At 72.0% G+C, this 57671-nt stretch carries 43 protein-coding genes and 1 riboswitch (2 of these 44 cut by a window edge); of the genes, 30 read left to right on the top strand and 13 right to left on the bottom strand.

Translation table 11 applies throughout. From position 1 onward, the window contains the following. Positions 1-73, top strand: the 3' portion of a protein-coding gene (locus AB0G74_RS09850) for a M1 family metallopeptidase (protein ID WP_361142683.1). Its footprint begins 1481 nt before the window's first position; the window shows 73 of its 1554 coding nt (coding positions 1482-1554); the start codon falls outside the window, past its left edge; its stop codon occupies positions 71-73. A 225-nt stretch (positions 74-298) separates the two neighbouring features. After that, entirely contained in the window at positions 299-1789 is a 1491-nt protein-coding gene (hflX, locus tag AB0G74_RS09855) for a GTPase HflX (protein ID WP_361142686.1), read from the top strand. 98 nt (positions 1790-1887) lie between these two features. Here hflX and AB0G74_RS09860 read toward each other — a convergent pair whose 3' ends face one another. Both AB0G74_RS09860 and AB0G74_RS09865 read right to left on the bottom strand, forming a co-directional pair. Next, complete coding sequence (locus AB0G74_RS09860) at positions 1888-3195, bottom strand: trypsin-like peptidase domain-containing protein (protein WP_361142689.1); 1308 nt, start codon at positions 3193-3195, stop codon at positions 1888-1890. A gap of 168 nt (positions 3196-3363) precedes the next feature. Further along, entirely contained in the window at positions 3364-4530 is a 1167-nt protein-coding gene (locus tag AB0G74_RS09865) for a hypothetical protein (RefSeq protein ID WP_361142692.1), read from the bottom strand. 433 nt (positions 4531-4963) lie between these two features. On the opposite strand from AB0G74_RS09865, the gene AB0G74_RS09870 reads away from it, so the two are divergent. After that, positions 4964-6934: an ATP-dependent DNA helicase gene (locus AB0G74_RS09870; RefSeq protein WP_361142695.1), complete on the top strand. Its 1971-nt coding sequence runs from the start codon at positions 4964-4966 to the stop codon at positions 6932-6934. Positions 6935-7062: 128 nt separating this feature from the next. Here the strand turns inward: AB0G74_RS09870 and lexA are convergent, their stop codons facing one another. Continuing rightward, a complete protein-coding gene (lexA, locus tag AB0G74_RS09875) occupies positions 7063-7851 on the bottom strand; it encodes a transcriptional repressor LexA (RefSeq protein ID WP_361142698.1) in 789 nt (262 codons plus the stop codon). A gap of 861 nt (positions 7852-8712) precedes the next feature. On the opposite strand from lexA, the gene nrdR reads away from it, so the two are divergent. Next, positions 8713-9216, top strand: a complete 504-nt coding sequence (gene nrdR / locus AB0G74_RS09880) for a transcriptional regulator NrdR (RefSeq protein WP_361142701.1) — start codon at positions 8713-8715, stop codon at positions 9214-9216. Between the two features lie 169 nt (positions 9217-9385). Continuing rightward, positions 9386-12274 carry a vitamin B12-dependent ribonucleotide reductase gene (locus tag AB0G74_RS09885; protein WP_361142704.1) on the top strand — a complete coding sequence of 963 codons (2889 nt, stop codon included), beginning with the start codon at positions 9386-9388 and terminating at the stop codon, positions 12272-12274. A gap of 102 nt (positions 12275-12376) precedes the next feature. On the opposite strand, the gene AB0G74_RS09890 is transcribed toward AB0G74_RS09885, so the two are convergent. Beyond that, the gene (locus AB0G74_RS09890) at positions 12377-12901 is read right to left on the bottom strand and encodes a TerD family protein (protein ID WP_361142706.1); all 525 of its coding nucleotides are present in this window, start codon (positions 12899-12901) and stop codon (positions 12377-12379) included. A gap of 217 nt (positions 12902-13118) precedes the next feature. Between AB0G74_RS09890 and AB0G74_RS09895 the strand changes: the two genes are divergently transcribed. The 5 genes from AB0G74_RS09895 (at position 13119) to AB0G74_RS09915 (ending at position 17283) form a co-directional block, all read left to right on the top strand. Then, positions 13119-13724 (top strand): YdbC family protein, encoded by a 606-nt coding sequence (locus tag AB0G74_RS09895; protein ID WP_361142709.1) that lies wholly within the window; start codon positions 13119-13121, stop codon positions 13722-13724. Positions 13725-13838: 114 nt separating this feature from the next. Continuing rightward, the gene (locus AB0G74_RS09900) at positions 13839-14498 is read left to right on the top strand and encodes a histidine phosphatase family protein (protein WP_361142712.1); all 660 of its coding nucleotides are present in this window, start codon (positions 13839-13841) and stop codon (positions 14496-14498) included. Positions 14499-14510: 12 nt separating this feature from the next. Continuing rightward, positions 14511-15425, top strand: coding sequence for an ADP-ribosylglycohydrolase family protein (locus AB0G74_RS09905; RefSeq protein WP_361142715.1), 915 nt, complete (start codon positions 14511-14513; stop codon positions 15423-15425). A 465-nt stretch (positions 15426-15890) separates the two neighbouring features. Continuing rightward, on the top strand, positions 15891-16592 hold the full coding sequence (locus AB0G74_RS09910; RefSeq protein ID WP_361142718.1) for a ribonuclease HII: 702 nt from the start codon (positions 15891-15893) through the stop codon (positions 16590-16592). Positions 16593-16674: 82 nt separating this feature from the next. Beyond that, positions 16675-17283, top strand: coding sequence for a hypothetical protein (locus AB0G74_RS09915; protein ID WP_361142721.1), 609 nt, complete (start codon positions 16675-16677; stop codon positions 17281-17283). A 220-nt stretch (positions 17284-17503) separates the two neighbouring features. Here AB0G74_RS09915 and AB0G74_RS09920 read toward each other — a convergent pair whose 3' ends face one another. Both AB0G74_RS09920 and AB0G74_RS09925 read right to left on the bottom strand, forming a co-directional pair. Next, a complete protein-coding gene (locus AB0G74_RS09920) occupies positions 17504-18121 on the bottom strand; it encodes a hypothetical protein (RefSeq protein ID WP_361142724.1) in 618 nt (205 codons plus the stop codon). A gap of 228 nt (positions 18122-18349) precedes the next feature. Next, positions 18350-20530, bottom strand: a complete 2181-nt coding sequence (locus AB0G74_RS09925; RefSeq protein ID WP_361142727.1) for a RecQ family ATP-dependent DNA helicase — start codon at positions 20528-20530, stop codon at positions 18350-18352. 112 nt (positions 20531-20642) lie between these two features. Between AB0G74_RS09925 and AB0G74_RS09930 the strand changes: the two genes are divergently transcribed. From AB0G74_RS09930 to AB0G74_RS09955, 6 genes are all read left to right on the top strand, one after another. Further along, positions 20643-22103: a DUF4192 domain-containing protein gene (locus tag AB0G74_RS09930; protein WP_361142730.1), complete on the top strand. Its 1461-nt coding sequence runs from the start codon at positions 20643-20645 to the stop codon at positions 22101-22103. 250 nt (positions 22104-22353) lie between these two features. Further along, positions 22354-23124 (top strand): NUDIX domain-containing protein, encoded by a 771-nt coding sequence (locus AB0G74_RS09935; RefSeq protein WP_361142733.1) that lies wholly within the window; start codon positions 22354-22356, stop codon positions 23122-23124. Between the two features lie 174 nt (positions 23125-23298). After that, complete coding sequence (locus AB0G74_RS09940) at positions 23299-25068, top strand: ATP-binding cassette domain-containing protein (RefSeq protein WP_361142736.1); 1770 nt, start codon at positions 23299-23301, stop codon at positions 25066-25068. Between the two features lie 190 nt (positions 25069-25258). Next, on the top strand, positions 25259-26143 hold the full coding sequence (locus AB0G74_RS09945; RefSeq protein ID WP_361142739.1) for a FadR/GntR family transcriptional regulator: 885 nt from the start codon (positions 25259-25261) through the stop codon (positions 26141-26143). Positions 26144-26503: 360 nt separating this feature from the next. After that, positions 26504-28054, top strand: coding sequence for an RNA polymerase sigma factor (locus AB0G74_RS09950; protein WP_361142742.1), 1551 nt, complete (start codon positions 26504-26506; stop codon positions 28052-28054). A 309-nt stretch (positions 28055-28363) separates the two neighbouring features. Continuing rightward, complete coding sequence (locus AB0G74_RS09955; RefSeq protein ID WP_361142744.1) at positions 28364-29179, top strand: serine protease; 816 nt, start codon at positions 28364-28366, stop codon at positions 29177-29179. Between the two features lie 130 nt (positions 29180-29309). On the opposite strand, the gene AB0G74_RS09960 is transcribed toward AB0G74_RS09955, so the two are convergent. Beyond that, entirely contained in the window at positions 29310-29540 is a 231-nt protein-coding gene (locus AB0G74_RS09960) for a hypothetical protein (protein ID WP_006346139.1), read from the bottom strand. Positions 29541-29972: 432 nt separating this feature from the next. Between AB0G74_RS09960 and AB0G74_RS09965 the strand changes: the two genes are divergently transcribed. The 3 genes from AB0G74_RS09965 to AB0G74_RS09975 all read left to right on the top strand — a co-directional run bounded on the left by AB0G74_RS09965 (position 29973) and on the right by AB0G74_RS09975 (position 34347). After that, positions 29973-32087, top strand: coding sequence for a DNA topoisomerase IV subunit B (locus AB0G74_RS09965; protein WP_361142747.1), 2115 nt, complete (start codon positions 29973-29975; stop codon positions 32085-32087). 215 nt (positions 32088-32302) lie between these two features. Further along, the gene (locus tag AB0G74_RS09970) at positions 32303-33553 is read left to right on the top strand and encodes a sensor histidine kinase (RefSeq protein WP_361142750.1); all 1251 of its coding nucleotides are present in this window, start codon (positions 32303-32305) and stop codon (positions 33551-33553) included. A 134-nt stretch (positions 33554-33687) separates the two neighbouring features. Further along, the gene (locus AB0G74_RS09975) at positions 33688-34347 is read left to right on the top strand and encodes a response regulator transcription factor (protein ID WP_361142859.1); all 660 of its coding nucleotides are present in this window, start codon (positions 33688-33690) and stop codon (positions 34345-34347) included. A 133-nt stretch (positions 34348-34480) separates the two neighbouring features. Here AB0G74_RS09975 and AB0G74_RS09980 read toward each other — a convergent pair whose 3' ends face one another. Together AB0G74_RS09980 and AB0G74_RS09985 are read right to left on the bottom strand one after the other, a co-directional pair. Next, on the bottom strand, positions 34481-35212 hold the full coding sequence (locus tag AB0G74_RS09980) for a response regulator (RefSeq protein ID WP_361142753.1): 732 nt from the start codon (positions 35210-35212) through the stop codon (positions 34481-34483). Continuing rightward, positions 35209-36879 carry a sensor histidine kinase gene (locus AB0G74_RS09985; RefSeq protein WP_361142755.1) on the bottom strand — a complete coding sequence of 557 codons (1671 nt, stop codon included), beginning with the start codon at positions 36877-36879 and terminating at the stop codon, positions 35209-35211. The genes AB0G74_RS09980 and AB0G74_RS09985 overlap by 4 nt, the downstream gene beginning before the upstream one ends. Before the next feature lie 394 nt (positions 36880-37273). Between AB0G74_RS09985 and AB0G74_RS09990 the strand changes: the two genes are divergently transcribed. Beyond that, entirely contained in the window at positions 37274-38629 is a 1356-nt protein-coding gene (locus AB0G74_RS09990) for a GTP-binding protein (protein WP_361142861.1), read from the top strand. 76 nt (positions 38630-38705) lie between these two features. Here AB0G74_RS09990 and AB0G74_RS09995 read toward each other — a convergent pair whose 3' ends face one another. Further along, entirely contained in the window at positions 38706-41156 is a 2451-nt protein-coding gene (locus AB0G74_RS09995; protein WP_361142757.1) for a DNA topoisomerase IV subunit A, read from the bottom strand. 288 nt (positions 41157-41444) lie between these two features. Here AB0G74_RS09995 and AB0G74_RS10000 point away from each other — a divergent pair, with 288 nt between their 5' ends. The 4 genes from AB0G74_RS10000 (at position 41445) to AB0G74_RS10015 (ending at position 46670) form a co-directional block, all read left to right on the top strand. Next, the gene (locus AB0G74_RS10000) at positions 41445-42797 is read left to right on the top strand and encodes a pitrilysin family protein (RefSeq protein WP_361142865.1); all 1353 of its coding nucleotides are present in this window, start codon (positions 41445-41447) and stop codon (positions 42795-42797) included. Then, positions 42794-44191 (top strand): pitrilysin family protein, encoded by a 1398-nt coding sequence (locus AB0G74_RS10005; protein WP_361142759.1) that lies wholly within the window; start codon positions 42794-42796, stop codon positions 44189-44191. The genes AB0G74_RS10000 and AB0G74_RS10005 overlap by 4 nt, the downstream gene beginning before the upstream one ends. Before the next feature lie 448 nt (positions 44192-44639). After that, a riboswitch (cyclic di-AMP (ydaO/yuaA leader) is annotated at positions 44640-44804 on the top strand. A gap of 11 nt (positions 44805-44815) precedes the next feature. After that, on the top strand, positions 44816-45643 hold the full coding sequence (locus AB0G74_RS10010; RefSeq protein WP_361142762.1) for a M23 family metallopeptidase: 828 nt from the start codon (positions 44816-44818) through the stop codon (positions 45641-45643). A 280-nt stretch (positions 45644-45923) separates the two neighbouring features. Next, a complete protein-coding gene (locus AB0G74_RS10015; RefSeq protein WP_361142765.1) occupies positions 45924-46670 on the top strand; it encodes a GntR family transcriptional regulator in 747 nt (248 codons plus the stop codon). Positions 46671-47031: 361 nt separating this feature from the next. Here AB0G74_RS10015 and AB0G74_RS10020 read toward each other — a convergent pair whose 3' ends face one another. Continuing rightward, positions 47032-47313, bottom strand: coding sequence for an HPr family phosphocarrier protein (locus AB0G74_RS10020; RefSeq protein ID WP_358828124.1), 282 nt, complete (start codon positions 47311-47313; stop codon positions 47032-47034). A 246-nt stretch (positions 47314-47559) separates the two neighbouring features. Here AB0G74_RS10020 and AB0G74_RS10025 point away from each other — a divergent pair, with 246 nt between their 5' ends. The 4 genes from AB0G74_RS10025 (at position 47560) to AB0G74_RS10040 (ending at position 53534) form a co-directional block, all read left to right on the top strand. After that, positions 47560-50922, top strand: coding sequence for a GNAT family N-acetyltransferase (locus AB0G74_RS10025; RefSeq protein WP_361142768.1), 3363 nt, complete (start codon positions 47560-47562; stop codon positions 50920-50922). Between the two features lie 57 nt (positions 50923-50979). Next, positions 50980-51567: a DUF5998 family protein gene (locus tag AB0G74_RS10030; protein ID WP_361142771.1), complete on the top strand. Its 588-nt coding sequence runs from the start codon at positions 50980-50982 to the stop codon at positions 51565-51567. Next, complete coding sequence (locus AB0G74_RS10035) at positions 51567-52769, top strand: nucleotide pyrophosphatase/phosphodiesterase family protein (RefSeq protein WP_361142774.1); 1203 nt, start codon at positions 51567-51569, stop codon at positions 52767-52769. Before AB0G74_RS10030 ends, AB0G74_RS10035 begins: the two co-directional genes overlap by 1 nt. 114 nt (positions 52770-52883) lie before the next feature. After that, complete coding sequence (locus AB0G74_RS10040) at positions 52884-53534, top strand: thymidine kinase (RefSeq protein WP_361142777.1); 651 nt, start codon at positions 52884-52886, stop codon at positions 53532-53534. Positions 53535-53694: 160 nt separating this feature from the next. Here the strand turns inward: AB0G74_RS10040 and AB0G74_RS10045 are convergent, their stop codons facing one another. Then, on the bottom strand, positions 53695-54492 hold the full coding sequence (locus AB0G74_RS10045) for a VOC family protein (protein WP_361142780.1): 798 nt from the start codon (positions 54490-54492) through the stop codon (positions 53695-53697). Between the two features lie 335 nt (positions 54493-54827). Between AB0G74_RS10045 and AB0G74_RS10050 the strand changes: the two genes are divergently transcribed. Then, a complete protein-coding gene (locus AB0G74_RS10050; protein ID WP_361142783.1) occupies positions 54828-55676 on the top strand; it encodes a sulfurtransferase in 849 nt (282 codons plus the stop codon). A 170-nt stretch (positions 55677-55846) separates the two neighbouring features. Beyond that, a complete protein-coding gene (locus AB0G74_RS10055) occupies positions 55847-56824 on the top strand; it encodes a zinc-binding dehydrogenase (RefSeq protein WP_361142786.1) in 978 nt (325 codons plus the stop codon). Positions 56825-56910: 86 nt separating this feature from the next. On the opposite strand, the gene AB0G74_RS10060 is transcribed toward AB0G74_RS10055, so the two are convergent. Further along, a protein-coding gene (locus tag AB0G74_RS10060) for a VanW family protein (RefSeq protein ID WP_361142789.1) crosses the window boundary here: on the bottom strand, positions 56911-57671 show its final stretch. Its footprint extends 907 nt past the window's final position; 761 of the gene's 1668 nt are visible here — the last part of the coding sequence; the start codon falls outside the window, past its right edge; it ends in the stop codon at positions 56911-56913.

The following is a 57671-nucleotide window of genomic DNA, read 5'->3' on the forward strand; positions in this document are numbered from 1 at the left end:
GCCGCCGCCGACCGCTTCGCCCGCCTCGCGGCCGCCCGCCGCCGGGCCCGGGACCGCGGCGAAACCGGGGTGACGGGCCCGAGCACGGCATGCGACCATCGACCTGTCGCCGACGCCGCGCCGTCCCGACGGCCCGGAGAGGCATCCGGACCGGCGGACCGGGGAATCATCCGGGAGCGTCACGCGTTGTGATCGACGAAGGCCGTACCGGAGGAGCCGTGACGGGTTCCGGCCGGGACGACCGGGCCGCCGCTCCGGCGACGGGCGCAAGTTCCTCTCCCATCGACGTAAGGATCCAATGACCTCCTCTTCATCCCCTTCCCAGGACCAGCGGAGCTCCGCTCAGACGCGCACGGAGAGCCTTCGGGCCGATGCCCTGATGGAAGAGGACGTCGCCTGGAGCAACGAGATCGACGGAGACCGGGACGGCGACCAGTTCGACCGCTCCGAGCGTGCGGCGCTACGGCGCGTGGCCGGACTCTCCACCGAACTCGAGGACGTCACCGAGGTCGAGTACCGGCAGCTGCGCCTCGAACGCGTCGTGCTGGTCGGTGTCTGGACCTCGGGCACCGTGCAGGACGCGGAGAACTCCCTCGCCGAGCTGGCGGCGCTCGCCGAGACGGCGGGCGCGCAGGTGCTCGACGGAGTGATCCAGCGCCGGGACAAGCCCGATCCGGCCACCTACATCGGCTCGGGCAAGGCCCAGGAGCTGCGGGACATCGTCCTCGAATCCGGCGCGGACACGGTGGTCTGCGACGGTGAGCTGAGCCCCGGCCAGCTGATCCACCTGGAAGACGTCGTCAAGGTCAAGGTCGTCGACCGTACGGCCCTGATCCTCGACATCTTCGCCCAGCACGCCAAGTCGCGGGAGGGCAAGGCGCAGGTCGCGCTCGCCCAGATGCAGTACATGCTGCCCCGGCTGCGCGGCTGGGGCCAGTCCCTCTCCCGGCAGATGGGCGGCGGCGGGGGCGGCGGTATGGCCACCCGAGGCCCCGGTGAGACCAAGATCGAGACGGACCGTCGCCGGATCCGCGAGAAGATGGCGAAGATGCGCCGTGAGATCGCGGAGATGAAGACCGGCCGCGAGATCAAGCGGCAGGAGCGCCGGCGCCACAAGGTGCCGTCGGTGGCGATCGCCGGATACACCAACGCCGGAAAGTCGTCCCTGCTCAACCGGCTCACGGGCGCCGGAGTCCTGGTGGAGAACGCGCTGTTCGCCACCCTGGACCCCACGGTCCGCCGGGCCGAGACCCCGAGCGGTCGGCTCTACACCCTCGCCGACACGGTCGGATTCGTCCGCCATCTGCCGCACCATCTGGTGGAGGCGTTCCGCTCCACGATGGAGGAGGTCGGCGACGCCGATCTGATCCTCCACGTGGTGGACGGCTCGCACCCGGTGCCGGAGGAGCAGCTGGCCGCCGTACGCGAGGTGATCCGCGAGGTGGGCGCGGTCGACGTGCCCGAGATCGTGGTGATCAACAAGGCGGACGCGGCCGATCCGCTGGTGCTCCAGCGGCTGCTGAGGATCGAGCGGCGGGCGATCGCCGTATCGGCCCGCAGCGGCCAGGGCATCGAGGAACTGCTGGGGCTGATCGACCTCGAACTGCCCAGGCCGGAGGTGGAGGTCGAGGCGCTCGTGCCGTATACCCAGGGCGGCCTGGTCTCCCGGGTCCATGTGGACGGCGAGATCCTCTCCGAGGAGCACACCTCGGAAGGCACGCTGCTCAAGGCCCGGGTCCATGAGGAGCTGGCCTCGGCGCTGGCTCCGTACGCCCTGGTCGGCAGCTAGTCTCTCGCCCCCTGGGCCGAGCGGAAGAACATCGCGCCCGTTTCCCCGCCGTTCTCGCGGCGGGGAAACGGGCGCGTTCGTCGTCTCCGGTACCGGACTCAGGGCGTGGTGGTCGTCGCGGGGGTGGCCGGGGTCGCCGGGGCGCTTACGGCCGGGATGCTCATGGACGCGTAGATCCGCTCGGCGTCCTTCCCCAGCCGGGGTCCGGCCAGCCAGATCGGGTCGGCCGGGCCGATGGAGGTGTTGGAGACGAGTACGGGCTGACCGGCCCGGTCGGTGAACCAGCCCCCGCCCGATGAACCGCCGGTCATGGTGCAGCCCATCCGCCACATCACCGGTTCACCGGTCTCGAAGGCGAACCGGCCGGGGCGGCCCGTGCAGGAGTGCATCAGGGCGCCGTTGAACGGGCGGGCGGCGGGATAGCCCCGGATGACGAGGGACGCCACCTCGTTCGGCGCGGGCGCCGCGAAGTCGACCCCCAGGGCGCCGCCGACGGTCTCCTCCAGCGACGCGGCCCCCGGCTCGGGCTTCACCCGGACGACCGCGAAGTCGTGGGAGGCGCCGGTGCCGTCCGACGCGTCGCCGGTACGGATCCAGCGGTCGGAGGTGGCCACGCCGTCCGCCCAGTACGAACCGAACGGCGCCACGTCCTCCGGCGCGGCGGACGTCAGCTCACGCGCGGGGAGCGCCCGGGAGTTGTAGGCCGGGACGAAGACGATATTCCGGTACCAGCCGCCCTCGCCGCCCGCGTGGACACAGTGCCCGGCGGTCCACACCAGATTGGACCTCCCCGGGTTCGCGGGGTCCTTCACCACCGTTCCCGAGCAGACCATCGTGCCCTCGGGGGCGTCGAAGAAGACCTTGCCCGAGGTCGCCGCGTACTGCCGGTACGGCGTCCGTTCCGCCCGGGCCCGGACCGCCGACGGCTCCGGGTCCGAGCCGTCCTCCCCGACGGCGTCGGTACCCGTGGCGGGGCCGCCGCCCGGACCGACGGTCCGGTCCGGCGGCTCTGCGGTGACCATACGGTCGGGCACCCAGTGGTCCTCGATCACCGGATTGACGAACTCGTCCGGCTCCCGCGGCCACTTCTTCCGGTCCCAGTCCCGCCAGCCGCCCTCGCGCCACTTCTTCTCGTCGACGGCGCCCCGGCCGGAACCCCGCCGTTCGGCGGCCGGGCCACCGGCGGAGGCGGAGGGGCGGTCGTCGTCCGCCGCCGGACTCGGCGTCTTCGTGGCGGACGGCGACGGCGTCGGTGACGCGCCGCCCACGTCGGCACCGGGACCCGCGGCGGGGGAGGACGCGCGGGGCTCGTCGGACGCGCGGTCGTCGCTCTGCCCGCAGGCCGTGGTCAGGACCAGTGCCGAGGCCAGACCGACGGCGGTCAGCAGCGGGCGTATCGGTCGCATGGGAAACGGATCTCCTGGATCGTACGGAGGGTGCCCCGGGCCCGGCGGGGCAGGGGGGAATGAGGAGAAAGGAGGGTCCCGTGCCTCGGTACGGCACGGGACCCGACAGATCCGGAGGGGCGAAGGCGGATGGCGTGACCACCCGTACGATCGCCGCCCCCGGCGCCGCTAACGTCCGGCGAACTTCTTGCTGACGGCCTCGTAGACGCCCTTGGCCTCGGCGCCCAGCCGGGGACCGGCCAGCCAGCCCGCCGACACCGGTCCGATGGACGTGTTCGAGACCAGGGCGGGCTCGCCGTCGGCGCCCTCGGCGATCCAGCCGCCGCCGGACGAACCGGCGGTCATGGTGCAGCCGATCCGGTACATCGTCGGCTGGTCGGCCTTGACGGAGAGCCGTCCGGGCCGGTCCGCGCACTGGAACATCCGCTGGCCGTCGAAGGGCGGCCCAGCCGGGTAGCCGGTGGCCCGCAGCCGGTCGATCTTCGCGGCGGCCGGGGCGTCGAAGTCGACCTCCAGCGCCGAACCCACCGTCTCCTCCAGGGACTTGCCCGTGCCGCCCTTCTCCGGGGTGACATGGACGACGGCGAAGTCGTAGGGCGCTCCCCGGCCGCCGGACGTCGCGCCCTGCGCGATCCACTGGTCGGAGGTCTGGGCCCAGTCGGCCCACCACACACCGTGTGGGGCGACCTGCTCCTTGGGGGTGCTCTCCAGCGCCCCGGAGGGCTTGGCGCCGTCGTTGTAGGAGGGGACGAAGGCGATGTTGCGGTACCAGCCGCCCTTGCTGCCCGCGTGGACGCAGTGTCCGGCGGTCCACACCAGATTGGACTTGCCCGGGTTGGCCGGGTCCTTCACCACGGTCGCGGAGCAGACCATGGAACCCTTCGGCCCGTCGAAGAAGACCTTGCCCGCCTCGGGGGCGCTGGAACGGTACGGGGGGCTCACGGGCTGCGCCGACACCCGGGCCGGAGTGGGGTCGGTGACCCCCTGGTCGCCCGAGATGTCATTGTCCGTCGGCTGCTCGGGCTTGTCGGCGTCCCGCATCCGGTCCGGGTCCCACAGCCCCTCGATGATGGGGTTGATGTAGTCCCGGGCCTCGCGGAGCCAGGTCTCCCGGTCCCAGTTCTTCCACTCGCCGTCGCGCCACTTGTCCAGGTCGATCCCGTGCTCCTTGAGCCGGTTCTTGAGATCGTCCGGGATCAGTCCGTCGGTGGGTAGGCTCGTGGGCAGCTTCGGACCGTCGGCTGCGGTCTTCTCGTCGCCGCCGCAGGCGGTGGCCGTGAGCGCGAGGGCGACGGCTATCGAGGCCGCCGCCAGCGTCGGGCGCATGCGTCGCATGTCTGATATCCCCCTGAACATCGGTAATTCGGTGCTGCCGGGCCGATCCGCGTCCGGGCCCGGACGGGCCCGGCTGTCGCGGCGGCCGGCCGCCGCGGCTCGACGGAGCCGCCGCGAACCTTACAAGGTCGCCGCCCACCAGCGGCGCCGGGGCCGTGGCGGGAGCTTCCGGTGCCCGGCCGGTGGCAGGCCATCGGCATGTACGGGACACGGAGCCGCGGAGTCAGTGTTCAGCCCCGCCGCGTGCCCTGGGGGAGCCGTACCCGAGGTGCGACGGAGCTGTTACAGAGTGGCGACGGCATCGCGGCACCCGGTACCGGGACACCCCGGCGGCGACCGTGGGCGGCTCCCGCGGGCGGCCCGCCCACCCCTGCGGGTGGATCCGGCCGGATCCCGGCCCGCTGTCAGTGGTGGCACGTAGGGTGGACGGCCTATGACGAAGCCATCCCTCCCCGAACTCCTCCATGCCGCCGTGACCGCCGTCGGCGGTATGGAACGGCCCGGTCAGATACTGATGGCCGAGGCCGTCGCCGAAGCCGTGGAGGACGGCAGCCATCTCCTCGTCCAGGCGGGGACGGGCACCGGGAAGTCCCTCGGATATCTGGTTCCGTCGCTGGCCCACGGGGAACGGGTCGTCATCGCCACCGCGACCCTGGCCCTCCAGCGCCAGCTGGTCGAGCGCGATCTGCCGCGTACGGTCGACGCGCTCCATCCGCTGCTGCGCCGGCGCCCGGAGTTCGCCATGCTCAAGGGCCGGTCGAACTACCTCTGTCTCCACCGGCTGCACGAAGGCGTGCCGCAGGACGACGAGGAGGGGCTCTTCGACCCCTTCGAGGCCGCCGCGCCCACCAGCAAGCTCGGCCAGGACCTGATCCGGCTCCGGGACTGGGCCGACGAGACCGAGACCGGGGACCGTGACGCGCTGACCCCCGGGGTGTCGGACCGGGCCTGGGGCCAGGTGTCCGTGTCGTCCCGGGAGTGCCTGGGCGCCAGCAAGTGCGCGTACGGCGCCGAATGCTTCGCCGAGATGGCGCGGGAACGGGCGAAACTCTCCGAGATCGTCGTCACCAATCACGCCCTGCTCGCCATCGACGCCATCGAAGGCGCCCCGGTCCTGCCGCCGCACGAGGTGCTGATCATCGACGAGTCCCATGAGCTGGTCTCCCGGGTGACCGGCGCCGCCACCGGCGAGCTGACCCCCGGGCAGGTCAACCGGGCCGTACGCCGGTCGGCCAAGCTGGTGAACGAGAAGGCGGCCGACGCCCTGCAGACCGCCGCCGAGACCTTCGAACGGGTCATGGAGGTGGCCCTGCCCGGACGGCTGGAGGAGATCCCCGAGGACCTGGGGTACGCCCTGCTGTCCCTGCGCGACGCGGCCCGTACGGTGATCTCGGCGCTGGGCGCCACCCGTGACAAGTCCGTCCAGGACGAGGACGCCGTACGGAAGCAGGCCCTCGCCTCCGTGGAGACCGTGCACGGCGTCGCCGAGCGGATCACCCAGGGCTCCGAGTACGACGTCGTCTGGTACGAGCGGCACGACCGCTTCGGCGCGTCGCTCCGGGTCGCGCCGATGAAGGTCTCCGGTCTGCTGCGCGAAAAGCTGTTCACCGACCGCTCGGTGGTCCTGACCTCGGCGACCCTCAAGCTGGGGGGCGACTTCAACGGGGTCGGCGCCTCCCTGGGCCTGCCGCCGGAGGGGACGGAGGGGGACGACGCGCCGCAGTGGAAGGGACTCGACGTCGGCTCGCCGTTCGACTACCCCAAGCAGGGAATCCTGTACGTCGCCCGACATCTGGCGACCCCGGGCCGGGAGGGCTCGCGCGGCGATATGATGGACGAACTGGCCGAGCTGGTCGAGGCGGCGGGCGGCCGGACCCTGGGGCTGTTCTCCTCCATGCGGGCCGCGCAGGCGGCGGCCGAGGAGCTGAGAGGGCGGCTCGACCATCCGATCCTGCTCCAGGGCGAGGAGACCCTCGGCGAGCTGATCAAGAACTTCGCGGCGGACCCCGGGACCTGCCTCTTCGGCACGCTCTCCCTCTGGCAGGGCGTGGATGTGCCGGGACCGAGCTGCCAGCTGGTGATCATGGACCGGATCCCGTTCCCCCGGCCCGACGATCCGCTGATGAGCGCCCGGCAGAAGGCGGTCGAGGAGGACGGCGGAAACGGTTTCATGGCCGTCGCGGCCACCCATGCTGCGCTTCTGATGGCTCAGGGCGCGGGACGGCTGGTACGGGCGACGGGCGACCGGGGTGTGGTCGCGGTGCTCGACCCCCGGCTGGCCACCGCGCGGTACGGCAGCTTCCTCAAGGCGTCCCTGCCGGACTTCTGGTACACCACCGACCGCAATCAGGTCCGGCGGTCCCTCTCCGCGATCGACGCCGCCGCGAAGGCCGACGGGGCCTAGAAGAGCGTGCGCCTGTCCTGTCGGGCCACCGAACGGTGGCCCGACAGGACAGCAGGGAAGAAGAAGGAGCCGCAGGGCCCCGGGACCGGCGCAGTGGGTCCCGGGGCCGGTCTGGATCGGCTGAGGTCTCAGACCCGCCGCAGTACGGCGACGACCTTGCCGAGGATGGTCGCCTCGTCACCCGGGATCGGCTGGTAGGCGGCGTTGTGGGGGAGGAGCCAGACATGGCCGTTCTCCCGCTTGAACCGCTTGACCGTGGCCTCGCCGTCCAGCATCGCGGCCACGATGTCGCCGTTCTCCGCGACCGGCTGACGGCGGACGGTCACCCAGTCGCCGTCACAGATCGCAGCCTCGATCATCGAGTCGCCGACGACCTTCAGTACGAACAGCTCACCGTCGCCGACGAGCTGGCGGGGGAGCGGGAAGACGTCCTCCACGGACTCCTCGGCCAGGATGGGGCCACCGGCGGCGATCCGTCCCACCAGTGGCACGTAGGACGCGGCGGGCTTGCCCGTGGTGTCGGCGGGCTGCGCGCTGGGCTGGTCGGAGCCGCGGACCTCGTACGCCCGGGGGCGGTGGGGGTCGCGGCGGAGGAAGCCCTTCCGCTCCAGGGCCATCAGCTGATGGGCGACGGACGAGGTGCTGGACAGGCCGACCGCCTGGCCGATCTCACGCATCGACGGCGGGTATCCCCGGCGCTGTACGGAGTCGCGGATGACCTCGATGACACGCCGTTGCCGGTCGGTGAGTCCGCTGCTGTCCGCCCTGATGCCTGGAGGTCGGCCGGGCAGCGCGCGCGTGGGCCGGGTGGGCTCGGCGCCCTCCGTGGCCGATTCCTTCACGGCGTGCACCGGTTCGAATCGGCCCTGGGGCCGGTCATGGGCGGTGATGATGGCACTGTCTGCGGTGGTGGTCACGTCGGCCCCTCTCGAATGGTCTCCCTGGCTGGACAACGGTAGTAGGTTTCGAAAGGTTGCGCCAAACACACGTTCGAGTGAAAAAACGCTGATTGACTTACGTGGACATGCGTTTGGGTGTAGGAGTCGAGGGTCCCGGATAGGGCGTCGCCCGGATCACGCGAGGTGGAACCGGCATCCCTTATTCGGGGATCCCTTTTCCGCTCCGCTCGCCGGCGGGTATCGCGAGTCTTCCGGGCTCTTCCGGCCGCCTTCGGCGAGCAATTCCGGTTCGGATTCCCGTTCGGTTTCCGGCTCGGCCGGGAGCATTCGCGGGTTTCCGCCGCGGAAGGCCGGGCCGGCCCGGTTCGCCGCCGGATCGCGGAGCCTTACCGCCGCTGTGTCCCCCGGAGTCGCCGGACCTCGCCGGGCCCGGGTTCCCTCGGGTCCAGTCTCGCATCCGGCGCCCCGGAATTCGGTGACGCCGCGCGCGTCCCGTACGCTCGTCACCGGATCCCCGTCGTCACTCCGGGTCCGTGCGCGCGGAACGCGTGCCGGGCCCCGCGGCGCCGTGCCCGGCCCGCCCGGCGAGCCTCCGCCACCCCGGCCCCGCCCGGCGATTCGATGGCGGGCGTCGCCTCCCGGTGCCGTGGAGTCACCGGCCGTACGCCGTCCGCGACCAGCGCGGCCCGGGCGACACGCGCTCCGGGGAAATCAACGAGCAAACCCCAGATGTAGTGGTTGGATTGGGGGCACAGCCCACAAGTTGTGGTCCCCGGTGCTTCAAGGTCGGGACCATCGCCTATGCTTGGGCTTGCTCCGAAGGGCTTCGGCAGGTGTGCCGGGGCTGTTCAGTCGTGCCGTGAAGGAGGGTTGGGAACCATGCACTGCCCCTTCTGCAGGCACCCCGACAGCCGGGTCGTCGACAGCCGGACCACCGATGACGGAACGTCGATCCGACGCCGTCGGCAGTGCCCCGACTGCTCCCGCCGCTTCACGACGGTGGAAACCGCGTCACTCATGGTGATCAAGCGCAGTGGAGTGACCGAGCCCTTCAGTCGTACCAAGGTCATCTCCGGAGTGCGCAAGGCGTGCCAGGGGCGGCCTGTCACCGAGGACGCCCTCGCCCAGCTCGGCCAGCGGGTCGAGGAGGCGGTGCGCGCCACCGGCAGTGCCGAGCTGACCACCCACGACGTGGGTTTGGCCATACTCGGCCCCCTGCAGGAACTCGACCTCGTCGCGTACCTGCGGTTCGCATCCGTCTACCGGGCGTTCGATTCGCTCGAGGACTTCGAGGCCGCGATCGCGGAGCTGCGGGTGCAGCGGCCACCCGTCGCGGGAGACGGCACCGCAGAGGTGCCCGTGCCCGCCGGGGCCGCCGACTGACCGACCGCGTGAACCGCGGTCCGGGCCCGGCCCGCCGGAACCCCGGCGGGTCGTGGGCGGCGATGACATCAGCCATGGGCGTTTGAAGCGCCCTCGGCATCACAGACAGACAGTGCCACGGGAAGATCTGGGCACTTCAGGGCGTTTTTGCCCGTAAATGGGAGGCGGCATGACAGAGACGACGAGCGGTCCGGCACGAGGGTCCCGAGCCAAGGGGGCCAAGGTCGGCAAGGGCCTGCGGATCGAGCGCGTCCACACCACCCCCGGCGTGCATCCGTACGACGAGGTGGTCTGGGAGCGCCGTGACGTCGTCATGACGAACTGGCGCGACGGCTCGATCAACTTCGAGCAGCGCGGCGTCGAGTTCCCCGACTTCTGGTCGGTGAACGCGGTCAACATCGTCACCAGCAAGTACTTCCGCGGCGCCGTCGGCACGCCCCAGCGCGAGACCGGCCTCAAGCAGCTGATCGACCGGATCGTGAAGACCTACCGGAAGGCCGGTGAGGACTACAAGTACTTCGCCTCGCCCGCCGACGCCGAGATCTTCGAGCACGAGCTGGCGTATGCCCTGCTGCACCAGATCTTCAGCTTCAACTCGCCGGTGTGGTTCAACGTCGGCACCCCTCAGCCGCAGCAGGTGTCCGCCTGCTTCATCCTCTCCGTCGACGACTCCATGGAGTCGATCCTCGATTGGTACAAGGAAGAGGGAATGATCTTCAAGGGGGGTTCGGGCGCCGGTCTGAACCTCTCCCGGATCCGTTCCTCCAAGGAACTGCTCTCCTCCGGCGGCAACGCCTCCGGCCCGGTCTCCTTTATGCGCGGAGCCGACGCCTCCGCCGGGACCATCAAGTCCGGCGGGGCCACCCGCCGGGCGGCCAAGATGGTCATCCTCGATGTCGACCACCCCGATATCGAGGGCTTCATCGAGACCAAGGTCAAGGAAGAGGAGAAGATCCGCGCCCTGCGGGACGCGGGCTTCGACATGGACCTGGGCGGGGACGACATCACGTCGGTCCAGTACCAGAACGCCAATAACTCGGTCCGGGTGAACGACGAGTTCATGAAGGCCGTGGAGTCGGGCGGCTCCTTCGGACTGCGGGCCCGGATGACCGGCGAGGTCATCGAGGAGGTCGACGCCAAGTCCCTCTTCCGCAAGATGGCCGAGGCGGCCTGGGCCTGTGCCGACCCCGGCATCCAGTACGACGACACCATCAACCACTGGCACACCTGCCCCGAGTCCGGCCGGATCAACGGCTCGAACCCGTGCAGCGAGTACATGCACCTGGACAACACGTCCTGCAACCTCGCGTCGCTGAACCTGATGAAGTTCCTCAAGGACGACGGCGAGGGCCACCAGTCCTTCGACGTCGAGCGCTTCGCCAAGGTCGTCGAGCTGGTCATCACGGCGATGGACATCTCCATCTGCTTCGCCGACTTCCCCACCCAGAAGATCGGCGAGAACACCCGCGCCTTCCGCCAGCTGGGCATCGGCTACGCCAACCTGGGCGCCCTGCTCATGGCGACCGGCCACGCCTACGACAGCGACGGCGGCCGGGCCCTGGCCGGTGCCATCACCTCCTTGATGACCGGTACGTCGTACCGCCGCTCCGCCGAGCTGGCCGCCGTCGTCGGCCCGTACGACGGCTACGCCCGGAACGCCCAGCCGCACAACCGCGTCATGCGGCAGCACGCCGACGCCAACACCTCGGCCAAGCGGATGGACGACCTGGACTCCCCGATCTGGGCCGCCGCGACCGAAGCCTGGCAGGACGTGATCCGGCTCGGTGAGAAGAACGGCTTCCGCAACGCCCAGGCGTCGGTGATCGCCCCGACCGGCACCATCGGTCTGGCGATGTCCTGCGACACCACCGGCCTGGAGCCGGACCTCGCCCTGGTCAAGTTCAAGAAGCTCGTCGGCGGCGGCTCGATGCAGATCGTCAACGGCACCGTGCCGCAGGCGCTGCGCCGGCTCGGCTACCAGGCCGAGCAGATCGAGGCGATCGTGGCCCACATCGCCGACCACGGCAATGTGGTCGACGCCCCCGGCCTGAAGACCGAGCACTACGAGGTCTTCGACTGCGCCATGGGCGAGCGGTCCATCTCCGCCATGGGCCACGTCCGGATGATGGCCGCGATCCAGCCCTGGATCTCCGGCGCGCTCTCCAAGACGGTCAACATGCCGGAGTCGGCGACCGTCGAGGAGGTCGAGGAGATCTACTTCGAGGCGTGGAAGATGGGCGTCAAGGCGCTCGCGATCTACCGCGACAACTGCAAGGTCGGCCAGCCCCTCTCCGCCAAGACCAAGGAGAAGGAGAAGGCGGAGGTCACCGAGAAGACCGAGGAGACCATCCGGGCCGCGGTCGAAAAGGTCGTCGAGTACCGCCCGGTCCGCAAGCGGCTGCCCAAGGGCCGCCCGGGGATCACCACCTCCTTCACGGTCGGCGGCGCCGAAGGCTATATGACCGCCAACTCCTACCCGGACGACGGTCTGGGCGAGGTCTTCCTGAAGATGTCCAAGCAGGGCTCCACCCTCGCGGGCATGATGGACGCCTTCTCCATCGCCGTCTCCGTCGGTCTGCAGTACGGGGTGCCGCTGGAGACCTATGTCTCCAAGTTCACCAATATGCGATTCGAGCCGGCCGGTATGACGGACGACCCGGATGTGCGGATGGCGCAGTCGATCGTCGACTACATCTTCCGCCGCCTGGCGCTCGACTTCCTGCCGTTCGAGACCCGCTCGGCGCTCGGCATCCACTCCGCCGAGGAGCGTCAGCGCCACCTGGAGACCGGCTCCTACGAGCCGTCCATCGAGGACGACGAGGTCGATGTCGAGGGGCTGGCGCAGTCCGCGCCGCGCCGACAGGACATCGTCCCCGTCCCGGCGCCGAAGGCGGCCGCCCCCGCCCCGCAGCAGGCGCACACCTCGGCCGAGCTGGTCGAGATGCAGCTGGGCATCAGCGCCGACGCGCCGCTCTGCTTCTCCTGCGGAACCAAGATGCAGCGGGCCGGTTCCTGCTACATCTGCGAGGGCTGCGGTTCCACCAGCGGCTGCAGCTGACCGTGTGCGGGGCGTCGACCGGGTGACCGGTCGGCGCCCCGCCGCCGTCGCCGGGGCGGCCCGCCGGGGCTTCCAAGCCCCGGCGGGTCAGTCACGGGCGGGTCAGTCCCGGCCCATCACCGAGACGAAGGACTCCGGGTCGGTCTCGAAACCGCGTACGCCGTCCAGGAAGGACCAGGCGCCGGTGTCGGCGCGGACGAATTCCGCTATCACCGCCGCCGTGGCGCCGGAAACGGCCGAGAAGTCATGGCCCGCCAGCTCGGTGTACCCCTCGGTCACCGCCACCCGGGTGTTGGCCACATCGCCGAAGGCGAGCCGGCCGTCCCGCTGCTGGATCACCACCCCGACCACGACCCGCCCGTAATCCGCCGCCAGCCGCTCCAGCTCCAGCTTCATCACCTCGTCGGAGCCGAATCCCTGACCGGTGCGGCTGTCCCGGGTCAGAGTGATGGTGCCGTCGGGGGAGCGGCTGTCGAAATGCACGACATACGCCGGGTCCCCTTGCGGCGCGTCCTTGCGGTAGGTCGCCGCGACGATGTCGAGATCGTGGGCTGCCCCGCCGATCGGACTCGGATCCCAGCGCAGGGCCACCTCGACCGTGCGGACGCCTTTGTTCGGGCTGCTCACCACAAATCCCTTCCCCATAACTGCCGGTGACTCTCCCTCCATCGACCGTAGCCGCTGACAGGGGTGCGGGGCGAGGAAATGGCAGGTGTACGCCAGCGATCGGGGCCGCCCCGGGCCGTCACCCGCGGCCGTACGCGCTACGCCCCCTCTGTGTCGCCCGCTCCGGAGAACCGGACGGCCGTGACCCGCGCCACGTCCCGGGCCGTACGATGGCGCGGTGCTGGTCAAGTGGATTCGCTGCTCCGTGGTCGACCGACGTGGCTTCGAACGGGGGCAGCGGAAATGGGCGGGGCTGCTCGGCGAGCCGGGATTCCGGGGCCAGGGCGGGGGCTGGAGCAGGGGGCGGCCCCATGTCGCCCATGTCTTCACGTTCTGGGAGAGCCGGACCTTCTACGACTCGTTCATGGCCCGCTCCCACGACCGGCTGGCGGCCGGTCAGACGGGCACCTACCGCGAACCCCAGGTCAGGCTGTTCGACCACCGGTTCGATGTGAAGACGGGCTTCGAGCCGCGGTTCGGGGACGTCGACGTGGTGCGGGTCGCCCACTGCAAGGTGCGGGAGGAGCGCGTCGAGCACTACGCGCAGATGCAGGAGAAGGTCTGGAACCCGGCGATGGCCGGATCGCCCGGCATGGTGCGCGGCCTCTTCGGGGAAGCGCCGGGGAACGAGTTCCTGGTGATGTCGATGTGGCAGTCCGAGGCCGAGCACGGGAAGTACCGCAGGGAACGGGTGGAGCGGCTGCTGCTCCGGGCGCAGACAGAGGCGGACGTCGCGGCCCTCAGCGGCGACGTGGTCGAGCTGGAACCCTCCTGGACGGTCTGAGTCCCCGGCCCGCCCCCTGGTGACGTCGCAGCTCAGGGCCCTGCGCCGGGGCGTGTCCACCGGATGGTCCGTCCCGGCCGCCCGGCCCGGCCGGGTCCGATCTAGGGTCGTGGCATGGCACGACCGCGACGCATCGTCCTCGTCCGGCACGGCGAATCGGAGGGAAATGTCGATGACACCGTGTACGAGCGCGAGCCCGACCACGCGCTGAGACTGACCGCCACCGGCCGCGCCCAGGCCGAGGTGACCGGCGCCCGGCTGCGTGAGCTGTTCGGACCGGAGCGGGTCAGTGTCTACGTCTCGCCCTACCGGCGCACCCATGAGACCTTCCGGGCCTTCGAACTGGACCCGGCCCGGGTTCGGGTCCGGGAGGAGCCCCGGCTGCGGGAGCAGGACTGGGGCAACTGGCAGGACCGGGACGACGTACGCCTCCAGAAGGCGTACCGCGACGCCTACGGCCACTTCTTCTACCGTTTCGCCCAGGGCGAGTCCGGCGCGGATGTCTACGACCGGGTGGGCGCCTTCCTGGAGAGTCTGCACCGCAGCTTCGAGGCGCCGGACCATCCGCCGAACGTCCTGCTGGTGACGCACGGGCTGACGATGCGCCTGTTCTGCATGCGCTGGTTCCACTGGAGCGTCGCGGAATTCGAGTCGCTCTCCAATCCGGGCAACGGCGAGACCCGGATACTCCAGCTCGGCCCGAACGGGCGCTACACCCTCGACCGGCCCTTCGCACGGTGGCGTACCCCCGAGCCGTACGGCGTCACCGGTTAGAGTGGCGGGAAGATGACCGCTGACTCCGATCGCGACCGGCGCCTCGACCGCGCCCTGGACAGCCTGCGCGGACTGTCCGTGGGAGACGCCCTCGGCTCCCAGTTCTTCGTACCGACCCATCACCCCCTGCTGAAGCGGCGAGCCCTGCCGCCCGGCCTCTGGCAGTGGACCGACGACACCGAGATGGCCTGCTCGGTGGTGGCCGTCCTCGCCCGGCACGCCCGGGTGGACCAGGACGCGCTGGCCCGCTCCTTCGCCGAGCGCCATGACTTCGACCGCGGATACGGCCCCGCCGTCAACCGTATGCTCCGGCTGGTCCGCGAGGGCGGCGACTGGCGAGAACTCGCCGCGGGTCTTTTCAACGGCCAGGGTTCGTGGGGCAATGGATCCGCGATGCGGGTCGCCCCGCTGGGGGCGTGGTACGCGGACGACCCCGAGCAGGCCACCCACCAGGCCGAGATCTCCTCCTACACCACCCATCAGCACCGCGAGGCCGTCGTCGGGGCGATGGCCGTGGCGGCAGCGGCGGCGCTCGCCGCCGACCCGGCGGGCACCCCCGAGCCGGGGGCCCTGCTCGACGGTGTCATCGCCCTCGTACCGCGCAGCGCCGTCGCCCAGGGGTTGCGCCGGGCCCGCGACATGCTCGACTACGGGGACGCGGCGACCGTCGCCGCCGTCCTGGGCCGGGGGCGGCGGACCAGCGCGCACGACACCGTGCCGTTCGCGCTCTGGTCGGCGGCCCGGTCGCTGGGCGACTACGAGGAGGCGTTCTGGACCACCGCCCAGGTGGGCGGGGACGTGGACACGACCTGTGCGATCGTCGGCGGGGTGGTCGCCGCCGGTGCCGTCGGGCGGCCGCCCGGTGAGTGGCTGGAGCGCACGGAACGGCTGCCGTCCTGGGCGCGGGCGGACGGCTCCGCGGACTGAGCGGAGTCACCGCCCCGGGGACGCCGCCGGGACTGCGAGCGGAAGGCGCTGCTCCGACCGTCGGCCGGAATTGCCTCGGCCGTTCGCACCTGCGATCGAGTCACCGCCGAAACCGTTCACGTGGTGATCGCGGACTGGGGCCTCGTAGGGCCCGTCCGGCTCTCTGAAGGTGTTCCGAAGGTTGGAAGGGCCTGGTCCGGCGTGCATCGGTCGATGCGGTGGGAGCGAGACCGTACGAGATCGGACCCGGGGCGCCGAGCCGTCGCCCGGGGCTGTACGGAAGCGAATGAGCTACCGCGGAGTCCAGTGGATCCGGCCGACCGGTGGCACGGCGGCACCTGCCACCCGCCACCCCCGGGAAGGGTCCCCGTGGTCGGTGGAACGGCGGCTTCCGGGCCGCGGCGAAACCGTGATGGGAATCCGGTTGTCCCCGGTGGGGGCGGGCGGCGTAACCTTGCTGGCGCCATGCCGTACGAACCACCTACTCACCGAGTCGAACGCTCGATCCGGGCCACCACCGGCGCCAGGATCGTCGCCGGTGTCGACGAGGTCGGACGCGGGGCGTGGGCCGGCCCCGTCACCGTGTGCGCCGCGATCACCGGACTCCGCCGACCGCCCGAGGGCCTGACCGACTCCAAGCTGCTCTCGCCCAAGCGACGGGAGACGCTCGCCGCCGAACTGGAGGACTGGGTGACCGCCCACGCCCTCGGGCACGCCTCACCCGAGGAGATCGACGAACTGGGCATGACCGCTGCCCTGCGACTGGCCGCGTGCCGGGCGCTGGAGGCCCTGCCGGAACGCCCGGACGCCGTGATCCTGGACGGGAAGCACGACTATCTCGGCGCCCCCTGGCAGGTGCGTACGGTGATCAAGGGAGACCAGTCGTGCGTGGCGGTGGCGGCGGCGTCCGTGATCGCCAAGGTGCGCCGCGACGCGATGATGGCCGAACTCCCCGGTGATGTGGCCGATTTCGCCTTCGCGGCCAATGCCGGCTATCCCTCACCGACCCACAAGGCGGCCCTCGCGGAGCTTGGCCCCACCCCGTACCACCGGCTGTCCTGGGCCTATCTGGACGCGCTGCCCCGCTGGCGGCATCTGAAGAAGGTCCGGACCCTGCCGGAGGAGAACACACCGGAGAGCGGGGGCCAGCTCGGCTTCGACTTCTGAACTGCCCCCGCCACCAGGTGAATCGCACGTACGTGCCCACCCGCTGATGCCATTCGAACCGGCATTTGATAGACATCCACCCATGCCTCTCCTTCCCGAGGAGCCTCAGATTCACGAGAGTGCCCAGGGTCCCCGCGCCACTCCGGCCACCGGCCGCCCCGCGCCGACCCCTCGCCCCGTACCCGGTCCGCGTTCCACCGCGTCCCCCCGTCCGGGGAGTCCCGGACCGGCCCGGCCGGTCCCCCCGGTCCGCAGGAACGCCTCCGCCGAGCCGCCCGCGGTCTCGCCGGAGAATCGTTCCGAGCCGCAGATTCAGCTGATCCCCGCTCCGCCGGAGGGCGCGCTGGACGCGGCCGACGAGACCGTGGACCTGCTGCTCGACACCGGCCGTGCCCCCGGTGACGTCCTGGTGCTGACGGCCACCGGTCTCCACCCGCTGGCGGCGCACGAGCTGAGCTTCGGCGAGGCCGCGTACTGGGCCCAGCAGGACGCCGCCGAAGATGTCTTCTACGCCGAGTCCGCCGCTCTCGACCGAGTCGCGAACCGGGCTGTGGTCGTGGTGGCGCTCAACGGCGGCACGGAGGCGGACGCCGCCCGGATCCTGCCCGCCGCGCTGACGAAGGCGACGGCGCTGCTGATCGTGTGCGGGGACCCCCAGCGGGTCAACGCCGCGCTCGGCGTCTCCGTCTGACCGGCGGAACGGGCGTCACCGGATCCCGTCACGGTCCGGGCGACCGCGGTGCGCGATCTCTCCGGCTGTCCCTCGCGGACAGCCGGAGACCGGCGTGCCCGGGGTGGTCCGTCCCTTGCGGCGCTGACCGTCCGAAGCGACCGGTCGGCCATGGAGCGCAGGGACACAGCCCGTCGGCCTCCGGATGCAGGTGTGCATCCGGAGGCCGACGGTCGTCGCCTCAGCGCGCGGCGGTGCGCCGCAGTACTTCCGATGAGCCGCCCGCGGTACGCAGCTCATGGGGTTCCGACGCCAGGGAGTCCGCGAGATCTCCCGGGGTCGAGGTCGAGCTCGGCCGACGCCCTCCCCGGCCCTCGCCGAACACCTGCCAGCCACCGCGTGTCAGCGTGATGTACGCACCGCAGCGCAGGCCGTGCAGGGTGCAGGCATCGCGCAGCCCCCACATCCATGCCCCGTCCTCCTCGGTCCATCGCTCGTCGCCCTCCCGGCAGTAGAGGAGGACGGCGGTACGGACCGGAGTACGGCGCCGGAGGTCGTGCGGGATCACCCGGCGGAGGTGGGCCAGCAGGGCGTTACGGAACTCCCAGCCGTCCACCGGCGCCGAGCGCCGGGCGAACGAGGCGCTCGCGGCCAGCCGTTCCTCGGGATCGAGAACGGCGACGACCGCCGTCGAGGGGGTCGGCCGGTGGCGGGTATGGAGTCCGCTGACCACTTCCCGGGGGTTGCGCAGCAGCGGGATCCCGGCCGCCGTCCACTCGGAGGGCTGGAGCATTCGGGCGAGGCGGCTCGCGGAGCCGTTCGTCGAAGTGGCTGCGGACGAAGCGAATCCGAAGGTCACGGTCCTCCCTTCGCATACGCGCCCACAGTCGGGGCAGGGTCGGGTGAGGGCGCACCGCGGCACAGCCCTCGCGGACCGCGAAGGGACAGTGCGGGGAGCAGTTCAATTCTTCCTGGCGCTTCCGGATGCGGCAACGAGCAAATCGAAGGCGCTGGCAGGAATGAGGGGGTATGCCGCGGATATCCCTGCCCGCAGAGTTCCCAGTGACCTTTATCGTGCCCACCAAAGTCATCCCTGAACCGCGAGGACCAGCGGGAACACCCCCTTCGCGCCCGAGGTCCGCAGCAATCGCGCCGCGACGGCAAGTGTCCAACCGGTGTCCGAGAAGTCGTCCACCAGCAGGACCGGGCCGTCCGCGGCGGCCAGGGCGGCGGCGAGCGGCGCCGGAACCACGAACGCGTCGTGCAGCGCCCGGACCCGCTGGGCGCTGTTGGTCCGGGAGGGCCGGGCATCCGGTCCTCCGACCGCGTACTCCACCGAACCCAGCAGCGGCATCCGCCCGATCTCGGCGATCCGGGCACCGAGCGACTCGATCAGCACGGGCCTGGAGCGGGACGCGACGGTGACCACACCGACCGGCCGCGAGGGCGCGTCCGGCGCACCCGACGCCCAGCCGCCCGTGCCTCTGGCCCAGTCGGCGAGCACCGTCACCACGGCGTCCGCGACATCCGCGGGCACGGGCCCGTCGGGTGCCTGCGGCGCGAGCATGGGGCGGAGGCGATTGCCCCAGCCGATGTCGGAGAGGCGCCCCAGCGCCCGCCCGGGCAGTGCCTGCTCCCCCTCGGGGATCCGGCCCTTGAGGGCGACACCCACCGAGGCCAGTCCGGTCGGCCACATCCGGCGCTGCTCCACCTCGACCCCGGGCCGCCCCAGTTCGCCCCGGGCAGCGTCCAGCGCCGAAGTGGAGACCTTGTCGCTGAAGCGGCCGCCCGCACAGTTGTCGCACCGGCCGCAGGGCGCCGCGTCCGCGTCGTCCAGCTGGCGGCGCAGGAACTCCATCCGGCAGCCGGTGGACGACGCATACTCCCGCATGGCCTGCTGTTCGAGCTCACGCTGCCGGGCCACCCTGGCGTACCGCTCGGTGTCGTACGACCAGGGGCGGCCGGTGGCGGTCCAGCCCCCCTTCACACGGTGTACAGCCCCGTCCACGTCGAGGACCTTCAGCATGGTCTCCAGCCGGGCCCGCCGCAGTTCGACGAGGGGTTCCAGGGCGGGCAGGGACAGCGGTCTGCCGGCTTCGGCCAGAACGTCGAGGGTACGGCGCACCAACTCCTCGGAGGGGAAGCCGACCGAGGCGAAGTACTGCCAGATGGCCTCGTCCTCGCGGCCGGGGAGCAGCAGGACCTCCGCATGGGCCACCCCGCGTCCGGCCCGGCCGACCTGCTGGTAGTAGGCGATGGGGGAGGACGGCGAGCCGAGATGGACGACGAAACCGAGGTCCGGCTTGTCGAAGCCCATGCCGAGAGCCGAGGTGGCGACGAGCGCCTTCACCCGGTTCGCCAGCAGATCCTCCTCGGCCTGCTGCCGGTCGGCGTTCTCGGTGCGGCCCGTGTACGAGGCGACGGTGTGGCCGCAGCGGCGCAGATAGGCGGTGACCTCCTCGGCCGCGGAGACCGTGAGCGTGTACACGATGCCGGATCCCGGCAGCTCGCCGATGTGGTCGGCGAGCCAGGCCAGCCGGGTCGCGGCATCGGGCAGCCGGAGCACACCGAGGCTCAGGCTCTCCCGGTCGAGCGGGCCGCGCAGCACCAGCGCGTCCGTGCCCGCCCCCGTGCCGAGCTGTTCGGCGACGTCGGCCGTGACCCGGGCGTTGGCCGTCGCGGTGGTGGCCAGTACCGGGACGTCGGCGGGCAGCTCCGCCAGCATCGTGCGCAATCGGCGGTAGTCCGGCCGGAAGTCATGGCCCCAGTCGGAGATGCAGTGCGCCTCGTCCACCACGAGCAGCCCGGTCGCGGCGGACAGCTCCGGCAATACCTGGTCGCGGAAGTCGGGATTGTTCAACCGCTCGGGGCTGACCAGCAGCACGTCCACCTCGCCCGAGGCGATCTCCGCCTTGACGGTGTCCCACTCCTCGGGGTTGGCGGAATTGATGGTCCGGGCGCGGATCCCGGCCCGGGCCGCGGCCTCCACCTGATTGCGCATCAGGGCGAGCAGCGGGGAGACGATCACCGTGGGCCCGGAGCCCCGGGCGCGCAGCAGGGACGTCGCGACGAAATACACCGCGGACTTGCCCCAGCCGGTGCGCTGGACGACCAGCGCCCGGCGCTTGTGGGCGACCAGCGCCTCGATCGCCCGCCACTGGTCCTCGCGCAGGCGCGCGGCGCCGGTGCCGTCGGAGACGAGTCGGGAGAGCACGGCGTCGGCCGCCGCCCTGAGGTCCGCGGGATCCGCGAGGTCTGCGTGGGTCATGCCCCCATGCAACCCGATGCCACCGACAGGAGGCGAATGGAGCCGACGGCCTGTGGATAACGTTATCCACAGGGGTCGCGGAGATCGCCTGGTCACTGCGACCGTCGACGCCATGAACGAGCACCGAGACTCTCAGGGCAACGCTAGTGGCGCACGGGACGGCGACGGGACGGGCGCGGCGGTTCCCGCCGGTTCCGCGCACCTGCCGGACGGCGCGGGCCGGATCGCCTCCCCCGACGAACAGATCACCCTCCGCGGTCCGGCCGAGCTGGCCGACTCCCTCCCCTATCTGCTGGGCTACCACCCTTCCGACTCCGTCGTCCTCGTGGCGCTGCACGGGCCCAACGGCCGCTTCGGCGGGCGGGTGAAGCTGGGCATTCCCGGCTCGCCGGGGGAGTGGGGCGGAACGGCGCGGCAACTCGCCGAATGTCTGATCGAGGGCAGCCGCCGGAGGGACGCGTGCCCCGACGGCATCGTCCTCTTCCTCTGCCGGGAACCGGGCACGGACCAGGACGGCCGGGCGGTGATGGAGCGGTTGCGGCCCTTCGCCCAGGAGCTGCGTACCGCGTGCGGCGCGCTGGACGTCCCGGTGTACGAGGCGCTCTGTATCTCCGGCGGCCGCCTTTGGTCCTACTGCTGTCCGGACGAGCGGTGCTGCCCGCCGGACGGTGCCGTGCTGGTCCCGCCCGGGACCTCGGTCCTCGCGGCGGCCGCCGCCTACGCCGGTGTGCGGTTGCGCGGCACCCAGCAGGAGATGGAGGCGAGGCTGGCACCGCTGCCGGAGCCGTGGGCGGGCCCGCAGTGCCGTGCCCTCGACGACGCGGCGGTAGAACTCGTCGAGCGCGTCGTGGTCGGCGGAATGGCGGCCAGGCGGCTCGGGGACGACACAATCGCCCTGGCCGGGATGCTGATGGACCGGCTCGCCGGGGCTCCGTCCGGCGGGAGTCCGGCCGCCGCCGACGCCGCTGACGACCGGCTGATCAGCCCCGACGAGGCGGCGTTCGTGATTCTCGGACTACAGGACCGCGAGACCCGTGACCGGGCCGCCGCGTGGATGGAGGGGCCGGAGGCGGAGCCCGCCGCGCGGCTGTGGCGGGCGCTGGCCAGGCGCTGCGTCCCGCCGTACGACGAGTACGCGGCGGCGCCGCTCGCCCTGGCGGGCTGGGTCGCCTGGGCCGGAGGTGACGAACCGGCCGCGCGGATCGCCCTCGGCGCGGCGCTGCGCAAGGACGCCGACTATGTCTTCGCGGTCCTGCTGCACCAGGCGTGCAACGAGGCCGTGGATCCGGAGCCGGTCCGGGAGTGGTTCCGGCGGGGCGGGGCCGAGCCCGGGAAGCGGACGGCGATCGAGGGGGTGACGCGGCCCCGGGGTACCGGTGCGGCGGGGCGCCGGTCCGTGCGCGGTCCGGGGCGAACGGCGGGCGGCCGGGTACGTCCGGCGGCCGGACGGCCGTCCGGCCGGGCCGAGCACTCGGGACGCCGACGCGGAGCGGCCGGAAGGACGGACCGGGGTACGGGCGGGACGGGCGGCCCGGGAAGCGGCCCGGCCCGGGAGACGGAGAGCGACGGCTGACGGCGGCGGTCCTCTGTCCGCGCCCGGACAGGCCGGGGCGGGGCTGCCCGGCTTCCCGGCCGGCGCCCCGCGAACCCGCCACGAGAGGGGCGGCCGAGCGGCGCGCGGAGCCGGGAGAGCCGCGGTACGGGCAGCGGCGGCGGCAGGCCGGTGGTGACTGTGACGCGGAAGAAGTCGTCCCCTCGTGCGCGGGGGTGTTCCGAAGCCGAAAGGAGTGTTTATCGTCAGGCAGACGACTATGATCACGGGCATGTCTCCCTACGACCCGTCGGCCTTTCCGCCCTTCGCCGTCACCGTCGATCTGGTCGTGCTCACCGTGCGCCGTCACCAGCTGTGCGCCCTCGTGGTGCGCCGGGGCGAGGCGCCCTTCCAGGGGCGGTGGGCGCTGCCCGGCGGCTTCGTACGGGGAGACGAGGACCTGGCGGCGGCCGCCGGGCGTGAGCTGGGCGAGGAGACCGGGTTGTGCGCCCACGACCCCGGGTCGCCGGTACCGGACGGCGGTGCCCATCTGGAACAGCTCGCCACCTACGGCGACCCCGGGCGCGACCCCAGGATGCGAGTAGTGAGCGTCGCCCATCTGGTGCTGGCGCCCGATCTGCCCGCGCCCAGGCCCGGGGGCGACGCGCACGGCGCGCGCTGGGCGGCCGTCGGTGATCTGCTCGACCCGGATCCCGCCGAATCCGTCGGCGCCCCGGAGGGCGACGACCAGACCCTGGCGTTCGACCACGCGCGGATTCTGGCGGACGGGGTGGAGCGAGCCCGGTCCAAGATCGAGTACTCGTCGCTGGCGACCGCCTTCTGTCCGCCGGAGTTCACGGTCGGCGAGCTGCGCCGGGTGTACGAGGCGGTCTGGGGTGTGGCCCTCGACCCCCGGAACTTCCACCGGAAGGTCACCGGCACTCCCGGCTTCCTGGTTCCGGCGGGCGGGACCACAACCCGACAGGGAGGGCGACCGGCGCAGCTGTTCCGGGCCGGTGGAGCCACCCTGCTCAATCCGCCCATGCTGCGCCCCGAGGTCTGACCGGACAGAGCCCCGCCCGGCCGAGCCGTGCCAGGGGTCGCACGCGGGGGCGCGGACCCGGAGCCCGGGAGTGCCGAGCCCGCGCGCCCTCTGCGAAAAGTGCGAAATATCCAGTTATCGTGCTGGGGCCCGCACGCCGCCGGGCGGCCCCGCCGCCCCTTCGTGGGAGACGCGATGCTCCAGGCCATCGGATTGACCAGCACCCCGGGGAAGAAGTCGTCCCCGGCGGTCGACGACCTCACCTTCGATGCCGCCCCCGGTGCGATCACGGCCCTGCTCGGCCCCGACGGGGCGGGCAAGACGACCGCGTTGCGGCTGATGCTGGAGCTGGAGCCCGGCCAAGGGGTCACGTACTACCGGGGAAACCGGCTCGGCGACATCGCGCATCCGGCCCGCGAGGTGGGCGCCCTGCTCGGCGACGTACCCGGCCATCCCGCCCGGACCGCCCGGGGGCAGCTGCGGATGCTCTGCGCGGCGGCCGGAGTGCCCCTGGCCCGCGCCGGTGAACTGCTGGAGGCGGTCGGACTGGCCGGAATGGCCGACGAGCGGCTCGGATCCCTCCCGCTCGCCATGGACCGCCGCCTCGGACTCGCCTCGGCGCTCCTCGGTGACCCCGGCACACTCCTCCTCGACGAGCCCGCGAAGGGACTCTCGCCCCGGGACCAGGGCTGGTTGTACGGAATGCTCCGGAGCCACGCCGACCGCGGGGGCACCGTCGTGTGCGCCGTCGCCGACCCCAAGGAGGCGGCCCGGATCGCGGACCATGTCGTCACCCTGGACGCGGGACGCCTCGTCGCCGACCAGGACGGCGCCGAGTTCGCCAGGACCCGGCTGCGGCCCCGGGTCTCCGTACGGACGCCGCACGCCGTCCGGCTGGCCGATGTGGTCCACCGGGAGGCCCGCGCGGCCCGGCGGTCGGTCGAGGTCGTCCCGGAGCCCGGCGGAGTGCTCTCCGTCTACGGAAGCAGCTGCGCCGAGGTGGGTGAGGCCGCCTTCCGGCACGGCGTCCTGGTCCACCGGCTCACCGACGAGACGGGCGACACCGCCCCCGCCTCCACCGGACCGTCCGCCCCCGTCGGCACCGAAGTGCCTGCCGAACCGGCCCGGCCGTCCCGGGCCCGCCGCTGGGCCGCCGCGGCGATCTCCGGGGCGCCGCCCGCGCCCCGGCCGGTGACGAGCCCCGTCCGCCCTCTCCGCTACGAACTGCACCGGATGTTCGGGGTGCGGACCGTATTCCGGATCGCGGGCGCGACCGTGCTGGTCTCCGTCGTGGCCGGTCTGCTGATGGCCCGCTCCGGAGGTACGTCGGTCGAAGCCGCCGTCGCGGCCCGGCCCGGCTATCTGCCGCTGCCGCCCGTCGCCTTCGCGGCCGGGCTCGTCGGGGCCCTCTCCTTCGGTGACGAGTACCGCTACCCGGCACTGGCCGCGGCGCGCGGCACCGTACCCCGACGGCTGGGGCTGCTGATCGCCAAGCTCACGGTCACCGCGGTCTGCGCCCTGGGGCTCATCGCACTGGTCGCGGCGGCCGGGTTCTGGGCCCTGCGGCTGGTCTACGGAGCGGAGGCGACCGTACCGCCGGGGCACTGGCCCGCCCTCGCCGCGGGCTGGGGCGGGCTCGCGGTCGGCAGCGCCTGGGCCGGTCTGCTCGCCGCCGGGATCTTCCGCTCCACCGCGGCGGGGGCCGCCGCCGTGCTGGCCGTGCCGGTCGTCGTCACCCCCCTGATGCGCCAGGCGCTGATCGTGCCCGCGGCGCGCTCCGTCGCCGGCCTGCCCGACCGGCTTCGCGAACTGGCCTGGGTACGGCTGCCCCACCAGGCCGACATCTGGCTGCTGTCCGCCGCCCGACTGCTGGCCCGCCCCGCCGGGGCGGCCCTGGCCCTCTCGCTGGCGGCCCTGGTCTGCGCGTACGCGGCCGTCCGGCTGCGCCGCAGGACCGCGTGGTGAGGGCGGCGGTCCGGGGCGCCGAGTGGCCCCGGACTCTCATGATGATCGGTTGAGCCGATCGACAGCACTCCGAGAAATGACCACTTCTATCCGATAAGTCGTCAATTGTGGGGGAAGCGCCGATCACCCTTTCGTGTGCTTTTCACCAAAGACCTCAAGGCCCGCGAAAGCCGCGCCGACAAAGGATGACGTGAGTACCCTTGCGCAGACCATGATGAACGCCCGCCCCGCCGACTCCGGCCTCGCCGGGCCGGGCGAACTCGACCGCTACCCCTACGGGGAGTCCCACACCGCCGACCGTGTCGCCCCTCCCGCCTGGGACGTTCCCGACACCGAGCTGGGGCGGGCCGGGCGCCGCGCGGCAGGCAGCCGCGGCCGTGGACTGCACGGCCAACTCGTTCAGCAGCTCGGTCAGATGATCGTCTCCGGTGACCTGGGCGCCGACCGCCCGCTCGTCCCGGAGGAGATCGGCCAGCGTTTCGAGGTCTCCCGTACCGTCGTCCGCGAGTCGCTGCGGGTCCTGGAGGCCAAGGGGCTGGTCAGCGCCCGCCCGAACGTCGGTACCCGGGTGCGGCCGGTCAGCGACTGGAACCTGCTCGACCCCGACATCATCGAGTGGCGCGCCTTCGGCCCGCAGCGGGACGACCAGCGCCGTGAGCTGTCCGAGCTGCGGTGGACCATCGAGCCGCTGGCCGCGCGGCTGGCCGCGGGCCACGGCCGGGAGGACGTCCAGCAGCGGCTCGCCGACATGGTGGAGATCATGGGGCACGCCCTCGCCCAGGGCGACGGCATCACCTACGCCCGGGCTGATGCCGAGTTCCACACCCTGCTCATCCAGCTCGCCGGCAACCGGATGCTGGAGCACCTCTCGGGGATCGTCTCCGCCGCCCTCCAGGTCTCCGGCGGTCCCGTCACCGGCTGTGACCGGCCGAACGACGTCTCCGTCACCCATCACGCCCGGATCGTCGACGCCCTGGCCGCCGGTGACTCCAACGGGGCCGAGACGGCCATGCGTCAACTGCTCATCGTCCACCCGGAGGTGGAGCGCGTCGTACCGGCGCCGCGTGAGCACTGAGCGCCCGGCCGCGGGGTCGGGCGTACGGAGGCGTACGCGCACCGTGCCCGTACGCGATCGTGCCGCCGGATTCCCCGCGAGTCCGGCGGCACGGTTGCGCGTAGAACATCCGATCTATACCTTTCACCCTTTTTGCGGTGTGACTCGGGCCACGTGGATTGGGCGTAACGCTCCTCGAAACCGTGCGATGACCTAAGAGGTGACAGCCGAGGAGGGAATACAGCAGCCGTCGACGGCGCTGTGCACTTCCGAGGTGTGTTCCGCCCGCGCCACCGGTACATCCGCAGCCCGGTGGTCGTCGGCTCCGGCCCGATCATGGGCTGAGCCGGAAGCCGTTTCCATCGTTCCGAGAGGTTGTTCGTGTCGGCCAGCACATCCCGTACGCTCCCGCCGGAGATCGCCGAGTCCGAATCTGTGATGGCGCTCATCGAGCGGGGAAAGGCTGATGGGCAGATCGCCGGCGATGACGTGCGGCGGGCCTTCGAGGCCGACCAGATTCCGCCAACCCAGTGGAAGAATGTACTGCGCAGCCTCAACCAGATCCTCGAGGAAGAGGGTGTGACGCTGATGGTCAGTGCCGCAGAGTCGCCCAAGCGCTCCCGCAAGAGCGTCGCTGCGAAGTCCCCCGCGAAGCGCACCGCCACCAGGACCGTCGCGGCCAAGACCGTCACGTCCAAGACCGTCGCCGCCACCTCGGCCCCGACGGCCGAGAGCGTCGACGCGCAGGCCGGTGACGAGACGACGACGCCCGCCAAGAAGGCCGCGGCCAAGAAGACCGCCGCCAAGAAGACGGCGGTGAAGAAGACCGCCGCCAAGAAGACCACGGCCAAGAAGACGGCGGCCAAGAAGGACTCCGACGAGCCGGCCGACGGCGAAGAGCTGCTCGACGACGTCCAGCCCGGCGGCAAGGACGAAGAAGAGGCCGAGGGCGAGAGCAAGGGCTTCGTCCTCTCGGACGAGGACGAGGACGACGCGCCCGCACAGCAGGTCGCGGTCGCCGGTGCCACCGCCGACCCGGTCAAGGACTACCTGAAGCAGATCGGCAAGGTCCCCCTGCTCAACGCCGAGCAGGAGGTGGAGCTGGCCAAGCGCATCGAGGCCGGTCTCTTCGCCGAGGACAAGCTGGCGAACTCCGACAAGCTGGCGCCCAAACTGAAGCGCGAGCTGGAGATCATCGCCGAGGACGGCCGCCGGGCCAAGAACCACCTCCTGGAGGCCAACCTCCGGCTCGTGGTCTCGCTCGCCAAGCGGTACACCGGCCGCGGCATGCTCTTCCTGGACCTGATCCAGGAGGGCAATCTGGGTCTCATCCGCGCGGTGGAGAAGTTCGACTACACCAAGGGCTACAAGTTCTCCACGTACGCCACCTGGTGGATCCGGCAGGCGATCACCCGGGCCATGGCCGACCAGGCCCGGACGATCCGTATCCCGGTGCACATGGTCGAGGTCATCAACAAGCTGGCCCGTGTCCAGCGCCAGATGCTCCAGGACCTGGGCCGTGAGCCCACCCCGGAGGAGCTGGCCAAGGAACTCGACATGACCCCCGAGAAGGTCATCGAGGTGCAGAAGTACGGCCGTGAGCCGATCTCCCTGCACACTCCGCTGGGTGAGGACGGCGACAGCGAGTTCGGCGATCTGATCGAGGACTCCGAGGCCGTCGTACCCGCCGACGCCGTCAGCTTCACGCTCCTCCAGGAGCAGTTGCACTCCGTGCTCGACACGCTTTCCGAGCGCGAGGCCGGTGTGGTCTCCATGCGCTTCGGCCTCACCGACGGGCAGCCGAAGACGCTGGACGAGATCGGCAAGGTCTACGGGGTGACCCGTGAGCGGATCCGTCAGATCGAGTCCAAGACCATGTCGAAGCTGCGCCACCCGTCGCGCTCGCAGGTCCTGCGCGATTACCTCGACTGAGCTGCCTGAGCTGCCTGACCTGCCCGATCTGTTTGACGGTGAGTGGCGGCGGCTGACGGCGTCCGACGGGTTTCCGTGCCGGGGTGACCCGGTGCGTCCGTCGGTCCGTACGGCTATGAGGGCCCGCCTTCCGGAAGGGAGGCGGGCCCTCACCGTTTTTCACGGGCGGGGCCGCCGGTGGGACGGGAGGGCCGCGTCCGGGGTGTCGTACGAACGTGTGTCCGTCAGCGTCATGGGGCGCTGGGGTGCGCTCGGCCGTCCACTGGCTGACGCTGAGTGGACGTCACTCACGCTGAGTCAGGAGACCGTATGCGCCCTCTTCTCGTCCGAGCCCTGACCGGAACGCTCGCCCTCGCTGCCGCCGGGGTTCTGCCGCCCCTGGTGAAACCCACCTCCGCCGTGGCCGACAGCGTTGTCGTGGGCGGATTCCCGGTGAAGGTGTCGGATACCCCCTGGGTCGTCGCGCTCGCCAGCCGTGACCGGTTCGGAGGAACGCGCTCGGGCCAGTTCTGCGGCGGTGTCGTGATCGCTCCGACGAAGGTCATGACGGCGGCGCACTGCCTGAGCCGGACCGTGCTCGGCGGGGACGTCTCCCAGGTGAAGGATCTCCGGGTGATCGCCGGGCGGACCGAGCTGACCTCTTCCGACGGCCGGGAGATTCCGGTGAGCGACAGCCGGGTGTCGCCCGCGTACAACCCGCTGACGAACGGTTCCGACCTGGCCGTGCTGACTCTGGCGGATTCGCTGCCGGCGGAATCGGTGATCCCGGTGGCGCCCGAGGGGGACCAGGCGTACGTCCCGGGGACGGCGGCGAAGGTCTACGGCTGGGGGGACACGGAGGGCAACGGAAGGTATGCCACGGCGCTCCGGGCGGCCGATGTGACCGTACTGGCCGACCGCAACTGCCAGACGGCCTATCCCGGGGGCCTGGGCGGCCGCTACGACGCCGCGACGATGGTCTGTGCGGGAGACACCCGGGGTGGCCGTGACGCCTGCCAGGGGGACAGTGGAGGGCCGCTGGTGGCCCGGGGGAAGCTGATCGGTCTGGTGTCCTGGGGGAGCGGCTGCGGGCGGGCCGACAGCCCCGGGGTCTACACCCGGGTATCGGCGGTGCCGCTGCCGTAGCCGATCGGGGCCACCGGGCCGGTGGTGGCCCGGTGGGAGGACGAGAGCGGGCGGTCGACCCCTGTCGGTGAGGGGTGACCGCCCGTCGGCCGATCCTGGACCGGCCATCGCTCGTCGTGGATGTGAGGTGTCAGTGATCCTCTTGCCCGGCACCGGCCGGCACGGCCGTGAGTCGGTCGGTCTCATCCTGTATTTCCGCGGCGATCTTCTTGAGTTCCGGCTCGAACTTGCGACCGTGGTGGGCGCAGAAGAGCAGTTCACCGCCGCTGGTCAGCACGACGCGCAGGTATGCCTGGGCGCCGCAGCGGTCGCAGCGGTCAGCGGCCGTCAGCGGGCTCGCGGGTGTCAGAACAGTAGTCACGTCGCCTCTTCTCTAGCTCGACGAGCTGTCGTACCAGGGTCAACATCCAACCAGCCCGAAAACGTTCCCGCTCGGGGCTTTTCCTCGAAAGTTCCTCCCGAGGGGGCTGTCTGCTACCAGGTGGCGGCGAATGAGCCGTATTGCTGTGCTCTACGGGTTTCGCGTTGCTTGTCTCGTTTGGCCCTCCCGGCTTGGTTGCCGGTGTTCATGAGGACGTGCCCGGAGCCTAAATGGTTCATGCCTGGAAGGGAACGTGATGTTCACGTCACCCCATCAGGCTATCGAACGTTCGTGCGATGATGGCGAGGGGTTAGAAAACGCGAGGGTGGCGTTACATCGGCTCTATCAGGGCTCGGTACCCTCTGACCGGCGACCGACGCCGGGCCCGTACCCCTCCGGGCCACATTTGAAATTCAGCGAGGAGCGAACCGCGTGACCGCCGAAACGTCCGTGCCGTCCACAGCTTTGCTGACAGCGGAGCGTGACGGCTCCAACTACACAGCGCGGCACCTGCTCGTCCTCGAAGGTCTCGAAGCCGTCCGCAAGCGTCCCGGAATGTATATCGGCTCCACGGACAGCCGCGGCCTGATGCACTGCCTCTGGGAGATCATCGACAACTCCGTCGACGAGGCGCTCGGCGGCCACTGCGACCACATCGAGGTGATCCTGCATGACGACGGCTCGGTCGAGGTGCGGGACAACGGCCGGGGCATCCCCGTCGACGTGGAGCCGAAGACCGGGCTCTCCGGGGTCGAGGTCGTGATGACCAAGCTGCACGCGGGCGGCAAGTTCGGCGGCGGCTCGTACGCCGCCTCCGGCGGTCTGCACGGTGTCGGCGCCTCCGTGGTGAACGCCCTCTCGGCCCGGCTCGACGTCGAGGTGGACCGCAATGTCACGCACTCGATCAGCTTCCGCCGCGGAGTGCCCGGCATCTTCACCGAGCAGGGGCCCGACGCCCCCTTCGACCCGGCGAACGGACTCCGCAAGGGCAAGCGCGTCCCCAAGAACCGCACCGGCACCAGGGTGCGCTACTGGGCCGACCGGCAGATCTTCCTCAAGGACGCCAAGCTGTCGCTGGACCACCTCCACCAGCGCGCCCGCCAGACCGCCTTCCTCGTCCCCGGTCTCACCATCGTCGTCCGCGACGAGCGGGACCTGGAGGGCGAGGGCAAGAGCCAGGAGATCTTCCGCTTCGACGGCGGCATCAGCGAGTTCTGCGAGTACCTGGCGCAGGACAAGGCGGTCTGCGACGTCCTGCGGCTGACCGGGCAGGGCACCTTCAAGGAGACCGTCCCGGTTCTCGACGACCGGGGGCACATGACCCCGACCGAGGTCACCCGGGAACTCGGGGTCGACATCGCCCTGCGCTGGGGTACGGGGTACGACAGCACCGTCCGGTCCTTCGTGAACATCATCGCCACGCCCAAGGGCGGAACGCACGTCACCGGTTTCGAGCGTTCCGTGACCAAGACGATGAACGAGGTCCTCCGCTCCGCCAAGCTGCTGCGTGTCGCCGAGGACGACATCGTCAAGGACGACGCCCTCGAAGGGCTCACCGCCGTCGTCACCGTACGGCTCGCCGAGCCGCAGTTCGAGGGGCAGACGAAGGAGGTGCTGGGCACCTCGGCGGCCAACCGGATCGTGGCCAATGTGGTGGCCAAGGAGCTGAAGGCGTTCCTCACCTCCACCAAGCGCGATGCCAAGGCGCAGGCCAGGGCCGTGCTGGAGAAGGCCGTGGCCGCCGCCAGGACCCGGATCGCGGCCCGTCAGCACAAGGAGGCGCAGCGCCGGAAGACGGCGCTGGAGACCTCGTCGCTCCCCGCCAAGCTCGCTGACTGCCGCAGCGACGACGTGGAGCGGAGCGAGCTGTTCATCGTCGAGGGGGACTCCGCGCTCGGTACCGCCAAGCTCGCCCGGAACAGTGAGTTCCAGGCGCTGCTGCCGATCCGGGGCAAGATCCTCAACGTCCAGAAGTCCTCCGTCTCCGACATGCTGAAGAACGCCGAGTGCGGGGCGATCATCCAGGTCATAGGAGCGGGCTCGGGCCGGACCTTCGACCTCGACGCGGCCCGGTACGGGAAGATCGTGCTGCTGGTGGACGCCGATGTCGACGGCGCCCACATCCGCTGTCTGCTGCTCACGCTCTTCCAGCGGTACATGCGGCCGATGGTGGAGGCGGGGCGGGTCTTCGCGGCCGTTCCGCCGCTGCACCGGATCGAGCTGGTCCAGCCGAAGAAGGGCCAGGACAAGTACGTCTACACCTACTCGGACAACGAGCTGCGGCAGACCCTGCTGGAGTTCCAGCGCAAGAACATCCGCTTCAAGGACTCCGTGCAGCGGTACAAGGGTCTGGGCGAGATGGACGCCGACCAGCTGGCGGAGACCACGATGGACCCGAGGTACCGGACGCTGCGCCGGATCAACATCGGCGATCTGGAGGCCGCGGAGACGGTGTTCGACCTGCTGATGGGGAACGAGGTGGCCCCCCGCAAGGAGTTCATCACCAGCTCGGCGGCGACGCTGGACCGCTCGCGTATCGACGCCTGAGCGGCGGTCCCGGGGTCGCTCCCGTGCCGTTTCCGGGGCGGTACGCGCGAGACGCGCGGATGTCGGGCGCCCGCGGTCCGAGACCGCTGGCCTGATCGAGGGCGATGGCCGGGGAGGCCGTGCCCACCCGGGGGTGGAGTCGAGAACTCCACCCCCGAGCCGATACCTCGGCCGGGGCCCGCTCCGTAGCATCGAAGCGACGGAAGGGGGACGCCGTGATCACCGGAAAAGCCATGAGGTGGCCCGGGCGGGAGGCGCTGTCCGAGCTGGGCGTGCCGCGCTCGCAGATCGTGCTCGATGTCGTGCTGCTGGGGTCGCTGGCGACCTGGGCGCTCTCCAGCGCCTACACCTCCGCCGGCCTCCACGGCTGGTGGCTGCTCTTTCCCGTGGCCGCGCTGCTGGTGGGCGCGGGCGCGGTCTGCGGGCTGCGCCGGACCACGCGGGACCGGAGGCTGGCGGTCTCCATGGGGCTGATCGTCGTGCTGGGCGGTATGGGATGGGCTTCGTACGTGGTGGGTACGGATGTCATGGCGGCGGTGCTGTGGATATCGGGCGCGGCCCTGGCGCTGGAGCGGTTGCCGCTCCTGATCGGGCTGCTGATGGCCGTGCCCCTCGCGTCCTCCTTCGCGATACAGGTGCCGGAAGCCGATGCGCTGGGGACCGCGATCACCATGGCGGGCATCGTGTTCGGCGGTTGTGCCCTGCGGCTCGATGCCCAGGCCCGGGGGGCGGGGTTCCGGCTGCTGGCCCAGGAGCGGGCGGCTCGGGAGGCCGAGGCGGTGTCGGCGGCGCTCGCGGAGCGGGCCCGGATAGCCCGGGAGATCCATGATGTGCTGGCACACAGTCTCTCCGCGCAGCTCGTTCACTTGGAGGCCGCGCGGATCCAGATCGAACGCGGCCCCGAGGGTGCTTTCCGCGACGAGATATTGGAGCGGGTGACGGCGGCCCGGGGGATGGCCCGGAGCGGGCTGGCGGAGACCCGTCAGGCGCTGTCGGCACTGCGGGGCGAGCTGACCCCGGTGGAGGACTATCTCCGGGAGATCGCCGCGGAGGGCGGTGCGGACACCGTGGTGACGGGGGAGCGGCTGGCGATGGCTCCCGAGGTCTCACAGGCGGTGCGGCGGGTGGCGCAGGAGGCGCTGACCAACGCCAGGAAGCATGCTCCCGGCGGCCGGGTGCGGCTGCTGCTCGCCTATGAGGCGGGCGGGGTGCGGCTGGAGATACGGGACTCGGGGCCCGCTGTCCACAGCTGCGAGCTGAGTCGATCGGGTTCCGGCTACGGTCTGCTGGGGATGCGGGAACGGGCGGAATTGCTCGGCGGCACCCTGGAGGCGGGGCCGGAAGGGGCCGGATTCCTGGTGCGGTTGAGGGTGCCCGCCTGTACCGATGACGCACTGACGGAGCAAGGGGCGCGGATCGGGGCGCCGGAAGGGGCGGGGGCGTGGAGAGTAGCGCCGGGATGGTGACACCGGGTGAGCCCGGAGCCGAGGGCGGCCAAGGGCTCGGAGACAGCCGGGAATCCAGAGATGGTCGTGATGGCTTCGGCGGCCGGGGCGATCGGGCCGGCCGAAGTGGTGGCGACGGCGCCGGTGCGGAGAAGCTGCGGGTGGTCGTCGCCGATGACCAGGCGGTGGTCCGGGAGGGGATTGTGATGCTCCTCGGGTTGCTGCCGGGAATCGAGGTCGTCGGGGCGGCGAGAGACGGGGAGGAGGCGATCGATCTGGTGGCCGGGCTGGCTCCCGATGCCGTGCTGATGGACCTCCGGATGCCGCGTTGCGACGGTGTGGAGGCGACGCGACGGATCCGGGAGGAGTATCCCGGCACGCAGGTGGTGGTGTTGACGACCTATGCCGATGACGATTCGCTCTTCCCCGCCCTGCGGGCCGGGGCCCGGGGCTATCTGACCAAGGACGCGGAGGGCGAGGAGATCGTCCGGGCCGTCCGGGATGTGGTGGCGGGGAGAGCGGGGCTCTCACCGGAGGTGCAACAGCGGCTGCTGGAGCGGGTGACATCGGTACCGGAGCCTGCGACGCCGAGGTTGCCGGACGGTCTGACCGGGCGCGAGGGCGAGGTACTGGCGCTGATCGCGGACGGCCTCAGCAATACGGAGATCGCCCGGCGGCTGCATATCTCGGCAGCCACGGTGAAGACCCATATCAACAACCTCTTCGCCAAGGCGGGGCTGCACGACCGGGCCCAAGCGGTCCGTTACGCCTACCGGACAGGGCTGGTCCGCCCACCGGAGGCAGGGGTCGGTTAGCCGGGAAGAAGTCCGGAAGGAGCCTGGATGGGAGGGGGCCGGATGCCGGGGCGGGTCTGGCGCCGGAGGACGAGGGATGGGGAAAGCCCGGAGGGCCCCGGGAACCTGATGGGGCCGGGGCCGGAGGGAGGGGTCAGGTGCTGGTGGGGGACCAGAGGTAGCGGTGTTCGGGGCGGCCGGTTTCGCCGTACTTGAGGCTCAGACGGACCCGGTTGGCGCGTTCCAGGAGCTTCAGATAGCGCTGGGCGGTCTGGCGGCTGATTCCGGCCTCGTCGGCGATCTCCTGGGTGGAGAGGGGGCCTTCGGCGGCCATCAGGACCCGCCGTACGACCTCGGCCGTTGTGCGGGAGTGGCCCTTGGGGAGGTCCGGGGCGACCGCTCCGGCGGAGAGCGCTCCGAAGATCCGGTCCACCTCGGCCTGTTCGGCCTGGCCGCCGCGGCGCAGGGCGCGACGGAGACCGGCATATGCCTCCAGTTTGCTGCGGAGGCCCGCGAAGTTGAACGGTTTCACCAAGTACTGGAGGGCACCATGGCGCATCGCTGCCTGGACGGTGGCCACATCACGGGCCGCCGTCACCATGATCACGTCGGTCTGACGGCCGAGCCTGCGGAGTTCGCGGACGACCGCGAGGCCGTTGCCGTCCGGCAGATAGTGGTCCATCAGGACCAGGTCCACCGGGGCGTCGGTAATGGCCGCGACGGCTTCGGCCGCCGAATGAGCGGTGGCGGCCACCCGGAAGCCGGGCACCTTGGCGACATAGGCGGCGTTGATCCCGGCGACCCGGATGTCGTCGTCCACGACGAGGACGTCGATGGTGCCCTCGGTGGCCTGTGGGCCGGTCTCGGTGGTGGTTGTGCCGGTCATCGCACCTCCCCGGTGACGGCATGGACGGGCTCGCCCGGATCGCCGGGCTCGGACAGTTCGGAGAGCGCCTCGGGAAGAACCACGATGAACTCGGCGCCGCCGCCCGGTGCTTCGCGAACCTCGGTATGGCCGCCCTGGCGTTCCGCGAGTCTGCGGACCATCGCCAGTCCCAGCCCCCGCTTGCCGTGCAGGGGCAGTTCCTTGGTGGACCAGCCCTCGGTGAAGATCAGCTCCCGGCGCTCGGGGGGAACTCCCGGGCCGCTGTCGGTGATCCGCAGAACGGCCGTGCTGCCCTCGGCGTACAACTCGACCTCGATCCAGGCGTCCTCGGAGCCGCCGGCGGCGTCCATCGCGTTGTCCACGAGATTGCCCACCACGGTGACCAGTTCACGGGGCTCCACGACCCGGTCGGGCAGCAGGGTCTCCGGGGCGATGGTCAGGGACACGCCCCGCTCGGCGGCCACCGTCGCCTTGCCGACCAGCAGCGACGCCACCAGGGGGTCATGGACCTTCTCGGTGACCTGCTCCGCGGTGGCCCGGTGCACTCCGACCACCTCGGTCACGAACTCCACCGCCTCCTCGTGCATCTCCAACTCCAGCAGCCCCAGCAGGGTATGCAGTCGGTTGGCGTGTTCATGGTCCTGGGCACGCATGGCGTCTATCAGGCCGCGAGTGGAGTCCAGCTCACGGCCGAGGCGTTCCAGCTCCGTACGGTCGCGGAGGGTGGCCACGGCGCCGCCGTCGTCGGTCGGCATCCGGTTGGCGATCAGTACCCGGTGTCCCCGGACCGTCACCAGATCCACCCCGGTGACCCGGCCGGTCAGTACATCGACGGTGCGGCCCTCGCCCAGGACCTGCTCCAGGGGCAGGCCCTTGCCGTCGGTCTCCAGACCGAGCAGCCGCTGCGCCTCGTCGTTCATCAGCCGGACCCGGCCGGAGGCGTCCAGCGCCACCACACCCTCGCGGATGCCGTGGAGCATCGCCTCCCGTTCGGCGAGCAGGGCCGAGATATCGGAGAAGGCCAGATCGTGGGTCTGCCGCTGGAGCCTGCGCGAGATCAGGTAGGCGGCGATCGCCCCGGCGGCCAGCGCCCCGCCCGCATAGGCCACTAGGCCGGGGATCGCCGAGAACAGCCGGTCGCGGACGCTGTCGTACTCGATACCGACGGAGACCGCGCCCACGATCTCGCCATCGTTGTTCCGCAGCGGTACCTTGCCGCGGGCCGAGCGGCCGAGTGTGCCGCTGTCGATCTCCATCACCTCGCGCCCGGCGAGCGGGGCACTGGGGTCGGTGGAGACGACATAGCCGATCTCCTCCCGGGAGGTATGCGACCAGCGGACTCCGCTCAACCCCATGACGACGATGTACTCGGCGCCGGTGGCCTTGCGGATCCGCTCCGCCTCGGCCTGGATCGGGCCGTCGACGGTGGGACGGCTGGTGGTGAGCAGCTCCGCGATCTCCGGAGAGGCGGTGGTCTGCGCGATCGCCAGGGCCCGGCGCATCGCCTGGTCGTCCAGCTGGGCACTGAGCGGGGCCAGGAAGAGGCCGGTGGCCAGGATCGTGACCCCGGTGGCGATCAACAGCTGCATCAGCAGGACCTGCGAAAACACCCGCTGGGGCCAGCCGAGGCGGCGCCGACGGGGCGGCGGGGGCAGGTCGATGCTCATGGAAAGAAACGGTACGGGGCGGGGGGCCTTTCCGGAAACGTAACTCTGCGTCACCGATTTCGGGGCCGGTGACGGGGCCGGTGGCCGGTGGGCGGGGTGGTCCCGGGCGGATTCGCCCCCGTCCCGCCTCCTATGCTGGGCGGCCGGGACGGGCTCGGTGGGCCGGACCGCCGGGGCCGCCGGGTCGGGATCCCGCTGCCCGGGAGCGGGCCCCGCCCCGTCCTGGAGAGGGCCCGGCCCGTCCGGGCCACCCGGGGTCCGGGCCGTCATGGTCCGGGGCTGCTGACGAGACCGTTGCCGCTCCCTGCGGGGAGTGGGAGAAAGCGCAGGTGACCGGCGCGTGAGTGCGATCGATCCGAGCGACCTGATCGATCCGGGGAGTGCGGCCGAGGCCGTGGCCCCGCCGACTGGGGCGGGAGGGATTCCCGTACTGGTGCTCGCCGGGTTCCTCGGTTCGGGGAAGACGACCCTGCTCAATCATCTGCTGCGGGGCTCCCGGGGCACCCGGATCGGGGCGATCGTCAATGACTTCGGTTCGATCGAGATCGATGCCATGACCGTCGCCGGACAGCTCGGTGACTCCACGGTCTCCCTGGGCAACGGCTGTCTCTGCTGTGCGGTCGACGCGACCGAGCTGGATGTCTTCCTCGACCGGCTCACCCGGCCCGAGGCCCGGCTCGATGTGATCGTGATCGAGGCCAGTGGGCTGGCGGAGCCGCAGGAACTGGTGCGGATGCTGCTCGCCAGCGACAACCGGCGGATCGTCTACGGGGGGCTGGTGGAGGTCGTGGACGCGGCCGAGTTCCCGGCGACCCGGGAGCGGCATCCGGAGCTGGACCGTCATCTGGGCGTCGCCGATCTGGTGGTGCTCAACAAGACCGACCGGGTCGCGGCGGCGGAGTCGGCCCGGCTGCGGCAGACCATCGCCCCCCTGCTGGGGCGCGGGGCGGTCGTGGTGGAGGCGGTACACGGGCGGGTCGACCCCGAGCTGTTCTTCGAGCGCCGCCCGGCCGCCGAGCGGGTCGGCCAGCTCGCCTTCGACGATCTCGTCGCCGAGGAGGAGGCCCGGGACGGCCGGGGCGGCGATCACGGGACGCATCTGCACGCCGCCTACGAGTCCCTCTCCTTCACGGCCCGCGAGCCGCTGCACCCCCGGCGGCTGCTGGATCTGCTGGACTCCCGTCCCGCAGGCCTCTACCGGATCAAGGGCTTTGTGGACTTCGGGCCCGCCGACCCCGAGCACCGGTACACGGTCCATGCCGTGGGGCGTTTCCTCCGGTTCGTTCCCGAGCCCTGGCCCCGGGGTGCCGAGCGGCTGACCCAGCTGGTGCTGATCGGCTCCGGTATCGACGGCCCGGCGCTGGAGCGGGGGCTTGCCGCCGCCCGGACCACGGACCGGGACCCGGCCCCGGACGAGACCAGTATGTGGGGCGTGCTGCGGTACGTACCGGCGCCGGTGGACTCCTCGGACGGCGAAGGCGACGACGAAGACGAAGAGGCGGAGGGCCGGTCGGAGGACGGGTGGGCGGAGCCTTCCGGCGACTCCTTCGCGGGCGGCCGTGCAGGGGACTACGGAGGCGATGACGAGTCCGGCGGCTACGAGGATCCGCCCGCCGGCTTCGAAGAGCCCTGGCCCGACGCGTATGAAGCACTGGACGAAGTACCGGATGAAGCACCGGACGCGGAGCCGGAGAGCCCTGGAGGCCCCGAGGGGCTCGGCGTAAGGGTCCCCGGGCCCCGGGGCGCGTAGGAATCAGGGGCACCGGGCGGCAAAACGGCGCCGGGGGCGGCGATCCCGATGGAACACCGCCCCCGGCGCCGGAGGCTCAGCGGAGCGGGCCCGCCAGGACCGCGACCGCGGAGGTGCCGGGGGTGCCCGAGCCGTCGCGGCGCGGATCCGGGTCCGGCAGTTCGGCGGGCGCGCCGTTCTTCTGCGAGGCGAGCGCCGGGGCGCCGCCCGCCCAGGCCAGCAGCAGTACGTCCTCGCCCTTCAGGAACCGCTGGCAGCGGACTCCGCCCGTCGCCCGGCCCTTGCGGGGGTACTGGTCGAACGGGGTCAGCTTGACCGTACTGAACGAGTCGTCCAGCGCGCCGGTCGACCCGGCGGCCGTGAAGACCACCGCGTCCTCGGCCGGGTCGACGGCGGTGAAGGAGAGCACCCGGGCGTCCTGGCCCAGCTTGATCCCGGCCATGCCGCCCGCGGCCCGGCCCTGCGGCCGGACCTGCGACGCCTGGAAGCGGAGCAGCTGGGCGTCGGAGGCGATGAAGACCAGGTCCTCCTCGCCGGTGCGCAGCTCCCTGCCGCCGACGATCCGGTCGCCGTCCCTGAGGGCCATCACCTCCAGCTCGTCCTTGTTCGCCGGATAGTCCGGCACGACCCGCTTGACCACGCCCTGGAGGGTGCCGAGGGCGAGTCCGGGCGAGTCCTCGGCGAGCGTCGTCAGACAGATCACGCTCTCCCCGGCCGCCAGCGACAGGAACTCGGCGAGCGGCGCGCCTCCCGACAGGTTCGGCGCGGACGCGGTCGGCGGAAGCTGCGGCAGATCGATCACGGCGAGCCGCAGCAGTCGTCCGGCGGACGTCACCACACCCACATCGGCCCGCGCGGTCGCCAGAACGGCGGAGACGATCAGGTCGTGCTTGGTCCGCCGCCCACCCGGCTCGGGGAGCGGATCGCCGGTCGCGGTCCTGGCCAGCAGCCCCGTCGAGGAGAGCAGGACCCGGCAGGGGTCGTCCGCGACCTCCAGCGGCACCGCGGCGACCTGGACGGCCGCCGACTCCAGCAGGACGGTCCGCCGCTCGGTGCCGTACTTCTTGGCCACCGCCGCCAGTTCGGCGGAGACCATCTTGCGCAGCTCGGCGTCGGAATCCAGGATCCGGGTCAGCTCCTCGATCTCGGCCGTCAGCCGGTCCCGCTCGGACTCCAGCTCGATCCGGTCGAACTTGGTGAGCCGCCGCAGCGGGGTGTCGAGGATGTACTGCGTCTGGATGTCGGAGAGGGAGAAGCGGTCCATCAGGCGTTCCTTGGCCTGGGCCGAGTTCTCGCTGGAGCGGATCAGCCGGATGACCTCGTCGATGTCGACGAGGGCGACCAGCAGGCCCTCCACCAGGTGCAGCCGGTCGCGCCGCTTGCCCCGGCGGAACTCGCTGCGCCGCCGCACCACGGTGAAGCGGTGGTCGAGATAGACCTCCAGCAGCTCCTTCAGCCCCAGGGTCAGCGGCTGGCCGTCGACCAGGGCCACATTGTTGATACCGAAGGACTCCTCCATCGGCGTCAGCTTGTAGAGCTGTTCGAGGACGGCCTCCGGCACGAAGCCGTTCTTGATCTCGATGACCAGCCGCAGGCCGTGGGCGCGGTCGGTGAGGTCCTTGACGTCCGCGATGCCCTGGAGCTTCTTCGCGTTCACCAGGTCCTTGATCTTGGCGATCACCTTCTCCGGGCCGACCGTGAACGGCAGTTCCGTGACGATCAGGCCCTTGCGCCGGGGGGTGACGTCCTCCACGGTCGCGGTGGCCCTGATCTTGAAGGTGCCGCGGCCCTTCTCGTAGGCGTCGCGGACGCCCGCCAGTCCCACGATCCGGCCGCCGGTGGGCAGGTCGGGCCCGGGGACGAACCGCATCAGGGTCTCCAGGTCGGCGCCCGGATGACGGATCAGATGACGGGCCGCGGCGACGACCTCGCCCAGGTTGTGCGGCGGCATGTTGGTCGCCATGCCGACCGCGATCCCGGAGGCGCCGTTGACCAGCAGATTGGGGTACGCGGCGGGGAGCGCCACCGGCTCCCGCTCCTGGCCGTCGTAGTTGGGGGTGAAGTCGACCGTGTCCTCGTCGATGGACTCGGTCATCAACGATGTGGCGTCCGCCATCCGGCACTCGGTGTACCGCATGGCGGCCGGGGGGTCGTCGTTGCCGAGAGAGCCGAAGTTCCCGTGGCCGTCGACGAGGGGGAGCCGCATGGAGAACGGCTGCGCCATCCGGACCAGCGCGTCGTAGATGGACTGGTCTCCGTGGGGGTGGAGCCGGCCCATCACCTCGCCGACGACCCGGGCGCACTTGACGTACCCCCGGTCGGGGCGGAGCCCCATCTCGTTCATCTGGAAGACGATGCGGCGCTGGACCGGCTTCATGCCGTCCCGGGCGTCGGGCAGCGCACGGGAGTAGATGACCGAGTACGCGTACTCGAGGAAGGAGCCCTGCATCTCGTCGACGACGTCGATATCGAGGATCCGCTCCTCGAAATCATCGGGCGGCGGGGTTTTGGTGCTGCGGCGGGCCATCGCGGCTCCTGCTCCTTCACGGCCGGGCGGGGATCTGACGCCGACCATTGTGGACCGTGGCACCGACAACCCCGACCACCGGCCGTCGAACACGCCCGCGGCCCCCGGCCCGTCCGGCGGTCCGGGGCGTCCGCCGGGCGCACCCCGGGGCACGCCCGCGCACCGGGACTTCGCCCAGCGCGAACCCCGAAGGCGCCCGGAACTTCGCCAGGTGTCAGCCCGCTTGCATACAGTGGCAGTCCTGGGGGGACCAGCAACAGCAGCGCGATCGAAGGGACGTACATGCCCATGGGTCACACGGCCACAGAGCAGGCCGGTTCGGGCGGCCTCACAGCGACGGAGCACCGCCTGGCGAACGGCCTGCGCGTGGTGCTCTCCGAGGACCATCTGACCCCGGTCGCCGCGGTCTGTCTCTGGTACGACGTGGGCTCGCGCCACGAGGTCGCGGGCCGTACCGGCCTGGCCCACCTCTTCGAGCACCTGATGTTCCAGGGGTCGAAGCAGGTGCAGGGGAACGGTCACTTCGAACTGGTGCAGGGCGCGGGCGGCTCCCTCAACGGCACCACCAGCTTCGAGCGCACCAACTACTTCGAGACGATGCCCGCCCACGAGCTGGAGCTGGCGCTCTGGCTGGAGGCCGACCGGATGGGCTCCCTGCTGGCCGCCCTCGACGACGAGTCGATGGAGAACCAGCGGGACGTGGTGAAGAACGAGCGCCGCCAGCGGTACGACAACGTGCCGTACGGCACCGCGTTCGAGAAGCTGACGGCCCTCGCGTACCCGGAGGGCCATCCTTACCACCACACGCCGATCGGCTCCATGGCCGATCTGGACGCGGCGACCCTGGAGGACGCCCGCGCGTTCTTCCGTACCTACTACGCGCCGAACAACGCGGTGCTGTCGGTCGTCGGGGACATCGACCCCGAGCGGACCCTGGCCTGGGTGGAGAAGTACTTCGGCTCGATCCCCGGCCACGACGGCAAGCAGCCGCCGCGCGACGGGTCGCTGCCGGACGTCATGGGGCGGCAGCTCCGCGAGGTCGTCGAGGAGGACGTCCCGGCCCGTGCCCTGATGGCGGCCTACCGGCTGCCGCACGACGGCACCCGCGAGTGCGACGCCGTCGACGTGGCGCTGACCGTGCTCGGCGGCGGTGAATCGTCCCGGCTGCACAACCGGCTGGTCCGCCGGGACCAGACCGCCGTCGCGGCCGGGTTCGGACTGCTGCGGCTGGCGGGGGCCCCGTCGCTGGGCTGGCTGGACGTGAAGACGTCCGGCGGGGTCGAGGTGGCCGGGATCGAGGCGGCCGTCGACGAGGAGCTGGCCCGGTTCGCCGCCGAGGGGCCGACGCCGGAGGAGATGGAGCGGGCCCAGGCCCAGCTGGAGCGGGAGTGGCTGGACCGGCTCGGTACGGTCGCGGGCCGCGCCGACGAACTCTGCCGGTACGCGGTGCTCTTCGGCGACCCGCAGCTGGCGCTCACCGCCGTCGGGCGGGTGCTCTCGGTCACCGCCGACGAGGTCCGCGAGGTGGCCGCTGCCCGGCTGCGCCCGGACAACCGGGCCGTGCTGGTGTACGAGCCGGTGCCCGGCGCCGACGCGGAGAACGAGACCGACCACGACGCAGAAGAGGGGGCGGACAAGTGACCGACGCCGCCGAGCCGCTGACCACGATGGACTTCCACCCCCGGCCCGCCTCCGGGGTGCCCACCCCCTGGGCGTTCCCCGCCCCGGACCGCGGCACGCTCCCCAACGGGCTGACCGTGCTCCGCTGCCACCGCCCCGGCCAGCAGGTGGTGGCCGTGGAGATCAACCTCGACGCCCCGCTCGGAGCCGAGCCCGAAGGGCTCGACGGGGTCGCCACGATCATGGCCCGGGCCCTGTCGGAGGGGACCGACAAGCGGTCCGCCGAGGAGTTCGCGGCCGAGCTGGAGCGCTGCGGCGCGACCCTCGACGCCCATGCCGACCACCCCGGCGTCCGGGTGTCGCTGGAGGTGCCGGTCTCCCGGCTGCCGAAGGCCCTCGGGCTGCTCGCGGAGGCGCTGCGCGGTCCCGCCTTCGACGACGGAGAGGTCAAGCGGCTGGTCCGGAACCGGCTGGACGAGATCCCGCACGAGCAGGCCAACCCGGGCCGCCGCGCGGCCAAGGAGCTGTACCGCCGGCTCTTCCCGGCCGGGCTGCGGATGTCCCGCCCCCGGCAGGGGACGGAGGAGACGGTGGCCCGGATCGACTCCGCCGCCGTCCGGGCCTTCTACGAGGCCCATGTCCGGCCCGCCACCGCCACGGCGGTCGTGGTCGGCGATCTGACCGGGATCGACCTGGACGCCGTCCTCGCCGACACCCTCGGCGCCTGGCAGGGCGACGGGGCCGAGCCCCGGGCCCGGGAGGAGATCTCCGCCGACGACACGGGTCGGATCGTGATCGTGGACCGGCCGGGCGCCGTCCAGACCCAGCTGCTGATCGGGCGGATCGGGGCGGACCGGCACGACCGGGTGTGGCCCGCGCAGGTGCTCGGCACGTACTGCCTCGGCGGCACCCTCACCTCCCGGCTCGACCGGGTGCTGCGCGAGGAGAAGGGGTACACGTACGGCGTCCGGGCCTTCGCCCAGGTGCTGTGCTCCGCCCCCGACGGCTCGGGCGCGTCCCTGCTGGGCATCAGCGGCTCCGTTGACACACCCAACACGGGCCCGGCGCTGGCCGATCTGTGGACGGTGCTGCGGACCCTGGCGGCCGAGGGGCTGACGGACGACGAGCGCGATGTCGCCGTACAGAACCTGGTGGGGGTCGCGCCGCTGCGGTACGAGACGGCGGCGTCGGTCGCGGGCACGCTCGCCGACCAGGTGGAGCAGCACCTCCCGGACGACTTCCAGGGGCAGTTGTACGCCCGGCTGGCGCAGACCGGGACGGTGGAGGCGACCGCGGCGGTCGTCAGCGCGTTCCCCGTCGACCGGCTGGTGACCGTACTGGTCGGTGACGCGGCCGAGATCGAGGGCGCCGTCAGGGAGCTGGGGATCGGGGACGTCACCGTCGTCAAGGGCTGAACCGGCGGCCCGGCGGCGGAATCCGGGCCGACGGACAGCCGGACAGACCAATAAGACGGACCGACCGGCCCCGGTCCCGTACGCGCGCATCCGCGTACGGGACCGGGGCCGTGTCGTGCCCGTACGGAACCGGTGCCCGGTGCTTTCGTACGGGCACGGGGCGCGAGGGGCCGCCGGGAACGGGCCCGGGCCGTCCGGGCGGCGGGACCACCCGGGCCGGGGGCGGAAACCGGCCGGAGGGATCCGGCCGGGGGTGCAGACGGGCCGAACGGGTAACCGAAGTACGGCCGTCGCCCCCCGCCGCCCCGTCAGCTGTCCGTTTTGATGGGAAGTTGACCGACACGTGCTGTGGCATGAGCAACAAAGAGGGCTGTTTGTTTGGTGATCGACACGCGCCGCGCCTAGCGTCGGTCCGGCTGTTCGCAGGCAGGCGCCGCAACCGCGGCACGGACAGCCATCGCCGAGTCCCCGTCAGGCGCGAGCCCAGGGGAGCCGGGGACCCATGTTCCCCTTGGGGTGAATCGGAACCTTCGCAGCCCGCGGAGGAACCGTAGGAGACCTTCCTCTTCTCCGAACCCGTCAGCTAACCCGGTAGGCGAGAAGGAAGGAAAGGACCAGCCTTTCATGGCGTTCGCCCGATCCCACGGGAAGCACCGTGCCCCGAGCCGTGTGACGCGCCGCAGCGCGAGCCTCGCCGGAGCCGCGACCCTCGCCACCACCGGCGTCATCGGCACCTTCGCCGCCCCCGCGTTCGCCTCCGACAACGACGGCCGCGACCAGGGCCCCGAGACGGGCGGTCTGAGCGCCGAGGACACCGGCTCCATCCAGATCCTGGCCGCCGACGACACCGGCTCCCTGCGGACGCTCTCCGGCCCCGACACCCTCGCCTCCCAGGTCGCCGACCAGGCGCACGCCCAGAAGCAGGAGGCGAACGCCCGCGCAGAGGCGGAGGCCGAGGCCAAGAGGCAGGCGGAGGAGCGGGCCAAGGCGGAGCGCGAGGCCCGGGAGCGGGCGGCCCGCGAGGCGGAGCGCAAGCGGCTCCTCAACACCTGGACGTCGCCGGTCGCCGGTTCCGAGGTCACCACCTCGTACCGGGCCAACAGCTCCCTCTGGTCCTCCGGCAGCCACACCGGTATCGACTTCCACGCCTCCACGGGTACGAAGATCGTGTCCGTGGGCGCGGGCACGGTCGTCGAAGCGGGCTGGGGCGGCGCGTACGGCTACAACGTCGTGATCCAGATGCGCGACGGCTCCTACACGCAGTACGCCCATCTGTCGTCCCTCTCGGTCGCTGCGGGCGCGAGCGTGATGCCCGGCCAGGAGATCGGCCGCGCGGGCTCCACCGGCAACTCGACCGGCGCCCACCTCCACTTCGAGGTCCGGACCGGAGCGGAGTACGGCTCCGACGTCGACCCCGTCTCCTATCTGCGGGGCAAGGGCGTCAAGATCTGACACCCCCCGCCCCGGCGGACACCGCCCCCGGTCCGTCCGGGCGGGCTGTCCCCCTGTTCCTCCCGTGCCCCGGCGCCCCGCGCGCCGGGGCACGCGGCGTTCCCGGCCCCGCCCCGGCCGCGCGATACCGTACGGGCCGCCGCCGTACGGAATCGGCCGCCCTTGGCCGAAATGAACTGCCGGGTTATCGGGAACAGTCGGAATTCCCGATCGGCTGACATAGAGTCGGCCGGGAAATAAGAACCGCAAATGATTTCCCGGACCACGGCGGAGGTGCAGTATGCGGGTTCCCGCGCATTCGGTCTGCAGGGCGATTCGCGACGACATCGTCTCCGGCGTGTTCCGGCGCGGCGAACGACTCACCGAGGAACAACTCGCCCAGCGGTACGGAGTCTCCCGGGTCCCGGTGCGCGAGGCGCTGCGGACCCTGCGGGCCGAGGGCTTCGTCACCACCCGGCGCCATGCCGGGGCGTCGGTCGCCGAGCCCACCGGCCGGGAGGCGGCCGATCTGCTGGAGATCCGTACGCTGCTCGAACCGCTGGCCGCGGCCCGGGCCGCCCGGCACCGCACGGAGGGCCATCTGCGGGTACTGCGCGGACTGGTCCGGCTGGGGCGGGAGCGGGCGGCCGGTGACGGCCGGGCGGGGGATCCGCGGGCGCTGGACGCCTGGTTCCACGACACCCTCGCCGAGGCGTCCGGCAGTCCGGGGCTGATCGCGCTGCTCACCCCGGTCCGGCGGAAGATCGCCTGGATGTACCTGGTGGAGTCGGCTCACGGACGGTCCGCCGAGTGCTGGGCCGAGCACGGGGCGATCGTGGACGCGGTGGGCCGCGGTGACGCCGAGCGGGCCCGGACCCTGACGGCCCTGCACACGGAGCGCGCCGCCGGGCTCCACCGGCTCCGCGGGCCGGGCGCCCCGGACGGCGCCCTCGAACGGCCGCCGGTCCGGGGTCGCCCGCAGGCGAGGGGGCGGTCGGCGGCGGGCACCGGCCGGGCAGCCCGGGTGGGGGTACGGGGGCCGGTCTGAGGCGATCGCGCCCCGGCCGGGAGCCGCGGCGAATCGGCACCGCCCGGCCCCGCGGGGGCGGGCGGCGGACCGCAACATTTCGGCAACACGGAATGCGACCGCATTTAACACGGCTCCCGTATAAAGGAGTCGTGCCATATTTCCGATGGCCATTCCCGATGATTCCCGGCGACGACTCGTGGCCGGGTCGGATGTTTTCGCCATTCGTACGGTTCGTGCGGTGAAAACACATCAGGCGCTGATCCCCGGGCGGGGGATCAGCGCCTGTGAATTCCGGGAGCGCCGGTTCGGCGGGAATTCCGGAGCGCGCCGGAGGCCGTGGCGGAGCCGGACGGCCGGACGCGGGAGTCGCGGAGTCGGCTCAGACCGTCTCCGGCAGCTCCTCGAGTCCTTCGGCGACCAGCTTCGCCAGGCGGTCGAGCGCGGCGTCGGCACCCTCGGCGTCGGAGGCGAGCACGATCTCCTCGCCGCCCTGGGCGCCCAGGCCGAGCACGGCCAGCATGGAGGCCGCGTTCACCGGGGAGCCGTCGGCCTTGGCGATCGTGACCGGAACGCCGGAGGCCGTGGCGGCACGGACGAAGATGGAGGCGGGACGGGCGTGAAGGCCCTCGGCCCAGCCGACGTTGACGCGGCGCTCAGCCATGGTGTTGCCCTTCAAGTAATCAGTGGTTGTCTAGACCAGTTCCCGGTCAGTGTCTCACGACGCCCCGGGTGCTCGTGCCGACCGCTGGGGCGCGGTCGTGCCCCCCAGAGTGCCCCGCCGGGGCGTCCGTCGCGAACCATGGCCGGGACGTGTCGCGGCGGCGGGCGCGGGGGCCGGTGGGGCCGGTGAGTACCGGTGAGTCCCCATGAGTCCCGTGTCGCGGAGCCGCGCCGTACGCTTTCTGCCATGCAGACCGAACGGGGTGCCGAACGGGAGAACGGGCGACCGGATTCCGGCGGGTCGGACGTCGGCCGGCCGGGGGCCGGGAAGCCCCCGACCAGGGAGTCCTCGGCCGGGTCCGGGTCCGGGGCCGCGCCCGGTCAGGGGCCCGGGGCGGACGGCGACGGCGCGCCGGAGCACGCGTATCCCGATCACTGGGAAGCCGACATCGTGCTGCGCGACGGCGCGACCGCCCGGATCCGGCCCATCACCGCCACCGACGGCGAGCGGCTCGTCGACTTCTACGAGCAGGTTTCGGACGAGTCGAAGTTCTACCGTTTCTTCGCGCCCTATCCTCATCTCTCCGCCAAGGACGTCCACCGCTTCACCCACCACGACTTCGTGGACCGGGTCGGGCTGGCCGTCACCGTCGGGGACGAGTTCGTCGCGACCGTCCGCTACGACCGCATCGACCGGCACGGGCGGGCCGCGAGCGCGCCCGCCGACGCAGCCGAGGTGGCGTTCCTGGTCCAGGACGCGCACCAGGGGCGCGGGATCGCCTCCGCCCTGCTCGAACACATCGCGGCGGTGGCCCGGGAGCGCGGCATCCGGCGGTTCGCCGCCGAGGTACTGCCCGCCAACAACAAGATGATCAAGGTGTTCCGGGAGGCCGGGTACACCCAGCGCCGCAGCTTCGAGGACGGCACCGTCCATCTCTCCCTCGACCTCGAACCGACCGCCGAGTCCGTCGCGGTCCAGCGCGCCCGCGAGTACCGGGCCGAGTCGCGTTCAGTACGGCGGCTGCTGGCGCCGCGCGGTGTCGCGGTCGTCGGGGTCGGACGAGCACCGGGCGGACTGGGCCGTACGGTGCTGCGCGATCTGATCGCGGGGGGATACACGGGCCGGGCCTACGCCGTGAACCGGGCCTTCCCGGCCGACCGGCTCGACGTCGACGGTGTGCCCGCGTACCGCTCGGTCACGGAGATCACCGGCTCGGGCGTCCGTCCGGGCGCCGGGACGGACCCGGCGGCCGGTGGCGGTACCGCCGGGCCGCCGGTCGATCTCGCGATCGTCGCGGTACCCGCCGAGCGGGTGCCCGAGGTGGTCGCCGACTGCGGTGAGGCCGGTGTCCGGGGCCTCGTCGTACTCAGCGCCGGATACGCCGAGACCGGCGCCGCCGGACGGGCGCGCCAGCGGGAGCTGGTCAGGCAGGCGCGTTCGTACGGCATGCGGATCATCGGCCCGAACTCGTTCGGGATCATCAATACGGCGGACTCCGTACGTCTGAACGCGTCCCTCGCCCCGCACGCCCCCGCGCCCGGCCGGATCGGGCTCTTCACCCAGTCCGGTGCGATCGGTATCGCGCTGCTGGCGGCGCTGCACCGGCGGGGAGCCGGGGCGGCCGGGCTCTACGGCCCCGGTGGTACGGGTCCCGCCCGGCCCACCGCCTCCGAGGACCCGGCCGGGCCGACCGCCGCCGCCGATACCGCCGCCGCCCTCGCCGGACCTGTCGGCCTCGCCGGATCTGCTGGCCTGGCCGGACTCGCCGGGCTTGCCGGACTCTCTACATTTGTGTCGTCCGGCAACCGCGCCGACGTCTCCGGCAACGACATCCTCCAGTACTGGTACGAGGACCCCGATACCGATGTCGCCCTCCTCTATCTGGAGTCCATCGGCAATCCGCGCAAGTTCACCCGGCTCGCCCGCCGGACCGCCGCCGTGAAGCCCGTCGTCGTGGTCAAGGGCGCCCGCCACAGCGGCAGCGAGCCCCCCGGCCACGCGGTCCCCGCCCCCCGGATCCCCGACGCCGCCGTCGACGCCCTGCTCCGCCAGGCGGGTGTGATCCGGGTCGACACCGTCACCGAACTCGTCGACGTCGGCCTGCTGCTCGCCGGGCAGCCGCTGCCGCGCGGGCCGCGCGTCGCGATCCTCGGCAACTCCGAATCCCTCGGTCTGCTCACCTACGACGCTTGTCTCGCCGAGGGCCTGCGCCCGCTGCCGCCGCTCGATCTCACGACCGGCGCCGCGCCCGCGGACTTCAGGGCCGCCCTGGCCCGGGCGCTGGCCGCCGACGACTGCGACGCGGTCGTGGTCACCGCGATCCCCTGGGTACGGGAGAACGGAGCGACCGACTCGGGCGACGGGGGCGACCTCGCGGCGGCCCTGCGCGCGGCGGCGGCCACCGCGCCCGCGAAGCCGGTCGCGGTCGTCCAGGTCGAACTCGGGGGCCTGGCGTCCGCCCTCGCGGCGGCGACCGGCACCCGCCCCCACCCACCCGCGCCCGGGCCCGCCGCCACGGACGCGGCGCCCGAAGCCCCGGCGGCCCACCCCGGGACGCCCGGCCCGGCCGAGACCGGTCCCGCGGCCGGTCGTACGGCTGCGTCCGCTCCGGCGCGCTCGGGCGACACCCCCGGTCCCGCCGCCACGGACACCGCCCCCGAAGCCCCGCCCGCCGCCCCTGCCGAAGCCAGTACCGGTACCGGGACCCCCGCCCCCGGCCCGGCCGTCGAAGGACCGCCCCGGGGCATCCCCGCCTATCCCGCCGCCGAGCGGGCCGTCCGCGCCCTCGCCGAAGCCGTCAAGTACGGGCAGTGGCGGCGTGAGGCGGCCGAGGGCGGCAAGGTGCCCGAGTACGAGGACATCGACGAGGGCCGGGCCGGGGCGGTGATCGCCGGGGCGCTCGCCGACGACACCGGTCCGCGCGGTATCACCCTCGACGCCGGGGACACCCGCGCCCTGCTGGCCGCGTACGGCATCCGGGTCCGCCGGGCCCTGCCCGCGCCCGACCCCGACGCGGCGGCCCGGGCGGCCGAACGGCTGGGCTATCCGGTCGCCCTCAAGACCACCGCACCCCATCTGCGGCACCGCTCCGACCTCGGCGGTGTCCGGCTCGACCTGGGCGGCGAGGCCCAGCTCCGCCGCGCCTACCGGGAGCTGACCGAACTCCTCGGCAAGCCCGTCGAGCTGCGCCCGGTCGTCCAGGCCATGGCGCCGCGCGGGGTCGACACGGTCGTCCGGGCCGTGGTCGACCCGGCCGTCGGCCCCTATCTCTCCTTCGGGCTCGCGGGGGTCGCGTCCGAACTGCTCGGCGACACCGCCCACCGGCTCGTCCCGGTCACCGACCGGGACGCGGCGGGCCAGATCCGGTCCATCCGGACCGCCCCCCTGCTGTTCGGCTGGCGCGGTTCGGCCCCCGTCGACACGGCGGCGCTGGAAGAGCTGCTGCTGCGCGTATCACGACTGGTCGACGATCACCCGGAGGTCGTCGGAATCAGTCTGGAACCCGTCGTCGTGGCGCGTGACGGCCTCTCCGTCCTGGGCGCCTCGGTACGGCTCGCGCCCACCCCCGTCCCCACCGACCTCGGCCCCCGCAGACTTCCCAGCTACTGACCACTCCCCGACACCACCGAGCGTTCCCCACCCCCCGGGGCCCGTAGGATGGACCACATGGCGAAGACCGGTACGACGACCCAGGGGCTGCGCGCGGCGATCGAGCGCAGCGGCTACTACCCGGCTCTCGTGGCAGAGGCGGTGGAGGCTTCCGTCGGCGGTGAGCAGATCGCCTCGTACCTGGTACACCAGGAGACGACGTTCGACGCCAACGAGGTCCGCCGCCATGTGACCGTCCTGGTGCTCACGGCCAACCGTTTCATCGTCAGCCACACCGACGAGCAGGCCGCCGACTCCAGCTCCCCGACGCCGTACGCGACCACCTCCACCGAGTCGGTGAAGCTGGACCGGATCTCGTCCGTCGTGGTGAGCCGGGTCGTCGCCAATCCCGAGTCGTACACCCCCGGCACCCTGCCGCGCGAGGTCGTGCTCACCATCGGCTGGGGCGCCGTCTCGCGGCTGGATCTGGAGCCCGCCGCCTGCGGCGACCCGAACTGCGACGCCGATCACGGCTATACCGGCAACTCCACCGCCGACGACCTCAGCCTGCGGGTGAGCGAGGCGGGCGACGGCCCGGACACCGTCCGGCAGACCCTCGCCTTCGCCCAGGCGCTCTCCGAGGCCACCGCGGCGACCTCCCGCTGATGGTCCAGCCCGATACGGCCGCCTACTGGCCCGACGAACCCCAGCCGCTCGCCGTCGGCAGCGCGCCGGTACCCGAGTACGGCTCCGGATCGCTCGCCGATCTGCTGCCGACGCTCGCCGCCGGTCTCGGGGTCCCCGGTCTCACCGCCGCGATACCCGAGCTGCTGCCCGCCGACCGGGTCGCGGTCTTCCTGATCGACGGCCTCGGCTGGGAGCAGATCCGCAACCATCCGGATCAGGCCCCCTTCCTCTTCTCCCTGCTCCATACCTCCAGGGGCGGTACGGGACGGCCGATCACCGCCGGATTCCCGGCCACGACGGCGACCTCCCTCGCCTCCGTCGGCACCGGGCTCCCGCCCGGCCGGCACGGACTGCCCGGCTATACGGTCCGCGACCCCGGCACCGGCGCCCTGATGAACCAGCTCCGCTGGAAGCCGTACACCGATCCGCACACCTGGCAGCCGTATCCCACGGTGTTCGGCCTCGCCGACGCCGCCGGGGTCCATACGGCACAGGTGTCGTCGCCCCTCTTCGAGCACACCCCGCTGACCCGGATCGCGCTCAGCGGCGGAACGTTCCACGGCAGGCTGAGCGGTGAGGAGCGGATGGACCTCGCGGCCGAGCAGCTGGCCGCCGGGGACCGCTCCCTCGTCTATACGTACTACAGCGACGTCGACGGCATGGGCCACCGCTACGGGGTGGACTCCGACGCCTGGCGCGGTCAGCTCTCCCACGCCGACCGGCTGGTCCAGCGGCTGGCCGAGCAGCTGCCCGCGCGGTCGGCGCTCTATGTCACCGCCGACCACGGCATGATCGACATCCCGTTCGACGAGGAGTCCCGGATCGACTTCGACGAGGACTGGGAGCTGCGGGCCGGGGTCGCCCTGCTGGGCGGCGAGGGCCGGGCCCGCCATGTCTACGCCGTCCCGGGCGCCGAGGCCGACGTACTGACCGTCTGGCGCGAGGTGCTGGGCGACCGCTTCTGGGTGGCGAGCCGGGAGGAGGCGATCGCGGCGGGCTGGTTCGGCCCGGCCGTCGACGAGCGGGTGTACGGCCGGATCGGCGATGTGATCGCCGCCGCCTGCGACGATCTCGCCATCACCGCTTCCGTCCATGAGCCGCTGGAATCGGCGCTCGCCGGAATGCACGGCTCCATGACGCCCGCAGAGCAACTGGTCCCCCTGGTCGAGATCCGTACCTGAACCCGTCGCCTGCTTCTTGTCGTTTCTCGCCCCTGAATGTCGCACGGCTTCGCCGGACGGTCCCCCGCCCGGCCTCCCGTCTGCCCACGACCGCCGAAAGGTTCTCAACCGCCCATGTCCGAGCTGGTCTTTTTCTCCGGAACCATGGACTGTGGAAAAAGCACACTGGCCCTCCAGATCACCCACAACCGGTCCGCGCGCGGCCTCCAGGGAGTGATCTTCACCCGCCGGGACCGGGCGGGCGAGGGCAAACTCTCCTCCCGGCTGGGTCTGGTGACGGACGCCGTCGAGGTCACCGACGCCATGGACGTCTACGGCTATCTGGTCCGTGAGCTGTCGGCGGGCGGCAAGGCGGACTATGTGATCGTGGACGAGGCCCAGTTCCTCGCCCCCGAGCAGATCGACCAGCTCGCCAGGATCGTGGACGACCTCGATATGGACGTCTTCGCCTTCGGTATCACCACGGACTTCCGGACCAGGCTCTTCCCCGGCTCGCAGCGGCTGATCGAACTCGCCGACCGGATCGAACAGCTCCAGGTCGAGGCCCTGTGCTGGTGCGGGGCGCGCGCCACCCACAACGCCCGGACGGTCGGCGGGGAGATGGTGGTCGAGGGCGAACAGGTGGTCGTCGGCGATGTGAACCGTCCGGCGGAGGAGGTCGGCTACGAGGTCCTCTGCCGTCGGCACCACCGCCGCCGGATGACCTCCGCGTCCGCCCGCGCCGCGTCGCTCTCGCCGGACGTCCTGCCGGTCAACCACGTCTGACGTCCCGTCGGCGGCGGTCCGTCCCGGCGGATGTCCGGCCGCCGGTTCGGGACCCGTACCGCATCCGGTGCGCCGGGACCCGTACTGCCTCCGGCGTACCGGAAGAGGGTCCCGTACCGTGCCCGGCCGGAGCGGGCGGGCACGGTACGAGCCCTCCGGCTCAGCGGCCCGAACCGACCAGGTTGAACACCGCGCCCTCCGGATCCGTCACGGTCGCCCGGCGGCCCCTGGCCCCGTCCTCCGGCGGGTCCACCACCCGTCCGCCCAACTCGGCGACCCGTTCCACGGCCGTGTCCACGTCGTCCACCTGGAACCAGGTCACCCAGTGCGAACCCCGGTCCCGCGGCAGGGCCTTGCCGACCCCACGCAGCGCGGCCACCGGCAGCCCGTCCCGGACGAGGGTCACATAGTCCTCCGGGCCGTCGTCCCGGTCGCCGTGGCCGGCGGCCACGGGATCACGTGACTCCTGATAGCCGAAGACCGTCCGGTAGAACTTGACGACCGCCGCCGTCTCCGCCGTCACCAGCTCGTTCCACACCGGTGTGCCGTGGACGCCGCCGGCCGCGATACCGAGATGCCCGGCGGCCTGCCAGAGCCCGAACACCGAACCCGCCGTGTCCGTGACGATCGCCAGCCGTCCGGAGTCCTCCGCGTCCAGCGGTCCCACCCCGACCGTGCCGCCGCAGCAGCGCAGCGCCTCGGCCGTCCGGTCCACGTCGGGCGTGGCCAGATAGGGCGTCCAAGCGACCTGGAGCCGTGGGTCGGCGGGCAGCCGCCCGACGCCCGCCACCTCCTTGCCGTCGATCAGGGCACGGACATAGGGGCCGAGCTGTCGTGGACCTGGGTGGAACTCCCAGCCGAACAGTCCGCCGTAGAAATCCATGGTCGCGTCAAGGCCGTGCGCCATCAGACTCACCCAGCAGGGTGAGCCGGGAGCACGCCGAGTCGCCTCGGTCATCGTCATTATCTCCTCGGACCATCGTGGTGGCCGTGCGGGGGAATGAAGCAGGGGCCGGTGGTTACGGCCCGCGGACGTGCGCCGTGTCCGTCTTGTGTGCACGCCCGCACGCCCCGTGCGCATGTTTCCACTCAGCGGAGCCGGTGACGCCCCGGCCGCGCCGCATTTGGCGGGTTCCCGATGGAGGTTGCCCGCTTTGGTGAGTTTTAGGGGTTGCGCCACGGGGCGGCGACTGCCGCACGGGCTCGTCCGGGGCCCGGCGCGAGGGCTAAGCGGAATGCGCCGGAGGGCGGTGGAACGGGACGCTCCGGCGCGCGGTGCGCCAGGATGGACCCATGAACGCGACCCCGTCCTCCCGTCCGATCGTCTCCGCCGCGGAACTCGCCGACGCCCTCGCCGGGCCCCGGACGCCGGTGCTGCTCGACGTCCGTTACCGGCTGGGCGGCCCGCACGGCCGTCCCGACTACGACGCCGGGCACATCCCGGGCGCGGTCTTCGTCGACCTCGACGCGGAACTCGCCGGGACCCCCGGGGAGCGAGGCCGTCATCCGCTGCCGGATCCGGCGGAGTTCGGCGCGGTGATGCGGCGGGCCGGGGTCTCGGCCGGCCGGCCCGTCGTCGCGTACGACGGGGACAAGGGGTGGGGCGCGGCCCGGCTCTGGTGGCTGCTGCGGTGGACCGGCCATCGGGACGTACGCGTCCTGGACGGCGGACTCGGCGCCTGGAGCGGGCCGCTGGAGACATCGGCGCCGGAACCGGAGCCGGGCGATTACGTGCCGAGGCCCGGCGGACTGCCGCTGCTGACGGCGGACACGGCGGGGGAGTTCGCCCGGTCCGGGCTGCTGCTGGACGCCCGGGCGGGCGAGCGGTACCGGGGCGAGGTCGAGCCGATCGACGCGGTCGCCGGGCACATTCCGGGCGCGGTCTCGGCGCCGACCACGGAGAATCTGGACGCCGAGGGGCTCTTCCTGGCGGCGGACGTGCTGACCGCCCGGTTCACGGCGCTCGGCGCGACGGAGCCGGGTACGGAGGTCGGGGTCTACTGCGGTTCCGGCGTCTCGGGGGCGCAGCAGGCCCTCGCGCTCGAACTCGCCGGATTCGTCCCGGCGCTGTACGCGGGCTCCTGGTCGGAGTGGTCCCGCGACCCGGCCCGGCCGGTGGCGACAGGTGCGGAGCGGGGCTGATCGGGGCGACACGAGGCGGGGACGGGGCGCGGCGGCGCGGCGGAGTTCCCTACGCCGCCCGCTTCGTACGCCCCGCTTCCCCGTTCCGTACGTCGTCCGCTTGACCTCGATCAAGCTTGAGGTAAGAGGCTGGCCGGGTCAGTGATGATCACGACCTACGGGAGACCCCCATGCGCGCCGCCGTCCTCCACGCCTTCGGTTCCGCCGACAACCTGCGGTACGAGACCGTGCCCGACCCCGAGCCCGGCCCCGGGCAGCTCCGGATCGCCGTCCGGGCCGCCGGGGTCCATCTCGTCGAGACCATGCTGCGGCGCGGTCCCGAGTTCAATCCGCTGCCGTGGACGCCCGAACTGCCCACCGTACTCGGGGGAGAGGTGTCGGGCGTCGTGGAATCCGTGGGCTCCGGGGTGGATTCCTCCTGGGTCGGGCGACCCGTGGTGACCGCCGCGGGCACGCCCGGCGGTTACGCCGAACTCGCCGTCGCCGATCTCGCGGCCGTCCATCCCGTACCCGAGGCGCTGGGCCATGAGGCGGCCGTGGCGATGGTGGTCACCGGCGCGACGGCGGTGTCGTTCCTCGAACGGGCCGCCCTCACCGCCGACGACACCGTCCTGATCACCTCGGCGGCGGGCGGGGTCGGGCAGTTGGCCGTCCAGTACGCGGTCGGGCTCGGGGCCCGGGTCGTGGGCCTCGCGGGTGGTGCCGCGAAGGTGGCGCTGGTACGCGACTTGGGCGCGGACGTCGCCGTCGACTACCGGGCCGACGGCTGGACGGCACGGGTCGCCGACGCGATCGGCGGGCGTACGGTGACGGCCCTGCTGGACGGCGTCGGTGGGGACGCGGCCCGGGAGGCGCTCGGGCTGGTCGCCGACGGCGGGCGCTATGTGACCATCGGCGACGCCTCCGGGGCGGAGTGGCTGCCGGACGCGGCGGACCTGGCCGCGCGGCGGATCGTCCATGACGACGCCCTCGCCTATCTGCTGGAGCACCGGGACCGGGACCGGGAGTTCCAGGCGACGGCCCTGGCCGCGGCGGCGGAGGGGCGGCTGGTCCCGGCGGTCCACGCGTTTCCGCTGGCGGAGGCGGCGGCCGCGCACGCGGCGCTGGAGGGCCGGGCGACGACGGGGAAGGTCGTCCTGGTGCCGTGAGGGACGCTCATACGCGTCCGCCCCCGGCGCCGTCGGGCGCGGGGGGCGGACGCGTATGACAGGAGGACAGCGGGCTGACGGGAGGGTCAGTCGCAGGTGACCTCGTCGCGCGGGGTGTAGCGGGTCTTGAACGGCTCCCGCTTCACTTCCTGGCCGTTGTCCATGAAGATCCGCTGGACCGTGACGTCGAAGCCCTCCAGCGGGGTCTGCGGCTGGCAGTCCTTCTTCGCGCCGGGGCGGGTGCCGGGCTCCTTCACATTGGTCCGGGGGCCCTTCTCCGCCTTGATCTCGTCGTACTTCTTGGTGCCGACGAAGGTCACCGTCACCGAGTCGTCGTCGGCGCCGGCGAGGATCTGGATGGCCTTGCCGCTGTCGTTCTTGAAGCGGAGGTCGAGGCTGCCCCAGGCGACGGTGGCCTCCCGGCCCTCCGGGTAGCGCTCGATGTAGAAGGAGTGGGCGCCGTACTCGACGGGCTTGACCCCGGCGAAGAACATCGCGTTGAAGACCGTCGTGGCCACGGTCGACACCCCGCCGCCCGCCGCCTTCGTGTACTTGTCGTTGAGGATGATGATGCCGTCGACGAACCCGTTCTCCGGGGTCCGCTCGCCGACCGTCTCGTTGAAGCTCCAGGTCTCGCCCGGCAGCACCGTCGAGCCGTTGATCAGCTCGGCGGCCCGGCCGATGTTCGTGGTGCGGTACGCGGCGGTCTCGAAGGTCGAGGTGTAGGACGACACCTTCTCGGTGAGGCCCATCGTGGCCGCGCTGTCCCGGGTGAGCTTCGGCTGGGTGACGACCGTGGCGACCTCGGCCGTCCTGGCCTCGGCGCCCTCCTTGGTCAGCAGCGGCA

This window comes from Streptomyces sp. NPDC020875 (genome assembly GCF_040641415.1).
GTDB lineage: Bacteria > Actinomycetota > Actinomycetes > Streptomycetales > Streptomycetaceae > Streptomyces.

What these genes read in the sequence shown, in the direction of transcription:
- hflX (WP_361142686.1), top strand. Translation starts at nt 299, where the DNA reads ATGACCTCCTCTTCATCCCCTTCCCAGGACCAGCGGAGCTCCGCTCAG.
- AB0G74_RS09860 (WP_361142689.1), bottom strand. Translation starts at nt 3,195, where the DNA reads ATGCGACCGATACGCCCGCTGCTGACCGCCGTCGGTCTGGCCTCGGCA.
- AB0G74_RS09865 (WP_361142692.1), bottom strand. Translation starts at nt 4,530, where the DNA reads ATGCGACGCATGCGCCCGACGCTGGCGGCGGCCTCGATAGCCGTCGCC.
- AB0G74_RS09870 (WP_361142695.1), top strand. Translation starts at nt 4,964, where the DNA reads ATGACGAAGCCATCCCTCCCCGAACTCCTCCATGCCGCCGTGACCGCC.
- nrdR (WP_361142701.1), top strand. Translation starts at nt 8,713, where the DNA reads ATGCACTGCCCCTTCTGCAGGCACCCCGACAGCCGGGTCGTCGACAGC.
- AB0G74_RS09885 (WP_361142704.1), top strand. Translation starts at nt 9,386, where the DNA reads ATGACAGAGACGACGAGCGGTCCGGCACGAGGGTCCCGAGCCAAGGGG.
- AB0G74_RS09900 (WP_361142712.1), top strand. Translation starts at nt 13,839, where the DNA reads ATGGCACGACCGCGACGCATCGTCCTCGTCCGGCACGGCGAATCGGAG.
- AB0G74_RS09905 (WP_361142715.1), top strand. Translation starts at nt 14,511, where the DNA reads ATGACCGCTGACTCCGATCGCGACCGGCGCCTCGACCGCGCCCTGGAC.
- AB0G74_RS09910 (WP_361142718.1), top strand. Translation starts at nt 15,891, where the DNA reads ATGCCGTACGAACCACCTACTCACCGAGTCGAACGCTCGATCCGGGCC.
- AB0G74_RS09915 (WP_361142721.1), top strand. Translation starts at nt 16,675, where the DNA reads ATGCCTCTCCTTCCCGAGGAGCCTCAGATTCACGAGAGTGCCCAGGGT.
- AB0G74_RS09925 (WP_361142727.1), bottom strand. Translation starts at nt 20,530, where the DNA reads ATGACCCACGCAGACCTCGCGGATCCCGCGGACCTCAGGGCGGCGGCC.
- AB0G74_RS09930 (WP_361142730.1), top strand. Translation starts at nt 20,643, where the DNA reads ATGAACGAGCACCGAGACTCTCAGGGCAACGCTAGTGGCGCACGGGAC.
- AB0G74_RS09935 (WP_361142733.1), top strand. Translation starts at nt 22,354, where the DNA reads ATGTCTCCCTACGACCCGTCGGCCTTTCCGCCCTTCGCCGTCACCGTC.
- AB0G74_RS09940 (WP_361142736.1), top strand. Translation starts at nt 23,299, where the DNA reads ATGCTCCAGGCCATCGGATTGACCAGCACCCCGGGGAAGAAGTCGTCC.
- AB0G74_RS09955 (WP_361142744.1), top strand. Translation starts at nt 28,364, where the DNA reads ATGCGCCCTCTTCTCGTCCGAGCCCTGACCGGAACGCTCGCCCTCGCT.
- AB0G74_RS09980 (WP_361142753.1), bottom strand. Translation starts at nt 35,212, where the DNA reads ATGACCGGCACAACCACCACCGAGACCGGCCCACAGGCCACCGAGGGC.
- AB0G74_RS09985 (WP_361142755.1), bottom strand. Translation starts at nt 36,879, where the DNA reads ATGAGCATCGACCTGCCCCCGCCGCCCCGTCGGCGCCGCCTCGGCTGG.
- AB0G74_RS09995 (WP_361142757.1), bottom strand. Translation starts at nt 41,156, where the DNA reads ATGGCCCGCCGCAGCACCAAAACCCCGCCGCCCGATGATTTCGAGGAG.
- AB0G74_RS10000 (WP_361142865.1), top strand. Translation starts at nt 41,445, where the DNA reads ATGGGTCACACGGCCACAGAGCAGGCCGGTTCGGGCGGCCTCACAGCG.
- AB0G74_RS10010 (WP_361142762.1), top strand. Translation starts at nt 44,816, where the DNA reads ATGGCGTTCGCCCGATCCCACGGGAAGCACCGTGCCCCGAGCCGTGTG.
- AB0G74_RS10015 (WP_361142765.1), top strand. Translation starts at nt 45,924, where the DNA reads ATGCGGGTTCCCGCGCATTCGGTCTGCAGGGCGATTCGCGACGACATC.
- AB0G74_RS10020 (WP_358828124.1), bottom strand. Translation starts at nt 47,313, where the DNA reads ATGGCTGAGCGCCGCGTCAACGTCGGCTGGGCCGAGGGCCTTCACGCC.
- AB0G74_RS10025 (WP_361142768.1), top strand. Translation starts at nt 47,560, where the DNA reads ATGCAGACCGAACGGGGTGCCGAACGGGAGAACGGGCGACCGGATTCC.
- AB0G74_RS10030 (WP_361142771.1), top strand. Translation starts at nt 50,980, where the DNA reads ATGGCGAAGACCGGTACGACGACCCAGGGGCTGCGCGCGGCGATCGAG.
- AB0G74_RS10035 (WP_361142774.1), top strand. Translation starts at nt 51,567, where the DNA reads ATGGTCCAGCCCGATACGGCCGCCTACTGGCCCGACGAACCCCAGCCG.
- AB0G74_RS10040 (WP_361142777.1), top strand. Translation starts at nt 52,884, where the DNA reads ATGTCCGAGCTGGTCTTTTTCTCCGGAACCATGGACTGTGGAAAAAGC.
- AB0G74_RS10045 (WP_361142780.1), bottom strand. Translation starts at nt 54,492, where the DNA reads ATGACCGAGGCGACTCGGCGTGCTCCCGGCTCACCCTGCTGGGTGAGT.
- AB0G74_RS10050 (WP_361142783.1), top strand. Translation starts at nt 54,828, where the DNA reads ATGAACGCGACCCCGTCCTCCCGTCCGATCGTCTCCGCCGCGGAACTC.
- AB0G74_RS10055 (WP_361142786.1), top strand. Translation starts at nt 55,847, where the DNA reads ATGCGCGCCGCCGTCCTCCACGCCTTCGGTTCCGCCGACAACCTGCGG.